38 protein-coding genes, 2 tRNA genes and 1 pseudogene (2 of these 41 only partly in view) are annotated in these 57,671 nt (G+C 64.6%); 28 read left to right on the forward strand and 13 right to left on the reverse strand.

The annotated features are described in order from the left end of the window. The 4 genes from NFH97_RS13025 to mltF all read right to left on the reverse strand — a co-directional run. Positions 1-535, reverse strand: the 5' end (the start) of a protein-coding gene (locus NFH97_RS13025; RefSeq protein WP_349624915.1) for a GGDEF domain-containing protein. It extends 1,520 nt beyond the left edge of the window; the window shows 535 of its 2,055 coding nt (coding positions 1-535); its start codon is at positions 533-535; the stop codon falls past the left edge of the window. A 120-nt stretch (positions 536-655) separates the two neighbouring features. After that, complete coding sequence (locus NFH97_RS13030) at positions 656-2,680, reverse strand: GGDEF domain-containing protein (RefSeq protein ID WP_222516020.1); 2,025 nt, start codon at positions 2,678-2,680, stop codon at positions 656-658. A gap of 235 nt (positions 2,681-2,915) precedes the next feature. Continuing rightward, on the reverse strand, positions 2,916-4,886 hold the full coding sequence (locus NFH97_RS13035; protein WP_349624916.1) for a GGDEF domain-containing protein: 1,971 nt from the start codon (positions 4,884-4,886) through the stop codon (positions 2,916-2,918). A gap of 14 nt (positions 4,887-4,900) precedes the next feature. Next, entirely contained in the window at positions 4,901-6,376 is a 1,476-nt protein-coding gene (mltF, locus tag NFH97_RS13040; protein WP_349624917.1) for a membrane-bound lytic murein transglycosylase MltF, read from the reverse strand. A gap of 140 nt (positions 6,377-6,516) precedes the next feature. Between mltF and purL the strand changes: the two genes are divergently transcribed. Next, positions 6,517-10,434 carry a phosphoribosylformylglycinamidine synthase gene (purL, locus tag NFH97_RS13045; RefSeq protein ID WP_349624918.1) on the forward strand — a complete coding sequence of 1,306 codons (3,918 nt, stop codon included), beginning with the start codon at positions 6,517-6,519 and terminating at the stop codon, positions 10,432-10,434. Positions 10,435-10,607: 173 nt separating this feature from the next. Then, entirely contained in the window at positions 10,608-11,411 is an 804-nt protein-coding gene (locus NFH97_RS13050) for a crotonase/enoyl-CoA hydratase family protein (RefSeq protein ID WP_045992008.1), read from the forward strand. A gap of 90 nt (positions 11,412-11,501) precedes the next feature. Here NFH97_RS13050 and NFH97_RS13055 read toward each other — a convergent pair whose 3' ends face one another. Both NFH97_RS13055 and NFH97_RS13060 read right to left on the reverse strand, forming a co-directional pair. Next, entirely contained in the window at positions 11,502-14,573 is a 3,072-nt protein-coding gene (locus tag NFH97_RS13055; protein WP_349624919.1) for an efflux RND transporter permease subunit, read from the reverse strand. Positions 14,574-14,576: 3 nt separating this feature from the next. Next, positions 14,577-15,698 carry an efflux RND transporter periplasmic adaptor subunit gene (locus NFH97_RS13060; RefSeq protein ID WP_124803360.1) on the reverse strand — a complete coding sequence of 374 codons (1,122 nt, stop codon included), beginning with the start codon at positions 15,696-15,698 and terminating at the stop codon, positions 14,577-14,579. 229 nt (positions 15,699-15,927) lie between these two features. Between NFH97_RS13060 and radD the strand changes: the two genes are divergently transcribed. The 7 genes from radD to nadA all read left to right on the forward strand — a co-directional run bounded on the left by radD (position 15,928) and on the right by nadA (position 22,709). After that, positions 15,928-17,769, forward strand: a complete 1,842-nt coding sequence (radD, locus tag NFH97_RS13065) for a DNA repair helicase RadD (protein WP_349624920.1) — start codon at positions 15,928-15,930, stop codon at positions 17,767-17,769. A gap of 271 nt (positions 17,770-18,040) precedes the next feature. Continuing rightward, positions 18,041-19,105 (forward strand): segregation and condensation protein A, encoded by a 1,065-nt coding sequence (locus tag NFH97_RS13070; protein WP_349625502.1) that lies wholly within the window; start codon positions 18,041-18,043, stop codon positions 19,103-19,105. Next, positions 19,102-20,079: an SMC-Scp complex subunit ScpB gene (gene scpB, locus NFH97_RS13075; protein WP_349624921.1), complete on the forward strand. Its 978-nt coding sequence runs from the start codon at positions 19,102-19,104 to the stop codon at positions 20,077-20,079. Before NFH97_RS13070 ends, scpB begins: the two co-directional genes overlap by 4 nt. After that, positions 20,076-20,945, forward strand: coding sequence for a 23S rRNA pseudouridine(2605) synthase RluB (gene rluB, locus NFH97_RS13080; protein WP_045991996.1), 870 nt, complete (start codon positions 20,076-20,078; stop codon positions 20,943-20,945). The genes scpB and rluB overlap by 4 nt, the downstream gene beginning before the upstream one ends. Before the next feature lie 69 nt (positions 20,946-21,014). Further along, positions 21,015-21,090 (forward strand) — tRNA-Lys (locus NFH97_RS13085). A gap of 41 nt (positions 21,091-21,131) precedes the next feature. Beyond that, a tRNA-Lys gene (locus tag NFH97_RS13090) sits at positions 21,132-21,207 on the forward strand. A gap of 473 nt (positions 21,208-21,680) precedes the next feature. Beyond that, the gene (gene nadA / locus NFH97_RS13095; protein WP_045992009.1) at positions 21,681-22,709 is read left to right on the forward strand and encodes a quinolinate synthase NadA; all 1,029 of its coding nucleotides are present in this window, start codon (positions 21,681-21,683) and stop codon (positions 22,707-22,709) included. Between the two features lie 189 nt (positions 22,710-22,898). Here the strand turns inward: nadA and NFH97_RS13100 are convergent, their stop codons facing one another. Then, positions 22,899-24,461: a M48 family metalloprotease gene (locus tag NFH97_RS13100; protein ID WP_231498604.1), complete on the reverse strand. Its 1,563-nt coding sequence runs from the start codon at positions 24,459-24,461 to the stop codon at positions 22,899-22,901. Between the two features lie 147 nt (positions 24,462-24,608). Between NFH97_RS13100 and NFH97_RS13105 the strand changes: the two genes are divergently transcribed. Both NFH97_RS13105 and NFH97_RS13110 read left to right on the forward strand, forming a co-directional pair. After that, a complete protein-coding gene (locus NFH97_RS13105; protein WP_045991997.1) occupies positions 24,609-24,851 on the forward strand; it encodes a sulfurtransferase TusA family protein in 243 nt (80 codons plus the stop codon). Continuing rightward, on the forward strand, positions 24,848-25,975 hold the full coding sequence (locus tag NFH97_RS13110; RefSeq protein WP_108449972.1) for an AI-2E family transporter: 1,128 nt from the start codon (positions 24,848-24,850) through the stop codon (positions 25,973-25,975). The genes NFH97_RS13105 and NFH97_RS13110 overlap by 4 nt, the downstream gene beginning before the upstream one ends. A 94-nt stretch (positions 25,976-26,069) precedes the next feature. Here NFH97_RS13110 and NFH97_RS13115 read toward each other — a convergent pair whose 3' ends face one another. Continuing rightward, on the reverse strand, positions 26,070-26,546 hold the full coding sequence (locus NFH97_RS13115) for a peroxiredoxin (RefSeq protein ID WP_349624922.1): 477 nt from the start codon (positions 26,544-26,546) through the stop codon (positions 26,070-26,072). A 213-nt stretch (positions 26,547-26,759) separates the two neighbouring features. Between NFH97_RS13115 and dapA the strand changes: the two genes are divergently transcribed. From dapA to NFH97_RS13140, 6 genes and pseudogenes are all read left to right on the forward strand, one after another. Continuing rightward, positions 26,760-27,644 carry a 4-hydroxy-tetrahydrodipicolinate synthase gene (gene dapA / locus NFH97_RS13120; protein WP_045992000.1) on the forward strand — a complete coding sequence of 295 codons (885 nt, stop codon included), beginning with the start codon at positions 26,760-26,762 and terminating at the stop codon, positions 27,642-27,644. A 60-nt stretch (positions 27,645-27,704) separates the two neighbouring features. Continuing rightward, complete coding sequence (locus NFH97_RS13125; protein ID WP_162816537.1) at positions 27,705-28,670, forward strand: lipoprotein-34; 966 nt, start codon at positions 27,705-27,707, stop codon at positions 28,668-28,670. Further along, positions 28,670-29,467, forward strand: a complete 798-nt coding sequence (locus tag NFH97_RS13130) for an MBL fold metallo-hydrolase (protein WP_045992002.1) — start codon at positions 28,670-28,672, stop codon at positions 29,465-29,467. The genes NFH97_RS13125 and NFH97_RS13130 overlap by 1 nt, the downstream gene beginning before the upstream one ends. 56 nt (positions 29,468-29,523) lie before the next feature. Next, complete coding sequence (gene purC / locus NFH97_RS13135) at positions 29,524-30,237, forward strand: phosphoribosylaminoimidazolesuccinocarboxamide synthase (RefSeq protein WP_045992003.1); 714 nt, start codon at positions 29,524-29,526, stop codon at positions 30,235-30,237. A 1,143-nt stretch (positions 30,238-31,380) separates the two neighbouring features. Next, a pseudogene (locus NFH97_RS21210) lies at positions 31,381-31,767 on the forward strand (hypothetical protein); the annotation flags it as partial. 351 nt (positions 31,768-32,118) lie between these two features. Then, positions 32,119-37,542 (forward strand): beta strand repeat-containing protein, encoded by a 5,424-nt coding sequence (locus NFH97_RS13140; RefSeq protein ID WP_349624923.1) that lies wholly within the window; start codon positions 32,119-32,121, stop codon positions 37,540-37,542. Positions 37,543-37,729: 187 nt separating this feature from the next. Here NFH97_RS13140 and tsaA read toward each other — a convergent pair whose 3' ends face one another. Next, positions 37,730-38,467: a tRNA (N6-threonylcarbamoyladenosine(37)-N6)-methyltransferase TrmO gene (gene tsaA / locus NFH97_RS13145; protein ID WP_349624924.1), complete on the reverse strand. Its 738-nt coding sequence runs from the start codon at positions 38,465-38,467 to the stop codon at positions 37,730-37,732. 283 nt (positions 38,468-38,750) lie between these two features. Here tsaA and NFH97_RS13150 point away from each other — a divergent pair, with 283 nt between their 5' ends. Beyond that, a complete protein-coding gene (locus NFH97_RS13150) occupies positions 38,751-39,272 on the forward strand; it encodes a GNAT family N-acetyltransferase (RefSeq protein ID WP_045992833.1) in 522 nt (173 codons plus the stop codon). 256 nt (positions 39,273-39,528) lie between these two features. Here the strand turns inward: NFH97_RS13150 and nadC are convergent, their stop codons facing one another. Then, positions 39,529-40,386 carry a carboxylating nicotinate-nucleotide diphosphorylase gene (gene nadC / locus NFH97_RS13155; protein WP_045992832.1) on the reverse strand — a complete coding sequence of 286 codons (858 nt, stop codon included), beginning with the start codon at positions 40,384-40,386 and terminating at the stop codon, positions 39,529-39,531. Positions 40,387-40,493: 107 nt separating this feature from the next. On the opposite strand from nadC, the gene ampD reads away from it, so the two are divergent. The 6 genes from ampD to NFH97_RS13185 all read left to right on the forward strand — a co-directional run bounded on the left by ampD (position 40,494) and on the right by NFH97_RS13185 (position 48,708). Next, positions 40,494-41,051: a 1,6-anhydro-N-acetylmuramyl-L-alanine amidase AmpD gene (ampD, locus tag NFH97_RS13160; RefSeq protein ID WP_045992831.1), complete on the forward strand. Its 558-nt coding sequence runs from the start codon at positions 40,494-40,496 to the stop codon at positions 41,049-41,051. Positions 41,052-41,409: 358 nt separating this feature from the next. After that, entirely contained in the window at positions 41,410-44,082 is a 2,673-nt protein-coding gene (gene aceE / locus NFH97_RS13165) for a pyruvate dehydrogenase (acetyl-transferring), homodimeric type (protein WP_045992830.1), read from the forward strand. Between the two features lie 74 nt (positions 44,083-44,156). Further along, positions 44,157-46,199: a pyruvate dehydrogenase complex dihydrolipoyllysine-residue acetyltransferase gene (gene aceF / locus NFH97_RS13170; RefSeq protein WP_349624925.1), complete on the forward strand. Its 2,043-nt coding sequence runs from the start codon at positions 44,157-44,159 to the stop codon at positions 46,197-46,199. 289 nt (positions 46,200-46,488) lie between these two features. Then, positions 46,489-47,145, forward strand: a complete 657-nt coding sequence (gene adk / locus NFH97_RS13175; RefSeq protein WP_222516010.1) for an adenylate kinase — start codon at positions 46,489-46,491, stop codon at positions 47,143-47,145. Between the two features lie 100 nt (positions 47,146-47,245). Continuing rightward, positions 47,246-47,965: a tRNA (adenosine(37)-N6)-threonylcarbamoyltransferase complex dimerization subunit type 1 TsaB gene (gene tsaB / locus NFH97_RS13180; protein WP_349624926.1), complete on the forward strand. Its 720-nt coding sequence runs from the start codon at positions 47,246-47,248 to the stop codon at positions 47,963-47,965. 38 nt (positions 47,966-48,003) lie between these two features. Beyond that, positions 48,004-48,708 carry a class I SAM-dependent methyltransferase gene (locus NFH97_RS13185; protein WP_349625503.1) on the forward strand — a complete coding sequence of 235 codons (705 nt, stop codon included), beginning with the start codon at positions 48,004-48,006 and terminating at the stop codon, positions 48,706-48,708. On the opposite strand, the gene plsB is transcribed toward NFH97_RS13185, so the two are convergent. Beyond that, complete coding sequence (plsB, locus tag NFH97_RS13190) at positions 48,692-51,136, reverse strand: glycerol-3-phosphate 1-O-acyltransferase PlsB (RefSeq protein WP_349624927.1); 2,445 nt, start codon at positions 51,134-51,136, stop codon at positions 48,692-48,694. The genes NFH97_RS13185 and plsB overlap by 17 nt on opposite strands. 141 nt (positions 51,137-51,277) lie before the next feature. Here plsB and NFH97_RS13195 point away from each other — a divergent pair, with 141 nt between their 5' ends. After that, positions 51,278-52,390, forward strand: coding sequence for a phospholipase D-like domain-containing protein (locus NFH97_RS13195; RefSeq protein WP_222516008.1), 1,113 nt, complete (start codon positions 51,278-51,280; stop codon positions 52,388-52,390). A 96-nt stretch (positions 52,391-52,486) separates the two neighbouring features. Here NFH97_RS13195 and NFH97_RS13200 read toward each other — a convergent pair whose 3' ends face one another. After that, positions 52,487-53,239 carry a YecA/YgfB family protein gene (locus NFH97_RS13200; RefSeq protein WP_349624928.1) on the reverse strand — a complete coding sequence of 251 codons (753 nt, stop codon included), beginning with the start codon at positions 53,237-53,239 and terminating at the stop codon, positions 52,487-52,489. A gap of 97 nt (positions 53,240-53,336) precedes the next feature. Here NFH97_RS13200 and NFH97_RS13205 point away from each other — a divergent pair, with 97 nt between their 5' ends. The 3 genes from NFH97_RS13205 (at position 53,337) to NFH97_RS13215 (ending at position 56,944) form a co-directional block, all read left to right on the forward strand. Beyond that, positions 53,337-53,927, forward strand: coding sequence for a SprT family zinc-dependent metalloprotease (locus tag NFH97_RS13205; RefSeq protein WP_349624929.1), 591 nt, complete (start codon positions 53,337-53,339; stop codon positions 53,925-53,927). Positions 53,928-54,097: 170 nt separating this feature from the next. After that, complete coding sequence (acs, locus tag NFH97_RS13210) at positions 54,098-56,047, forward strand: acetate--CoA ligase (RefSeq protein WP_222570072.1); 1,950 nt, start codon at positions 54,098-54,100, stop codon at positions 56,045-56,047. A gap of 234 nt (positions 56,048-56,281) precedes the next feature. Beyond that, positions 56,282-56,944 (forward strand): LuxR C-terminal-related transcriptional regulator, encoded by a 663-nt coding sequence (locus NFH97_RS13215; RefSeq protein ID WP_045992823.1) that lies wholly within the window; start codon positions 56,282-56,284, stop codon positions 56,942-56,944. A gap of 127 nt (positions 56,945-57,071) precedes the next feature. Here the strand turns inward: NFH97_RS13215 and NFH97_RS13220 are convergent, their stop codons facing one another. Next, a protein-coding gene (locus NFH97_RS13220; RefSeq protein WP_108448215.1) for a LysR family transcriptional regulator crosses the window boundary here: on the reverse strand, positions 57,072-57,671 show its 3' portion. Its footprint extends 348 nt past the window's final position; only the last 600 of its 948 coding nucleotides appear in the window; the start codon falls outside the window, past its right edge — the gene reads right to left on this strand; its stop codon occupies positions 57,072-57,074.

A 57,671-nucleotide genomic window follows, 5' to 3' on the forward strand; every position in this document is an offset into this window, starting at 1 on the left:
CGGTGACGGTGAGCGAGTGGGCGTGCAGCAGTGCCGCTGAAGGCAGCCAGTGATGCAGTGGTGTCTGGTCCAGCAGCAACAGCAGCAAGCAGGACATGTGGAGCAAGGGGACCCCCAGGCTCGAGCGCGTGCGCGCCAGTATCCCCAGGGTCAGCAGCGTCAGCACGACCAGTTCGACCAGCGGCGGGCGCCAGTCCAGCAGAGTCGAAGGCGCTGTCAGCCAATGGAAGGGTTCGGACAGGCGCTCCAGTGACAGCCAGTCTTCCGGTGCACAGGTGCCGAATAGCAGAGTGACCAGGCACAGACACAGTGGCCATAGCACCAGGGCACTGGTGAAGACCCCCTTGCGTGTCCATCGCCATTGACCGATGGCTACGATAAGGGCCAGCGCCAGGGTCGTCTGATTCGCTGGCAGAGACGCTACCCGCGTATCGAGCACGGTGAGGGAGGCGACTGCCAGCACCAGGGCGAGCAGGGTCAGCCCTTGGCTCAATAGCCGGTAGTGACGAACAACGGGTGTCGAGGTGTACCACATTCAGGCGTTCCAACCCTGGCGGCTCGCGGCCTGACTGGCCGCGCTACGACCAGCTTACCCAGGCGCTGAACGAGGCTCAGGAAGAAGTGCGCCGCCTCGCGCCAGTGGGATTGACCTGAGTCAGGAGTGCAACAGACCGCTGGGCTCTGTGGCCTCGCTGGGCTCGGCAGCGGGCTTCGCCTCGGCGATCTCCACCCGATTGCGGCCCAGCCGCTTGGCACGATACAGCGCCATATCCGCTCGATGCAGCAAGTCCCTTGGCACAACGGGGCCGTCGGTCTGGGTGATCAGGCCGATACATACCGTCATGGGACTGCCGTCTTCGTGTTGTACGCCGCAGGCCTGCACCTCTCGCCTCAGGTGTTCTGCCCAGGCATGTACCCAGGCGATATCGCCCTGTGGCAGATAGACCACGAATTCCTCGCCGCCGTAGCGGGCCAGCACGCCACCCTGTGGAAGCAGTTTCTGCGCGCAGGCGGCGAAGCGCTTGAGTGCCTGGTCTCCGGCTTGATGGCCTTGTTGGTCGTTGATGCGCTTGAAATGGTCGAGGTCACATAACAGCAGACTGAGAGGGTTCTGTCCGGCGTTCGTCGGCAGGCTGGCGAGAAAGGTGCGTCGATTGGCCAGGCCCGTGAGGTCGTCGTGTCCTGCCAGCCATTCGATGTTTTTCTGCAGGCGTGAACGACGCCGCATCTCTCGGCGTAGTTCGAGATTGGTATCGGCAATCTGGCGGTGCTGCTGGCGCTGCCGATGGCGGCTGAACAACAGCAGGTAGAGCAGCAGAGCCATGATCAGGCCGGTGCACAGCGTTGAACTCGGATAGTGCAGCTTCAGGTGCTCCAGCAAACGGCGGTTGGGGCTGAGCTCCAGGCTCAGGGTATGGGACAGCAGACGAACGTCGCTGACGAGCCTCCAGGGCGAATTAGCCGCTGACGTCGGTACCCGCCATAGGGTGCTGTCGCCGTCTTTCAATGTCAGCGTCATGGCGTCCGGTATATCGGCGAGCGCGGGCAGGAGATTGGAAGCTAAGGCGTCGAGGCTGAAGACCATGGCGACCGAACCCAGCAGCCGATCACCATCCACCGTGTGTATCGGCAGAAAGTGGATGATGCCCCAGCCTCCATCGGGCAGTGGCAGGATATCCGATGACACCGCGTCGCGCTGGTGAAAGCTCTGCTGCAGCACTTCCATCAGTGGCTGGTCGAGGGCTCCATCCAGCAAGCGCATGCCCGGGTAGGCCTGGTGCCAGTTGTCGTCGGGATAGAGGTGCTCGACCCGTCCGGAGGGATCGATCAGGGCCAGCAGGGGCAGTTCCGGGAAGTCGTTCATAAAGCTCTGGGCTTCGTGGCGCCACATCGATGCCGAGGGCAGGCGTTGATCGATCTCCCAGACCAGATGGAAGCGATGCATGGCTCGAAGGGTGTCGTCGATGCGGTCTGTCATCGTTGCCGACAGGCGATCGGTCTCCCGCTGGGCACGTTCGAATAGCTGTCGATTGGCCTCGCTGTCCTGCTGGCACCACAGCAGAACCGTTGCCGTGGCAATAAGAAGACCGGGGCCCAGGGCGCGCAACAGGCTCGCCTGGTTATGGCGCCAGCCGGTCACCACCGCCAGGAACTGGGTCAGCAACAGCAGCCCGCTGCCCGCCAGCGCCCAGGGCCCCGCGGGTGGGGTCAGTGGTGGCAAGGCCTCGGGTGATGTCACCTGGTAGGCCAGGGTCCCCCACAGCAGGACGGCGATGGCGTGCAGCAAGGGGGTGCCCAGGCTGGCACGGGTGCGCAGGGCAAGACTCAAGGCCAGGCACGCCAGCAGCAGGCTGTCGGCCAACCCCGGCCACTGCCAGGAAAGGCGTGGGTGGCCAGTATCGAGCGGCGCCGGTGGATCGAAAGTCGCCAGAGACAGCCAGCCCTGGGGCAGGGTTTCGCCGGCCACGCCGATCAGCAGAGCGGCCAACACCGCCACCACCAGCGTCAGACTCAAGCCCAGCCGCTGGCGATACCAGGCCAGTTGAGCAAGACCGATCAAGCCGCCCAGGACCAGGGTGGGCAAGGTGGTCGAGGCGGTAGTCCCGGCGAGGCTGGCGCAGAGCCCCGCAATGTACAGTGCCAGGGACAACAGTGTCAGCGGGATTCTGAGACGTAGCATGTACCCACTTTTCAGGCGAGGAGCTGGCGGTTGTTGGGCGTTGTGGTCAGCGAAATATTTCGCCGAACCGATCAGCGAGAAGAATAGACGTTCGGGGGATTGTGCTGGAAAATGCGGCCAAGTGGGCGCGGAACCGAGCCTTTCCTGATGTAGATCAAGGACATCGAAGGGGCAGGTGGGTGTCTGGTTGGCGCCGGGTGTTGAGGCCGCGCGCCAGATTCGCGCGAGGCCGAGCTCAGGCGGGTGACGTGCACGCCTCGATGCGATTACGCCCCTGTCGCTTGGCTCGATAAAGTGCCAGGTCCGCGCGATGGAGCAGGTCTTCGGCGATCAGGTCGCCGGCGCCGTGGCTGGCGATGCCGATGCTCACCGTCATGGGGCGCCCATCGGCATGCTCAACGCCGCAGTTCATCACGCTCTGGCGCAGGGATTCGGCGATCTCGACGGCCTCGTCCGCGGCCACCCCGGTCAGCAGGGCCACGAATTCCTCGCCGCCGTAACGGGCCAGCACCACCCCTTCGGGCATCGCCAGGCGTCCCACTCGGGCGAAGCGACGAAGCGCCTCGTCCCCCGCCTGGTGGCCGAGCTGGTCATTGATGCTCTTGAAGTGATCGATGTCACACAGAAGAACGCTCAGCGGGCGGCACTCCTGCTGTTCTCGCAACGTCGACATGAACAGGCGGCGGTTGGGCAGCAGCGTCAGCTCGTCGTGGCCGGCAAGCCACTCCACCTCACGCTGCAGTTCGGTACGATGGCGGACCTCTCGGCGCAGCTCCTCGTTGGAGCGGTACATCGACGAGTGTTGTACCGACATGCGGTGGTGGCCGAATACCACCATGTACAGCAGGTAAGCCAGCAGCAGCCCGATGCTGAGACTGGCCACCGGCTGGCGCGAACGCAGACCTAGCAGGTAGCCGGTGGAGGCGTTCAAGGCGACGGTCAGCTCTTGTTCGTCGAGGGCAAGCAGGCTCAGCATGGTCCATGGGCCTGGCGACTCGCTGGTCGGCCAGTCGCGAATGGTGTCACCGTCCACGGCGAAGCGCATGCGGATATGCTCACGGTCCAGCAGGGTCTCGGCGTAGAGCTTGTCGGCCAGCACCGGGAGGCTGAGCACCATGGCCGCAGCGCCGGTGACGCGCTGCTGGTCGGGGGAGGTGATCGGCAGGTAGTAGATCATGCCGGGCATCCCCTGCAGCAGTGGCACGACGCCGGTGTGGCCCTCCTGGTTGTCGGAAAGTGCCTTCGCCAGTGCGTCGACGTAGGGGCGGTCCACGTCTAGTGCATTGATGCCGATGATCGCCCGGTTGCTGTCATCGCGTGGGTGGACAAGGCGGATGGTACCGTCGGCTTCGATATAGGCGATGTTGAGAAAGTAGCTGAAGTCCTGGTGGTAAAAGGCGGCCTGGCGCTCCCACTCTTCGGCGCTGGGGGCCTCTTCCAGCAGGCTCCAGAAGCTGGCGAAACGTCTCACTGCCTCCAGGTGGGCCGTTATCTCGGCGCCAAGCTGAGTCGCCAGACGATCCGATTCGCCCTGCAGCTCGTCTTGAAGCTGCTGGTCCACGTACACACGTTGCTGGTTCCAGACGAACAGACTGACCAGCACCAGGGCGAGCGAGGGAATCAGGCTGCGCAGGATGCTGATCCGGGTGTGGCGCCACCCCGAGACCACGCCGACGAACTGGGCGACCAGCAACAGCGCCAGCAACAGCATGCTGGCGGGGGTGCCTGCCAGGTTCTGCGGCGAGCGGATCTCGTCGGTGATCACCAGCAGCGCTTCGGTGACCAGTAACAGCGCCGCCAGCGCCTGCAGCAGCGGGGCGGCCAGGCTCGCCCGGGTGCGTCCCAGCAGCCCGCCAGTCAGCGCCAGCAGGATGAGCAGCTCCATCAAGGGCGGTCGAAGATCGTCGAGGCCCTGGACCCCGGGTAGCCGCGATGCCCATTGGTCGAGCGTGACGTAAGAGATCAGGGCTTCGGGCAGCAGGTAGCTGGCCAGGCCCAGCAGCAGGATCGCCAGCACCGGCAACAGACACACGACCGACATCCTCACCCCACGCCAGTACCACATCGCCTGGCCGATGCCGGTCAGCAGCAGCAGGGTCCAGCTGGCGCTGTGGCTCTGATCCTGGATCATCGAGGGATCGACGATCAGTCCTGCCGTGGCCAGCAGGATGACCAGCAGCGTCATGGACAGGGCAATTCGAGACATGAAGGCAAGGTGTCCTAGGGCATGGGGGGCACGAGTTCGAAGATCTCGGCGTCGGCTTGATCGGGCAGGCGGGCATTCAGCTGGTGGAACTGCTGCTGGCTGCGATCGACGTAGTCGAGGATCTCGAGATAGCGGCGAATATTCTGCACATAGATGACCGGTTCGCCACCCCTTGCGTAGCCGTGGCGTGTCTTGCTGTGCCACTGGCTTTCCTGCAACAGGGGCAGCGCCTCACGCACATCACGCCACAGATCCGGGTTGCCACCCCGCATCCGGGCGATGTCACGGGCGTCATACAGATGGCCGAGGCCCACGTTGTAGGCCGCGAGCGCCATGTAGAGGCGGTCCTCACCGGTGATCGACTCGGGCAATCGCTGTTCGACGCTGCGCAGATAGCGTGCGCCGCCCTCGATGCTCTGGGCCGGGTCCAGCCGGTTCGATACTCCGACTTCCTCGGCGGTGGCGTTGGTCAGCATCATCAGCCCACGCACCCCGGTGGGCGACGTCGCCTCCGGGTCCCAGTGGGACTCTTGATAACCCACCGCTGCCAGCAGCTTCCAGTCGAAGTGCTGCGCGCGGGCGGCCTCTCGAAACAGGGCATCAAAGCGGGGTAGGCGCTTGTTGACGTGGTTGATGAAGACCCGGGCGCCAACGTACTCGAGATAGTCGTCATGACCGAAGTAGCGGGCGGTGAGGCGGTCGAGTTCACCGTCTGCGCGAAGCTCGTCGAAGAACGTATTGGCGCGTTCGATCAGCGCCAGACCGTCTTTCCCGGAGAAGGCCCAGGCCATGGTCACCGGCTCGCCGATGTCGAAGCCGTCTTCCACTTCGGGGAAGAACAGACGATTGAGGCGGAACTGGTGGGCGTACACCACCGCGGCGTCCAGCTCGCCATCCTCGATGCGCCTGAGCAGCGAAGCGATCTCCAGGTCTTCCGCTTCCTTCCAGCTGAGGCGAGGGTGCTCGCACTGCAATTCGTGCATGACGCGGCTGATGCCGGTGCCCTTGGCGATGCCGATGTTCCAGTCCTTGAGGTCATCGAGCGCCTTGGGCGGCTGCAGTCCTCGGCGATACACCACCATCGGCTGCATCGACAGGATCGGGCGGGAAAACACCAGGCCTTCCGCCAGCGGGTCCAGCGGCAGGGCGGCCGCGCCGAGGTCGCCCTGGTGGCGCACCGCGTCGAGCACGCTCTGCACATGGTGGTCATCGCTCAGGTTCAGGCTGACCCCGAGGCGGTCGGCGAAGCGACGCATCAGTTCGTACTCGAAGCCGGTAGGTCCCTGGCGCCCCTCGTAGTAGGTAAAGGGGGTATTGCGGGTGTGCACGGTGATGAAATCACGTGCCAGTACTCGCTCCAGGGCAGCGCTTGAGGAGGGGCCGGGCGGTGTTGGCCAGAGCGCCCACAGCAGGCCCAGGCCACTGGCGGCAAGGATGCGCAGGCGCCGCGCATGACGGAAACCGTCCTTCATCGGGGCAAAATCGCTCATGGTGGAGCGCCCACCTTACCCAGCCCACGGGGCGCTGTCATCCGCATCGATTTCTCGCACCCGTCGGTTTCCAGTATCATATGCCGTCTCGCCCGCCGCGGCCCCCTTCTTTTATCGCTGATCTTCAGAGGCTCCTGGATATGCTCGAACTGCGCGGAGCGCCCGCCCTGTCCACCTTCCGTCACGCCAAGCTGCTGGCTCAACTGCGTGTGTCCGTCCCCGAGATCGAGGCGCTGCACGCCGAGTATGTGCACTTTGCCGATCTGGAGCGGGAGCTCGATGCCACCGAACTGAGCCTGCTCGAGCGCCTGCTCGACTACGGGCCGGCACAGCAGGATAGCGATGTGGAGGGGCTCGTGTTGCTGGTGGTGCCACGTATCGGCACCCAGTCTCCCTGGTCATCCAAGGCTACCGACATTGCCCACAACTGCGGTTTGACCCAGATCAACCGCCTGGAGCGCGGCATCCTCTATCGCATCAAGGTGCGCGGTACGCTGAAGGAAGCCCACTTCGACGCCATTGTCGCCGGCCTGCACGACCGCATGACCGAGACGGTGCTGCGAGACAGCTCCGACGCCGCCACCCTGTTCGCCCACCATGAGCCGGCGCCGCTGGGCCAGGTGGACGTGCTCGAGGGCGGCCGTACAGCGCTTGAGGTCGCCAATCGCGAGCTGGGACTCGCCCTGGCCGAGGACGAGATCGACTACCTGGTCGAGGCGTTTGTCGAGCTGGGCCGCAACCCCAGCGACGTCGAGCTGATGATGTTCGCCCAGGCCAACTCCGAGCACTGCCGCCACAAGATCTTCAACGCCGACTGGGTCATCGACGGCGAGGCCCAGAGCCACTCGCTGTTCAAGATGATCAAGAACACCTTCGAGGCCTCGCCGGACGGCATCCTGTCGGCCTACAGCGACAACGCTGCGGTGATCAAGGGCAGCGAGGCGCGTCGCTTCTTCGCCACCCCGCTGACCGGGCGTGACGGTGAGCGCGCCAGCTACGGCGGGGAAGTGGAGCCGATCCACATCCTGACCAAGGTCGAGACCCACAACCACCCGACCGCCATCGCGCCTCATCCCGGCGCGGCCACCGGTGCCGGCGGCGAGATCCGCGACGAAGGCGCCACCGGCGTCGGCGGCAAGCCCAAGGCGGGGCTGACCGGCTTTACCGTGTCCAACCTGCGTATCCCCGAGTTCGTGCAGCCCTGGGAGGCGTTCGACTACGGCAAGCCCGAGCGCATCGTCAACGCCCTGGAGATCATGCTCGAGGGCCCCATCGGCGGCGCCGCCTTCAACAACGAATTTGGCCGTCCCAACCTCACCGGCTACTTCCGTACCTACGAGCAGGACGCCCTCGGTGCCAGCGGCATCGAGCGTCGCGGCTACCACAAGCCGATCATGATAGCCGGCGGCTACGGCAACATCCGCGAGCAGCACGTGGCCAAGGGCGAGATCCCGGTGGGCGGCAAGCTGATCGTGATGGGTGGCCCGGCGATGTTGATCGGGCTCGGCGGCGGTGCAGCGTCGTCGATGGCCTCCGGCTCGTCGAGCTTCGATCTCGACTTCGCTTCTGTTCAGCGCGACAACCCCGAGATCGAGCGGCGTGCCCAGGAGGTCATCGACCGCTGCTGGGCGCTGGGTGACGACAACCCCATCTGCTTTATCCATGACGTAGGCGCCGGTGGTCTGTCCAACGCCTTGCCGGAACTGGTCAAGGACGGCGATCGTGGTGGTCTGTTCAGCCTGCGCGAGGTGCCCAACGCCGAGCCCGGCATGAGCCCGCTGGAGATCTGGTGCAACGAGGCCCAGGAGCGCTACGTGCTGGCGGTGGCACCTGCGGATCTCGAGACCTTCGACGCCCTGTGCCGGCGCGAACGCTGCCCTTACGCGGTGGTCGGCGAGGCCACCGCAGAACACCACCTGGCGGTGGTGGACGGCCACTTCGACACCCGCCCGGTGGACCTGCCGATGAGCGTGCTGTTCGGCAAGCCACCCAAGATGCAGCGTGAATTCGAGCGTGCCCCGCTGGAACTGCCGGGTGTGATGCTCGACAACCTGGACCTGCGCGAGGCGCTGGATCGCGTGCTGCGTCTGCCCACCGTGGCCTCCAAGAGCTTCCTGATCACCATTGGCGACCGCTCGATCACCGGCCAGGTCGCGCGTGACCAGATGGTCGGTCCCTGGCAGGTGCCGGTGGCCGACGTGGCGGTGACCACGGCAAGCTTCGATACCCACGCCGGTGAGGCCATGGCCATGGGCGAGCGGTCGCCGGTGGCGCTGATCGACCCCGCCGCCAGCGCGCGCCTGGCAGTGGCCGAGTCGATCACCAACCTGGCCGCTGCTCCGATCGCCCAGCTTGGCGACATCAAGATGTCGGCCAACTGGATGAGCGCGGCGGACCATGAAGGCGAGAACCAGGCGCTGTATGACGCCGTGCACGCCGTCGGCATGGAGCTGTGCCCGGCGCTGGGCATCGCGGTGCCGGTGGGCAAGGACTCCATGTCCATGCGCACCGCCTGGGAGCAGGACGGTGAGCAGAAGGCGGTGACCTCGCCGCTGACCCTGGCGATCACCGGCTTCGCTCCGGTCACCGACGCCATGAAGACACTGACCCCGCAGATTCGCCTCGACCAGGACGAAAGCGACCTGCTGCTGATCGACCTGGGCGCCGGCAAGAATCGTCTGGGTGGCTCCGCCCTGGCCCAGGTCTACGGTCAGGTCGGCAACGACTGCCCGGACCTGGACGACGCCGAGGACCTCAAGGCGTTCTTCAGCGTCATCCAGGGGCTCAACGCCGACGGTCGACTGCTGGCCTACCACGACCGCAGCGACGGTGGCCTGATCGTCACCCTGCTGGAGATGGCCTTCGCCGGCCGCGCCGGGCTCGAGATCAAGCTCGACTGGTTGATCGACGAGGCCGCCGAGGCGGTGGACGCGCTGTTCAGCGAGGAGTTGGGGGCGGTCATCCAGGTCAGCCGTGAGCACACCGAAGAGGTGCTGGCCCAGTTCGCCGCCGCCGGTATCGAGACCTGCGGCGTCATCGCCCGTCCGCGCTACGACGACCAGATCCGCGTGACCCTTTTCGAGGAGCCGTTGCTGGAGACCACCCGGCAGCTGACCCAGCGCACCTGGAGCGAGACCAGCTACCGCCTGCAGGCCCTGCGCGACAACCCCGAGTGCGCCAAGAACGAGTTCGACAACCTGCTCGACACCCGTGACCCGGGTCTGAGTGCCAGCCCGACCTTCGACGTCGACGAGGACATCAGCGCGCCCTTCGTCAACAGCGCACGTCCGCGTGCCGCCATCCTGCGCGAGCAGGGCGTCAATGGTCACCTGGAGATGGCCTGGGCCTTCGACAAGGCCGGATTCGAGGCGGTCGACGTGCACATGAGCGACCTGCTTGAGGGACGTGTCGGTCTCGACGAGTTCAAGGGGCTGGCCGCCTGCGGTGGCTTCTCCTACGGTGACGTGCTCGGCGCCGGCGGTGGCTGGGCCAAGTCGGTGCTGTTCAACCCCCGTGCCCGCGAGCAGTTCGCCGACTTCTTCGCGCGCGAAGATAGCTTCGCACTCGGCGTGTGCAACGGCTGCCAGATGCTGTCCCAGCTCAAGGAGCTTATCCCCGGCGCCGAGAACTGGCCGCGCTTCGTGCGTAACGAGTCCGAGCAGTTCGAGGCCCGAGTGGCCATGGTGCAGGTGGAGAAGACCCCGTCGATCCTGCTGGCCGGCATGGAAGGCTCGCGCCTACCCATCGCTGTGGCCCATGGCGAGGGCCGCGCCGAGTTTCGCGATAGCGCCCACCTGCGCAGCATGCAGGGCTCGGGCCAGGTGGCCCTGCGCTATATCGACAACTACGGCCAGTGCACCACCCGCTATCCGGCCAACCCCAACGGCTCGCCCTCCGGTATCACCGGCCTGACCACGCCGGATGGCCGGGTGACGATCATGATGCCCCACCCGGAGCGGGTGGTGCGTGCCGTCACCAACTCCTGGCGGCCGGCCGAGTGGAGCCAGGACGGCGCCTGGCTCAGGCTGTTCCGCAATGCCCGGGTGTGGCTGGGCTGATCCTCCAGTCCCTCCAGACCCACGACAACGCCGCCTGCGGGCGGCGTTGTCGTATCCGGGACAACGTCAGGTGTTGTATCGAGCGGCGTCAGGTGCCAAGTTGAAGTTCCCGCTTTCGCAGTTTCGCCCCCTTTATCGATCACCTGACCGGCCACCTTATCGACGGAGCTTCCATGTCCTCATCCACCCAGCGCAGTTTTCATGACCGCTTGAGCGTTTCCCTGATCGACCATGTGGCACGGGTTCACCTCGAGCGGCCCGATCGCCACAACGCCATGGATCCGCCGATGATCGACGCCCTGCTCGAGGTTCAGCGCTGGCTCGGCGAGCGGGTGGGCCTGCGCGCCGTGGTGCTTACCGGCGAGGGCGAGAGCTTCTGTTCGGGACTGGACGTGGCCTCGGTGGTGGCAAGCCCCGAGCGCGTGGCCTGGCTGCTGACGCCGGACGCCAGTGGGGTCAATCCGGCCCAGCGCCTGGCGCTTGGCTGGCGTGACCTGGGGGCGCCGGTGGTAGCGGCGCTGCATGGTCACGTCTTTGGCGCCGGCCTGCAGATGGCGCTGGGTGCCGACCTGCGTATCGTTCACCCGGAGGCGACGCTGGCGCTGCCGGAGATCGAGTGGGGGTTGATGTCGGATATGGCGGTCAGCGTCACCGCCGCCGCGCTGCGCCAGGACGTGATTCAGGATCTGATGCTGACCGGCCGCCATCTGGCCGGCGACGAGGCCATGGTGCTGGGGCTGGCCTCGCGGCTGGACGAGGACCCGCGCGAGGCGGCCTTGGAGCTCGCCGTGTCCATGGCCCGGCGCTCGCCCAAGGCGGTGGCCGCGGCGCGTCGGCTGTGGCGAGAGGCGCCACGCCTGGATGAGCGCGGACGCTTGGCCATGGAGGCCGAACTGCAGCGCAACCTGCTGGCCGGGCGCGAGCAGCGAGAAGCGACCCGGGCACGCCTGGACGGGCGCCCACCGCGCTTCGATTGAGCGCCGGCGGCCTATGCCGCAAGCCAACGACAAGGCCCTCGCGGGTATCGCCCGCGAGGGCCTTGTCTTGCAGTCACCTTCCGATAGGGGTCAGGTTCCGGTAGGCCCCTCGACTGGCGACGGAGGATGGATACGGAACAGGGTGGCGTAGATCACCGGCAGGATTACCAGGGTCAGCAGGGTGGCCGCACCCAGACCGAACACGATGACCACCGCCATGGAGGCGAAGAAGGCGTCGCCGAACAGCGGGATCATGCCCAGCATGGTGGTGATCGCCGCCATGGATACCGGCCGTACCCGACTGATGGCGGCGGCCATCACCGCATCGAAGGGCGCCTCGTACAGCGGCATCTGGATCTTGATCTCCTCGACCAGCACGATGGCGTTCTTGAGCACCATGCCGACCAGGCTCAGGGTGCCGAGCAGCGCCATGAAGGTGAAGGGGGCGTTGAAGGTCAGAAGACCGCCGACGATACCGATCACGGTCAAGGGCACGATGGCCCAGATCGCCAGCGACTGGCGCAGGTTGCCGAACAGCAGCATGGTCAGGATGAACATGCCGAGGATGCCTAGCGGCAACAGCTTGAACAGCGCCTTCTTGGCGTCACGCGAGGTCTCGTCCTCGCCGCCCCAGCCCAGGTGGTAGCCTTCGGGAAGATCGATGGCCTCGATCTGGGGCTTGAGCCGCGCAAGGATGTTGGCCGCCGTCTCGCCGGACAGCGGTAGCGGCTCGGCGTAGACCGCAAGCATGCGCTGACGGTCGCGACGCTTGATCAGTGGATCATGCAGCTGGGTCTCGAGCGGCCCCAGCACACTGCCGGCGCTGATGTAGGTCTGCTGCTCGGCGCTCCAGACGTTGAGGCTGGCGATGTCGTTGAGGCCGTAGCGCTCTTGCCGTTCATCGCGCAGCACGATGGGGATCAGGTCGGAGCCCTCGCGGTAGACGCCGGCCATCTGGCCGTCGTTGTGGATCAGCAACGCCTGGTGCAGCGCCTGGCGGGTGACGCCGACGCGCCGCGCCTGCTGCTCGAGAAACTCAGGCGTCAGCTCCTCCACCCGATTGCCCCAGGACAGGCGGATGCTGTCGACGAAGGGCTCGGCGCGGAACACCTCGCTGACCTCGGTGGCGAGCTTGCGCAGGGTGTCCGGGTCCGGGCCGTACAGGCGCGCCTCCAGGCTGGCCTTGGCCGCAGGACCGACCTGCAGCGCCTGGACCTTGTACTGCACCTCGGGATAGTCATCGCGCAGCAGGGTGATGATCTCGGCCATACGGCTTGCTCGGCTGTCGAGATCCTCGGTCTCCACGATCAGCTGGCTATAGCTCGCGTAGCGGTCCTCGGGTGAGTAGGTCAGGGTGAAGCGCTGGGCGCCGCCGCCGATCACGCTGGTCACGTGGGTGACCTGGTCCATCGTCGCCACCTGGGCCTCCAGGCGCGAGGCCACCCGCTCGCTCTCGAGAATGTCGGTGCCCTCCGGCATCCACACATCGACGAAGAACAGCGGTGTGGTGGAATCCGGGAAGAAGGCGTTCTTGATGTTGGAGGACAGCGCGAAGGCGCCGACCAGAAGGCCCACGCAGACCGCGATGGTCAGCCAGCGAAAGCGAATGCCCTTGTCGACCAGCCAGCCGAACAGCTGGAAGATCACTCCCTTGTAGGGATCCTCGTGACTGTCGCTGTCGCCGATCTCACGATCCTTGAAGAAGATGTCGAAGAAGAAGGGGGTCAGCGTCAGGGCGGTGATCCAGCTCAGCAGCAGTGAATAGAACAGCACCCAGAACAGCGAGCCCACCAGTTCGCCGGTGGCGTCCGGCGACAGGCCGATGGGGGCGAAGGCGGTGATGGCGATGGCGGTGGCGCCGAGCAGTGGCAGCCAGTTCTGGCCGGCCACCTCCTTGGCTGCCTCGAGCTTGCTCTTGCCCTTGCCAAGGCCGATCAGCATGCCCTCGGTGACCACGATGGCGTTGTCCACCAGCATGCCCAGGGCAATGATCAGGGCCCCCAGCGAGACCTTCTGCAACTGCAGGCCGTGGGCGGCCATCAGCATCAGCGTGCCGAGGATGGTGATCGACAGGATCAGCCCCATCAGAAGGCCGGAGCGCAGGCCCATGAACACCAGCAGCACCACGATGACGATGCCCACCGACTCCATCAGGTTGATGACGAAGCCGGACACCGCCTCCTTGACCACCTGGGGCTGGTGGTAGACCGGGGTCAGCTGCATGCCCAGAGGCAGGCGGGATTCCAGTTCGGCCAGGCGGGCGTCCACCGCCTCTCCGACCTTGACCACGTTGACCCCGGACACGAACGACAGGCCAAGCGAGATCGCCGGCTTGCCGTCGGCATGGTAGAGCTGGCCGGGACGGTCGGTGAGCGCGCGCGTCACCGTGGCGATGTCGCCCAGGTGCACCGGGTTGGCGCCGGGGCGACCGACGATCAGGTCCTCCAGCGCCTCGACGCTTCTGAATTCGCCGCTGGGCTGCAACGAGATGATCTTGCCGTGTCGACGCACGCTGCCGGCGTCGGCTACCGCGTTCTGGGCGTTGAGCAGGCCGATCAGCGCATCCGGGGGAATGTTCAGAGCCTGCATGCGCTCGCGGTTGAGCGAGATGGTCACCTGCTCCGGGCGATCACCGGCGATCACCACCTTCTTGACGCCTTCGATCAGGCGCAGTTCGCGCTGCAGGAAGTCGGCCTGATTCTTCAGGTCGTAAAGGCTGTAGTCATCGCCGGACAGGTTGAACAGCAGACCGTAGACGTCGCTGAAGTCGTCCACCACCAGCGACTCCGAGGTGCCGGGGGGCAGGCCCGCCTGGGCATCGCCGATCTTGCGCCGAAGCAGGTCCCAGTACTGGGGCAGGGCCGTGCCCTGGACGTCGGTGTCGAGCTCCACGGTGATCTGGGAGAGCCCGGCGCTGTTCACCGAGCTGACCCGCTTGAGGTTGGGGATCTCCTGGATCGCCTTCTCCAGGCGCAGCGTCACCTCTTCCTCGACCTGCTGCGGGTTGGCGCCGGGGTAGGCGGTGCTGACCAGCGCCATGCGGATGGTGAAGTCGGGAAACTCCAGCTGCCCCAGGCCCAGAAAGGAGACGATACCGCCCACCGACAGCAGGATCGTGACCATCCAGCTGATGGTCTTGTTGCGCAGAAAATAGCCGACCATGACCTAGAGCCCCTCTTCCTGGGTCCAGGCGGTGACGCGAAGACCTTGGCGCATCAGATGGGCGCCGGCGCCGACCAGTCGGTCGCCGGCCGCCAGGTCGCCGGCGATGAAGATGCCGTCGTCGCTGGCGGTGCGGACCTCTACCGGTACCGCTTCCACCTTGCCCGAGGCTTCGTCGTCGGCGATATAGCGCCACACCACCGTGGCCTCGGGGTCGTCCTCCAGCGTGACCACGGTGCCCAGCGGCACCCGCCACAGGCCGTCGCTTTCGCCGGTCAGGGCGTTGAGGTCCATCGATACCACGGCGCTCATGCCGGCCAGCACGTAGACGTCGTCCGGCGTCGGCAGGGTCAGGGTGACGGTGTAGCTGAGGGTGCCGCTGGAGGCGCGGGTATCGTGCTCCTTGTAGCGCGCGGGGAAACGACGCTCGTCATCGCCGAAGCGCACCCAGGCAACGCTGTCGGCCTTCTCGAGGGCGGCACGCACGCGTTCCAGATCGAGCTGGCGGATCTGCTGTTCGGGCAGGTCGAAGGTCACGTCGATATTGCCGGGCTGCTGCAGCACCGCGATGGTCTGCTGGGGGGCCACCACCTGGAAATTGTCCACCGGCACGCTGGCGATGACGCCGTCGAAGGGCGCCTTCAGCTCGGTGTAGCCGAGCTGATCCTTGGCCAGGTCGAACTGGGCCTGGGCCGACAGGAAGGCCGCCCGGGCTTCATCGAAGGCGGCGCGGCTGATGGCGCCTTTTTCCAGCGATATCTGCATGCGGCGGTAGGTCGCCAGCGCCAGGTCGTAGCTCGACTGGGCGTTGGACAAGGCGTTGCGGGCGTCGCGGTCGTCGAGCAGGGCGATACGCTCGCCACTGGTCACCGCCTGGCCGGCCTGGACGTTCAACTCCTTGAGTTCCCCGCCGATGCGAAAGGCCAGGTCGGTGCGTTCGGAGGCCTCGACCACACCGGGGTACCGAGTCAGGGACCGATTGCCCATCTCGTCCAGGGTAAGCAGCTTGACCGGGCGGGTGACCTGCTTGGCCAAGGGCGGATCTCCCTCGGAGCAGCCCTGCAGCAGGGGCAGACCGGCAAAGACGAGCAGGGAGGCCATCTGACAGAGTTGGCGAAGCGACATGGCTGAGTCCTTGAAGACGGAGCCGCTTGACGTGCGGCGTGACTCGCCGAGGCCGGTGCCCCAGGGCTGCCCGGAGGGTGGGGGAGGGGCAGGCCCTGTTGTGGAGCATCGAGCGCTTGGCGTAGAGTGCGTCGGTTCGACGCGCAGGCGCCTATGCTACTGGCGCCGAGTGCACGCTGATGTGCCCTGGATCAATATTTGCCGAACCCTGCAGAGTAAAGGCGTCGTCATGTCCCAGACCGAGTCCCGGCTCCCGCCATCGTCGCCTCCCGCCTCCGTCAGGCCAGAACTGCGGCCCTATCAGCACGAGGCGGTGAAACGCGTCATTGGTCACTTTCGTCAGTCCGACGAGCCCGCGGTGGTGGTGTTGCCCACCGGCAGCGGCAAGTCACTGGTCATCGCCGAACTGGCCCGCCTGGCCCGGGGGCGGGTACTGGTGCTGGCCCACGTGCGTGAGCTGGTCGAGCAGAATCATGCCAAGTACCTGGCCTACGGCCTCGAGGCGGACATCTTCAGCGCCGGACTCGGGCGCAAGGAGAGCGCTCGCCAGGTGGTGTTCGGCTCGGTGCAGTCGGTGGTCCGCCACCTGGACGCGGTAAGTGACGAGCAGAACGCCCATGGCCCCTTCACCCTGCTGGTGATCGACGAGTGTCACCGGGTATCGCTGGACGCGGACTCCTCCTATCGGCGGGTCATCGACCATCTGCGTTCTCGCAATCCCTCGCTCAAGGTGCTGGGATTGACCGCGACTCCGTATCGGCTGGGCCAGGGCTTCATCTACCACCGCCACCACCACGGCATGGTGCGCGGTGACGCGGACAGCTTCTTTGGCGACTGCGTGTTCGAGCAGCCGCTGCGGCTGATGGTGCGCCAGGGCTACCTGGCAAGCCCGCTCAAGGTGGATGCGGCGGTGGCCCGCTACGACTTCTCGCAACTGTCGCCGGGGACCGGCGGGCTATATCGCGAGGAAGATCTCAATCGCGTGGTGGCCGGGCACCGGGCCACGCCGGGCATCATCGCCGAGGTGATCGAGCGGGCGCGGGAGTGCGAGGGTGTCATGCTGTTTGCGGCAAGCGTGGCCCACGCCGAGGAGATCCTCGGCTATCTGCCGGCACAAGCCTCGGCACTGATCACCGGCGATACCGACAGCGACGAGCGCACCCGGCTGATCGAGGACTTCAAGGCGAAACGGCTCAAGTACCTGGTCAACGTCTCGGTGCTGACCACCGGTTTCGATGCGCCCCATGTGGACCTGATCGCGATCCTCAGGCCTACCGAGTCCGTCGGCCTGTACCAGCAGATCGTCGGGCGAGGGCTCAGGCTCTCGCCCGGCAAGCGCGACTGTCTGATCCTCGACTACGCCGGCAATCCCTGGGACCTGTATGCGCCGGAGGTGGGCAGTCCGCGGCCGGACAGCGACAGCGAGCCGGTGCAGGTGCCCTGTCCACTGTGTGGCCACGCCAACCTGTTCTGGGGCAAGCGCGACGGCGAGCTGGTGATCGAACACTTCGGCCGTCGCTGCCAGGGCCTGGTCGACGCCGAAGGCAGGGCGCTGGCCGCCGCCGAGCCAGGGGCGCGCCAGTGCGATTTTCGTTTTCGCTTCAAGACCTGCGGCGACTGTGGCGCCGAGAACGATATCGCCGCCCGACGCTGCCATGGGTGCCAGACGCTGCTGGTGGACGCCGATGACAAGCTGCGCGAGGCCTTGAAGCTCAAGGACGCCAGGGTGCTGCGGGTCAGCGGCATGCTGCTCGAGTCCACCGTCAATGGGCGGGGGCTGCCGCGGCTCAAGGTCACCTACCATGATGAGGACGGCGCCACCCTGGCCGAGTGGTTCGCACTGGAGACGCCCGCCCAGCGGCGGGCCTTCGAGGCGGTGTTTCTGCGTGATCACGCCCGGGCGCCCGGTGTGCCCTGGTCGCCGACGTCACCCGATCAGGTATGTCGCGAGCAGCAAAGGCTCAGGGCCCCGGATTTCGTGGTCGGGCGCAAGGTGGGGCGTCACTGGCAGGTGCGTGAAAAGCTGTTCGACTATCGCGGCCGCTATCGCACCGCCGACAGCGCCGACTGAAGCGCCGCCTGAAGTGCCGACTGAAGTGCCGACTGAAGTGCCGACTGAAGTGCCGACCGGGCCTCGCTGATTTAGCCAGATCGCGCGGAGCTTGATAGACTGGGGGATTGGTGGCGCCTCGGTCCAAGCGGCCGCATCCTCCCTTGTTCATCGTAACCACTACCATGGCAACCCAGGTCCCCCACGCGTGAGCGACTCGCCGACGACACAACAACCCCAGGGTGGGACTGACGAGGAAGGTGCAGCGACTCGGCCTGACACCGAGGGCGATTTGCAGGCCCAGGCCGGTGCTGCCCCTCACGCCGAGGTCGAAGCCCACGCCCAGGTGCTGGGACGCCTGTTCGATGAGCCGATCACCGAGCTGCCCGAGGATCTGTACATTCCCCCGGAGGCGCTCAGGGTCTTTCTCGAGACCTTCGAGGGACCGCTTGACCTGCTGCTCTATCTGATTCGCCGGCAGAATCTGGATATCCTGTCGATCAATGTGGCCGCCATCACCCACCAGTACATCGAGTACGTGGAACTGATGAAGGCCATGGAAATCGAACTGGCCGGCGAGTACCTGCTGATGGCGGCGATGCTGGCCGAGATCAAGTCGCGCACCCTGCTGCCGCGTCCGCCCAGAAGCGAAGACGGTGACGAGGATGAAGACCCCCGCGCCGAGCTGATTCGCCGCCTGCAGGAGTACGAGCGGCTGAAGCTCGCCGCCGAGGCCCTGGCGGAGTTGCCCCGGGTTGGACGTGACTGGTTTCCTGCCCGGGCGGCGCTGCCCCCGGTGGAGGCCCGGGTCATCCATCCGGACGTCGAGCTCGATGAATTGCTTGGCGCACTGGCCGGCATTCTGCGCCGGGCCGAACTCAACCAGGCCCACCAGATCGAAAGTGAAGTACTGTCGACCCGGGAGCGCATGCTGGCGATCATGGAGCGCCTGACCCATGAGCACTACACCCCCTTCGAGGCGTTGTTCTCGCTTGATGAGGGCAGGGCCGGGGTGGTGGTGACCTTCATGGCGATCCTGGAGCTGGCCAAGGAGGCGATGATCGAAATCGTCCAGAATGCGCCGATGTCACCGATCCACGTCAGGGCGCGGTTGGCCGAGGACGGCGACGAAGATCCGTACGAAGGGCTCGAGGACGAGGGCGAGAGCGCCTTCGACGACGAAACCTTCGGCGATACCTTCGGTGATGCCTTGGATGATGCCTTGGATGATAGTGCCGCTGAGGACAGCGCTATAGACGACGAGGCGGGCGACGACAGCGCCTTCGATGATGCCGGTGAACCGGATGGGCGTATCGGTCAGTCGGTTGACAAGACACAGGGAGATGAGCCCGCATGAGCGTGATGGAGACGCCCGATGCGTTGGACGACATCGTAGAGGCGGCGCTGCTGGCCGCCGGCCAACCGCTGGCGCTGGACCGCCTCGAACAGCTGTTCGATGAACACGAGCGCCCGCCGCGACGGGCGCTCAAGGAAGCGCTGGAGCGATTGTCCGAGCGTCACCTGAGAGGCGCCATGGAGCTGATCGAGACCGCCTCCGGGTACCAGCTGCGCATTCGCCCGCGGCTGGCCAACTGGGTCGCCCGGTTGTGGGATGAACGCCCCCAGCGCTATTCCCGGGCGTTGCTGGAGACGCTGGCGCTGATCGCCTATCGTCAGCCGGTGACCCGGGGCGATATCGAGGAGGTCCGCGGGGTCACGGTGAGTGGCTCGATCATGCGCACCCTGCTCGATCGTGGCTGGATTCGCGTGGTAGGGCACCGAGACGTGCCGGGACGGCCGGCGGTGTTCGCCACCACCCGTGGCTTTCTGGACGATTTCGGTCTCAAGACCCTCGACGAACTTCCACCGATGCACGAGCTCAAGCAGTTCGAGCAGTTCGACACCGAGGACGAGCCACCGCCTCCGCCCTCGGCGCTGCTGGCCCAGGCCGACGAGCCGCTGGACGACGATGGTGAGACCGCCGAGGGTGAAACTGCCGAGGGTGAACCCGCTGAAGATGGAAGCGCTGAAGTTGGCAGCGCTGAAGCTGCAACCGAAAGAGGCGAGACCGAGGAAGGCGAGGCTGTATCGCCCGATAAGGATGAAGTGACGGCTTCCCGCGAGGAAGCCGAGACGACGGCGGGCCAAGCGCCCGACGTCAATGAACCGACGGCCGGGACGGCCGACGACAAGCACGCCGGGATGGCGTCCGAACGGGCTCGCCTGAGCTTTGCCGATCTGGAAGCCAGGCTGTCCGAACGCGCCCGGGGCCGCGTCGATGATGACGCTGCCTCGGGGGTGGAACCCACAGAGAGTGAGAACGACGAATGACGACCACCAGCGAAAAACTGCAGAAGGTGCTGGCGCGTGCCGGCCTGGGATCCCGCCGGGAGATGGAGGCCGCCATCGCCGATGGCCGGGTCAAGGTCAACGGCAGCGTGGCGACCCTGGGCGACCGAGTGGAGGCCCGTGACCGGGTCAGTTTCGATGACCGACCGATCACCCTGCGCGCCGCCGACGAGGTGCCAAGGCGGGTGATCATGTACAACAAGCCCGAGGGCGAGCTGTGCACGCGCAAGGATCCAGAGGGGCGGCGTACGGTATTCGACCGCCTGCCGCGCCTCAAGGGCGAGCGCTGGATCGCGATTGGCCGCCTGGACATCAACACCAGCGGGCTGTTGCTGTTCACCACCGACGGCGAGCTGGCCAATCGGCTGATGCATCCTTCCACCGAGATCGAGCGCGAATACGCGGTGCGAGTGATGGGGGAGGTCAAACGTGAGCACGTGGTGGCCATGGTCGAAGGCGTGATGCTCGAGGATGGCCCGGCACGCTTCAGCGACGTCCAGGAGTTCGGTGGCGAGGGCATCAACACCTGGTTCCACGTGGTCATCATGGAAGGCCGTAACCGCGAGGTCAGGCGTCTGTGGGAATCCCAGGGGCTGACCGTCAGTCGCCTCAAGCGGGTCCGCTACGGCAACATCTTCCTCGACAAGCGCGCCAAGGCCGGCGAGTGGACCGAGCTTTCCCAGGACGAGGTCGACGACCTGGCCGGACTGGCGGGACTCGAATCGCGCAAGGTGCCTGAGTTGACGCCGGACGAGAAGAATCGCTGGAGCCGCGACAAGAACAAGCGTCGCCCGGTGCACACGATGAAGCGTGGTGGCAAGCCGGATCGCGGCGACAAGAAGCGCTAAAGATACGGTAATCGAAAAAAACACTTGCGTCGAAAGGGGCATATCCGTAATATCTGCACCCGTTCGGAAGGGTCGTTAGCTCAGTTGGTAGAGCAGTTGGCTTTTAACCAATTGGTCGTAGGTTCGAATCCTACACGACCCACCATCCGAACCTGTGCATGGTCAGGACGATGTCCTGTCATGATCGGGTCGTTAGCTCAGTTGGTAGAGCAGTTGGCTTTTAACCAATTGGTCGTAGGTTCGAATCCTACACGACCCACCAGATTCACGGCCCTCGCTGCTTGCAGCGGGGGCCGTTTTTCGTGTGCGCAGTCCGCGGTTGGAGTCGCCGCCGCAGCCACGACGGCGCTGTCAGCCTGAACAGGCCGTTCCTCAAGCGGCGCGAGTACGCTGCGCCGAGCCGATGCCATCGTGTCGACCGGGAGTCGAGAACAGGTATGCCGCAGGCGCAATCTTGCGCCGATGCCATGCGTGGAGACTCGGCATAACCGTCCGCCTGCGTTAAACTGTCAAGTGACTCGCCGCTGCGATAGACGCATGGGCGAGGGAGAGAACCACCGGCAGCGGGTCTGGAGCGGCAGTGACGCCTTTCCAGCGCCGCATCAGGAGTCGCAGCTGGCGCTATCGGCGCCGGGCTCCACGCTCGAGGGTTCTCCTGGCGTGTCGCCGAACGGAGCGTTCGCGGCACTGTCCCATCAGCAGGGGGATCCCCTGTCGATCACAGTGGTAGACACGATGACGATCATGACTTCTCGCGCCGAGATCAGAGAGCATCTCGCGCGCCCGTACTGCCCTACCCGTATTCCCTCGGAAGACGCTGCGCGCGTCGAAGAGATCAAGCGCCTGCTCAAGGCTCACAATGCCGTACTGGTGGCGCACTACTACACCGATGACGCTATCCAGCAGCTGGCCGAAGAGACCGGCGGCTGTGTCGCCGATTCTCTGGAGATGGCGCGCTTCGGTGCACGCCACGAGGCCGATACGCTGGTGGTGGCCGGCGTGCGCTTCATGGGCGAGACCGCCAAGATCCTGTCACCGGAAAAGCGCGTGCTGATGCCGACCCTGGAGGCCACCTGCTCGCTGGACGTGGGTTGCCCGGAGGACGAGTTCGCGGCCTTCTGCGACGCCCATCCGGATCGCACCGTGGTGGTCTATGCCAACACCTCGGCGGCGGTCAAGGCGCGTGCCGACTGGGTCGTTACCTCCTCCATCGCGGTGGACGTCATCGAGCACCTCAAGGCCAGGGGCGAGAAGATCCTGTGGGCCCCGGACAAGCACCTGGGCGGCTATATCCAGAAGCAGACCGGCGCCGACATGCTGCTGTGGGACGGCGCCTGCATCGTCCACGAGGAGTTCAAGGCCAAGGGGGTCGAGGACCTCAAGTCGGTCTATCCGGACGCCGCCGTACTGGTGCACCCGGAGTCGCCCGAAGCGGTGGTCAGTCTGGCCGACGTCGCCGGTTCCACCTCCCAGTTGATCAAGGCGGCCAAGGAGCTGCCCAACGAGCAGCTGATCGTCGCCACCGATCGCGGCATCTTCTTCAAGATGCAGCAGGCGGTGCCCGACAAGACCCTGTTCGAGGCCCCGACGGCGGGCAATGGCGCGACCTGTCGAAGCTGCGCCCACTGCCCGTGGATGGCGATGAATGCCCTGGACAATCTGGCCGCCGCGCTGCGAGAGGGCAGCGGTGAAATCCAGGTCAGCGACGCCCTGCGGACCCAGGCGCTGAAGCCGCTGACGCGTATGCTGGAGTTTCAGGCCTGAGGCCAGCCGTTACTTTTTTCTGGTGACACCCCGCGCCCACGCCCACGAGCCCACGCCCACGAGAGAGTCTCGTGGGCGCTTTTGTTCCTGGGCCGAGTCGTCTGTGGGCTGGCGGGCCTGAGCGCTGCGTCGCCTGAGCACTGTGTCGCCACTGCGCCGATCGCTGTCGGGCTCAGCGGAACTTCCGGCTCAGCGGAATTTCTCCATGGTCCGCCGGTAGTCGAGGAAGGCGTCTCGACGACGCTGAATGCTTGACCTGGCGTTGAGGTCGCCTTCGCGCTCGGCCATCGCCTCGGCGACCTCCAGCTGGCGAATGGCGCGATCGATCTCACCGGTCAGCTGCAGTTGCTCGGCTCTGGCCAGATGGCCCCAGGCTTCGCGGCCACTGCGCCCGGCGGCTTCCGCCAGCAGCCCGAACACGGTGGGATCCTCGGGACGGCGCTGGGCCAGCTCGTGGAGTTCCCGGTAGGCCGCGTCGGGGTCGCGCTGCAAGAGCGCCTCGCCCAGCAGTTGGCTGGTCGGTGGGTAGCCCGGCATCAGGCGCAACTGACGCCGGGCACGCTCGATGGCCTCGTCGACGCGCCCGCCCTCCAGCGCCACCTGGACGGCGCTGGCGGGCAGCAGGGCGGTATCCGGGTGGGCCCGTGCCAGGCCGTCGAGCGTATTCAGTGCCGAGCCGGTCTGGCCGGCTCGGGCGTCGATCAGCGCCTGCAGATAGCGCTGGGCGTCCGCCGGCGCCTGGTCCTGGCGCATCACCGTCATCGCCTGGCCGGGCGCACGCTCGTGGATCGCCAGCAGTGCCCGGGCACGGATGAACTGGTACTGCAGTTCATCCGGTGCCGAGCCCGTCACCCGGGTCTGGTTGACCCTGGCCTGGGTGTCGCTGATGCGTGATTCGGTGATCGGGTGGGTCAGCAGGAATTCCGGCGGAGTGCCGCCCTGGAGGCTCATCAGGCGTTGCATGGAGCGAAACATGTCGACCATCGCCTGGGGTTCGTAGCCGGCGCTGGCCATGGCCTGCAGGCCGATGCGGTCGGCCTCTTCCTCGTAGCGACGCGAGTAGCGCAGCTGGTCCTGGATCATCGCCGCCTGGCTGCCGGCCAGGGCCGCGATGCCGGCGTCACCGGCGCCACTGGCGGCCAGGATCAGGCCCGCCAGCATGGTGGCCATGGCCGGCACCTGAGTCTGCTCGGCGCGGGCCTTGCTACGGGCATAGTGGCGCTGTGACAGGTGGCCGAGCTCGTGGGCCAGCACCGAGGCCACCTCGGCTTCCTGGTCGGCAAAGGCGAACAGCCCGGTGTTGACGCCGACCACGCCGCCGGGGACGGCGAAGGCGTTCAAGGTCTTGTTGTCGACCAGGGTGATGGTGGTGTTGATGCCTCCCAGGTCGCTGTAGGGCACCAGACGGCCGACCAGTGTCTCCACATAGTGCTGGGCCAGGGGGTCGCGCCATTCCGGCACGTGGGCGCGAAACTGGCGTAGCCAGGCACGTCCAAGGCGGGTTTCCTCGCCGCTGATGGCGTTGCTGCCGGTGGACATCAGCGATGGCAGGTTCAGCTCCCTCGGCTGATCGAGCAGGGTGCCCTGGTCCAGATACTGGGCCTGTGCCGTGGTGGCGTTCAGGCTCAACGCAAGCGTCGACGCCAGGGCCAGGGCCGGCATCGGGCGCCAGCGGCCGCGATGCCAAGGCAATGCCTGACGGCGTGCCCGCGCGGGGCGAGCGGTGACGGCAAACAGCGTGCGCTTGGGCATCGAAATCCTCGTCGATAGCGTTGGAGGGGGTTGCCTTGGGACATTGATTCAGCCGGAAAAGTGCCTTTAAATCGCAAGGGCTCGCCCCTCGGGGCAACGGCGCTGCGATGTGCAGCGATCCGATATCGCATTCTCTCGGGAGAGATCATGGCAGTGCAACCTGACGATGTGCTAGATGCGTGCGGACTTCCGTGTCCGCTGCCGCTGCTCAAGGCGAAGCAGGCGCTGTCGCGCCTGTCGCCTGGGCAGGTGCTGGAGGTCAGGGCCACCGACGCCGGTTCCTGGCGAGACTTTGAAAGCTTTGCCGAGCACAGCGCCCACGTGCTGGAAGGGCGCGAAGAACGCGACAAGGTCTATGTCTACTGGTTGCGCAAGGCGGGTGATGCATGAGTCTGCGTAGCGTATTTCGCGGCTGGGTCGATCACTACTTCTCCGATGAAGAGGCGGTGCTGCTGCTGGTGTTGCTGGTGGTGGGGCTGGCGGTGGTGATCTGGCTCGGCCAGATGCTGGCGCCCTTTCTCACCGCGCTGGTGGTGGCCTTTCTGCTGCAGGGCGCGGTCAATGCCCTGACGCGACGCAAGGTGCCACACCTGGTGGCGGTCATGACGGTCTTTCTGGCCTTTGTCGGGGTGCTGCTGGCGTTGGCGCTGATCCTGCTGCCGCTGATCTGGAACCAGCTCGCCAGCCTGATCCAGGAAGCGCCGCGGATGTTTGCTGCCGGCCAGCAGATGCTGGATGACCTGCAGATGAGCTACCCCCAGCTGATTACTCCGGACCTGGTCCAGGACTGGATCGCCGTGCTCAGCCGCGAGGCGACCCAATTGAGCCAGCGTGCGCTGACGCTGTCGCTGGCGTCGCTCGGCAATGTGCTGGGACTGCTGATCTACCTGGTGCTGGTGCCGATCCTGGTGCTGTTCATGCTCAAGGACCGTGACCGTCTGGTGGGCTTTACCGTGTCGCTTTTGCCGGCCAAGCGTGACCTGATGACCCGGGTGTGGAAGGAGATGGACTGCCAGATCGCCAACTATGTGCGCGGCAAGGCCACCGAGATCGTCATCGTCGGTAGCGTGACCTTCTTCACCTTCGCCTTCTTTGGCCTTCCCTATTCGGCGCTGCTGGCGGTACTGGTGGGTTTTTCGGTGCTGGTGCCCTACATCGGCGCCGCGGTGGCGACACTGCCGGTGGCGGCGGTAGCGGGCTTTCACTTTGGACTGGGGGACCAGTTTCTCTATGTGATCGTCGCCTACGGCGTGATCCAGGCGCTGGACGGCAACGTGCTGGTGCCGGTGCTGTTCTCCGAGGCGGTCAATCTACACCCGGTGTCGATCATCCTGGCGGTGCTGTTCTTCGGCGGCGTCTGGGGCTTCTGGGGGGTGTTCTTCGCGATCCCGCTGGCGACCCTGTTGAAGGCGCTGGTCTACGCCTGGCCTCGCGGGATCAAGGAGCGCAGCATGGCAAGGTTGCCGCCCCACTCTGACGCAGGCACAGGTACAGGGACCGGCACCGACGGCTGAGCCCTGCTCTCGAGGCGAAACACAATGCCCGGCCAATGGCCGGGCATTCGTTCTTTGCCGGGGAGGACGAGGCTTGCATCCGTGGGCCGGCGTGTCAGGACCGGGCGTGCAGTTCGCGGGCGGCTTCCAGCACTTCTTCCACGTGGCCCTTGACCTTGACCTTGCGCCACTCCCTGGCCAGGCGACCTTCGCTGTCGATCAGGAAGGTACTGCGCTCGATACCCAGGTGCTCCTTGCCGTAGAGCTTCTTGAGTTTGATGACGTCGAACAGACCACACACGGCTTCGTCCTTGTCTGATATCAGCTCGAAATTGAAGCCCTGCTTGGCCTTGAAGTTTTCCTGGGCGCGGATGCCGTCACGGGAGACGCCGATGACCAGGGTGTTGGCGTCGTCGAAGTCTGCCTTGTGGTCACGAAAGTCGCCGCCCTCGGTGGTACAGCCGGGGGTGCTGGCCTTGGGGTAGAAGTAGATCACCACCTGGCGACCGCGCAGTTGCGACAGGGTGATGGTGTTGTCGCCGGTGGCGCTGGCGCTGAAGTCGGGGACCGGCTCGCCGATGGACACTGTCATGGTGGCTCCAGAATCGCAAAAATAGGCGTCCGATTACACGCAATGACGCTCTTCATGTAAAGACGCGGCTGTACAGGATATGGCCGCCTGAGTACCATTTGTGCTCTGGTCACGACCACGCTTCCCCGGGTCGCGACCCCCTTGGCCACATTCGTTCACCCCGACCGCCATCGTCAGGGTCGCGGGAGGGCAGACAACAGAGGAACAACGAGGATGATCACGGGCAGTATTGTCGCCTTGGCGACACCGATGAAGGCCAACGGCGATATCGACTGGGAAGTGTTGCGCAAACTGGTGAATTTCCACCTCGACAATGGCACAGACGCCATCGTGGCGGCGGGTACCACCGGTGAGCCCACCACCATGACCTTCGCCGAGCACTTCGACGTGATTCGCAGCGTGGTCGAAGAGGTCAATGGCCGCATTCCCGTCATCGCCGGCACCGGCTCCAACAACACCACCGAGGCGGTGGAGCTGACCCGCTACGCCAAGGAAGTGGGGGCCGACTACTGCCTGACCGTGGCGCCTTACTACAACAAGCCGACCCAGGAAGGTTTGTATCAGCATTTCAAGGTGATCGCCGAGACCAGTGATCTGCCGGTGATCCTGTACAACGTGCCGGGGCGTACCTGTTCGGACATCTACAACGAGACCGTGCTGCGTCTGGCCGAGGTCGACAACATCATCGGCCTCAAGGATGCCACCGGCAATCTGGAGCGCGCCGAGGACCTGATCGAACGCCTCAAGGGCAGCGACTTCATGCTCTACTCCGGCGATGACGCCACCGCCTGCGACTTCATGCTGATGGGCGGTCATGGCGATATCTCGGTGACCGCCAATGTGGCGCCGAAGGCCATGCACGAGTTGTGCGCCGCCGCCGTGGCCGGTGAAAGCGACAAGGCTCACCAGATCAACACCCGGCTTCTGCCCCTGCATACCAACCTGGGCATCGAGGCCAATCCTATCCCCGTCAAGTGGGCGCTCAACCGCATGGGTATCATCGAGCCCGGCATCCGCCTGCCGTTGACCTGGCTGAGCGAGAAGTATCACTCCACCATCAGCGAAGCCCTGCAGCTGGCAGGACTGATCGAGGACTGACGCCTGAACCGTGCCTCCGGTCGTGATGTCGTGGACCCAATTTTCAATCAAGGTGGATGCATGAATTCTGCGCTTAAAGGACTGCCGCTGGCGATGATCGCGGCCCTGACCCTGGCCGGCTGTGCCAAGGACGGTCACTATCACGATCGCAACGAGGATTACGCGGGCGCCCGTCAGGCGGCTCCGCTGACCCTCCCCGGCAGCCGCGACCAGAGCCGCTATCGCGATATCATGCCGGTGCCTCAGGCCCGCGGGGACTTCTACGCCCGCGAGGGGGACTTCGCCGCGCCCTTGCCCCAGACGCTGTCTGCCAGCACCGCGGTGGCCGCCGGTGACGTGGCGGTGCGCGAGACCGACGCCGATCGTTGGCTGGTGGTAGGGGCCGCGCCCGCGGTGGTGTGGCCGGAGCTCGAGCGCTTCGTTGAACAGCGCGGGCTGGAGATCACCCGCAGCGACAGCGCCAGCGGTGTCATCGAGACCTCCGACGCCAGCCTGGTACTGCGCCAGGGCCTCCGGTCGGGCACCAGTGAGGTGCGCTGTGATACCGCGGGCCAGCTCAACCGGCTGTGCCTGAACTCCCTGCAGCGTCACTTTGAGGCGCGTAGCGCCTCGGCCAGCATCGCCTCGGCGTCGGCCCAGCAGGCCCCCGAAGCCGACAGCGTTCGCTTCGAGCCCCGTGGCGATGACTGGGTGATGGTAATGCCCTTCGACATCGAGCGGGCCTACGCCGAGCTCGCCTTCCAGCTCGAGAACAACTTCGAGATGGAAGATCGCCGCGAGCTGGTCTCCGTGGATGAAAGCGGCAAGCGCTTCGTGATCGACTACATCACCGAGAGCGAGCGTACCCGCGGCTTCATCGACTCCTTGACCTCGATGGACCTGCTTGAGTCGATGCAACGCATCGAACTCAGGTTGTCGCCCCAGGGCCAGGAAACCCTGATGGAGGCGCGTAGCGCGGACGACGAGCCGCTTTCCGGCGATGACCAGCGTGAGCTGCTGCAGCGCATGGAGGGCTTGCTGCGCTGATGAGCGTCGGGCATGCCAATGGTTCCCGGGGAGGCTTGCGTTTCGCCTCCCTGGGCAGCGGAAGCAAGGGCAACGCCACCCTGGTCAGCGACGGCGAGTCGATGTTGCTGGTGGACTGCGGTTTCGGTCTCAAGGAGGCAGAACGCCGGCTGGCGCGGTTGGGTGTCCATCCGCGTCAGCTCGATGCCTTGCTGGTCACCCACGAACATGGCGACCATGTGCGTGGCATCGGCCCCCTGGCCCGTCGCTATGACCTGCCGGTACATCTGACCCCGGGCACCTGGCTATCCGGCAAGCTCGGCCGGCTGCCCCGGACCCACTGGATCACTCCTCAGTCGCGCTTTGCCATCAAGGGACTCGACGTCGACGCCATCACGGTGCCCCATGACGCCCGAGAGCCGGTGCAGTTTCGTATCGCCGCAGGTGACAGGAAGCTGGGGCTGCTGACCGACCTGGGCCACCCCAGCGAACACGTGCGCCAGGCCTTCCGTGGCTGCGATGCCCTCGTGCTCGAGTGCAATCATGACGTGCGCATGCTGGCTGAAGGCCCCTATCCGCCCAGTCTCAAGCGCCGTGTCGGCGGACGTTGGGGGCACCTGGCCAATGGCCAGGCTGCGGCGCTGTTGACCGAACTGGGGCTGGATCGGCTGCAGCGTATCGTCTGCTCCCACCTGTCGGAGCATAATAACCGCCCCGAACTCGCTCTGGAGGCATTGACGCCTCTGCTGGATGGCGACGAGACCCGCCTGACCGTGGCTGCCCAGGATGATGGCCTGGATTGGCAAGCGATTCACTGATTCAGGACCCTGGTCCTGCTTGAACCCCTTTTTTTGATTTGCCTGTGGAGGCACCCATGGAAAAGCGCGAAGAACTCTATGCCGGCAAGGCCAAGTCGGTCTATGCCACCGATGACCCGGATCGTCTGATCCTGCACTTTCGTGACGACACCAGCGCCTTCGACGGACGCCGCATGGAGTCGCTCGAGCGCAAGGGTATGGTCAACAACCGCTTCAATGCCTTCATCATGGCCAAGCTGGAAGAGGCCGGCATCCCCACCCACGTGGAAGAGCTGCTGTCGCCCACCGAGTGCGTGGTCAAGAAGCTCGACATGATTCCGGTGGAGTGTGTGGTACGCAACATCGCCGCCGGCAGTCTGGTCAAGCGCCTCGGCGTCAAGGAAGGCGAGCCGCTGACACCGCCGACCTTCGAGCTGTTTCTGAAAAACGACGAGCTCCACGATCCCATGGTCAACGAGTCCCTGGCCGAAAGCTTCGGCTGGGCTAGCGCCGAGCAGTTGGCCGAGATGAAGGCGCTGACCTTCAAGGTCAACGAGGTGCTCAAGCAGCTGTTCGCCGACGGCGGCATGCTGCTGGTGGACTACAAGCTCGAGTTCGGCGTATTCCACGGCAAGATCGTGCTGGGTGACGAATTCTCGCCGGACGGCTGCCGCCTGTGGGACGCCAAGACCCGCGAAAAGCTCGACAAGGATCGCTTCCGCCAGGGGCTGGGCAGCGTCATCGAGTCCTACGAGGAAGTCGGCCGTCGTATCGGCATCGATTTCAGCTGACAGCCGCTTGCCGGCACTGGTCTGCGCTGACTGCCGCAAGGGCATGATGCAACGACGGTGGTGCAAGTGGTGATAACGCCGAAAGCATGTAGAGGATCGCCCGGGTCTGGCCCGGGCGATCTGCTTTTCGCTGCCCACGTCTGTACCGATGCCTGGGCTCCCACGAGTGACTTAAAGTTCCTGGCGCTACGCTGATGTTGGGTACTGGGAAGTGTCGACTCGGATAGGTGTGCGGCAACGTTATTCGCATTCCCGCGAGTCCTGAAACCCCCTGTGCCTGGTGTGGCTGCGTCTAACCGCAGTACAACACCTTCCTTTGTACTGCGTTGTCGGGAAAATTCCTGTTCATTTGACCATTGCTCGTCAGTTTTTGATGGCACCTGGCTATGGCTGGGGGGAAAGATGAATCTCATCAGTGCCCGTACAGCTTCTGAAACGGACCGTCAGTTTTTGTGCTTTATTTGGCGCGCCTTGCGCCAATTACAAGCAAGAAATGATCTGTGTCACGTTTAAAAATGGAAGTGACAGCGCTGCGCGTGTAGATTTTTTTAATCATGTTTCTTTTTGCAAGTTTTGTGTCCGGAAAGTCGGGTTTCTGCACGCTATTGGTTTTTTGATTCGTATTTCTGTTTTCAGGGTTTTTATAAGAGAGTTTTGGGTGGTTGAAGATGGATTTCGGATGAAAGTGAGTGTTTTGGTGGCGCACGAAGATGTCACCTAAGTATTGGTGGCAAGGAGGTCGGAGTGAGTGAATTGGATGGCCGTACTTTTTTGTTCGTTAACTCGCTCAAAACAGCAAGAAGTGGGAAAAAAAACGTTTGTATAACCTGTATCCTGATGTCTCTATCGGCTGTCACGCCTGGGCTGGGGTCGAGTAAAGCGGAGGCTGGCCCCCTCGTTGATGACTGTCCGACGGTGGCAGGTGAGGTCCGCAACATAGCGTCAGAGGAGGCAATGATACCTCTGACGTCACCGACTAAAGATAGATGTGTCATGCCAGGTGAGCCGTCGACGCCTGCCGACAAGCCTGAACAGTTTGTCGTCAATCGTTATCTGGCGCCGGTGGGCATCCAGCCCGCTGCGGGGGCATCTGCCATCCATATAGGCACCGGTGCCGTTGGCGATGGTGATGCCTCTATCGCGATGGGCTACTATGCGACCACGAGTGCGGCGGCAGATTCTGGTATTGCCCTGGGCGATCAGGCTGTTACCAGCGGTTTGGCCGGTGTCTCGATCGGGCGTGGGGCTTATGCGAAAAGCAAGAATGGCGTCGCTATTGGTGGCGGGGCACTGTCTAGCGGCACGGTCGCTCGATTAAACGGCGCACAAGCGATAGGTGTAAACGCCATTGCCATTGGCGGAGACCTGACCGGAGGGTCCGTTGCCAGCGCCACCTCGAGTCTTGCTATTGGCGCAAAGGCGACGTCCACGGCGACCAATGCGACGTCACTTGGGGCCACGGCTAAAGCGACGGGTAGCCACTCCACGGCACTGGGATCAGGCAGTGTTGCCAACGGCGCGAAAAGTGTCAGTGTTGGCCATCTCAACGTTTCCAATGGCGACAATAGCCTTGCATTGGGTGAGAGCAACTCCACATCGACAGGCGCCAAGAACGCGATTGCCATTGGTACTTCCAACAAGATCGAAGGCGCATCGACATATGCGTCTGCGATTGGTCTCAACAATACCGTTAAAGGCAATGCAGTCCGGGTCGTTGGCAATACCAATAACGTGACCAGCGATTTTTCCGGTGTTTTCGGCTCAAGTAACACGCTGTCATCGACTGCTACTGGTGCCAATGTAGTAGGTCTTCAAAATACCGTCGCCGGCGCCGCTACCAATGTAGTGGGAAATTGGTCGAAAGCGAGTGGCAACTACTCCATGGTGCTCGGTGATTCCGGAGAGGCGTCCGCCAGCAACGCCATTGCCATCGGTACCAATGCCAAGGCCAGCGTGGCCAACAGCGTGGCCTTGGGAAACGGCGCCACGACCGAGGCGGTGGTGGGAACCACCCAGGCTACCATCGCGGGCAAGAGCTACAGTTTCGCCGGTGCGGCTCCGACAGGCACTCTGAGCCTTGGCGCGGCGGCAACGACCGATAGCGGGGGCAATGCGGTGGCCAGCGTCGAGCGTACTATTACCCACGTAGCGGCTGGACGGTTAGCTGTCACCAGCACGGATGCCGTCAACGGCAGTCAGCTGAACGCCACCAATCAGGCGCTGGGAGAACTGTCGGAGGGCGTGCAGGCGTTGGGAGATCTGTCAGACGGCGTGGTGGTCTACGACCGTAGCGACGACGGCACGCTCAATGAGGGCAGCATCACCCTGGCCGGTGATGCCGGCACCCGGATCACCAATCTGACCGACGCCACCCTGTCCACCGACAGCACCGATGCGGTCACTGGCCGTCAGTTGAACGCGACTAATGTGCGGGTGACCCAGAACGAAGGCGATATCGCCAATCTCACCACCAACCTGGGGGATATCGCAGCTGACAGCGTCTACTACCAGGCCAAATCCAGCGGTAGTGGCGCCAGTGCCAGCGGCACCGACAGCCTGGCGATGGGGCCGGCGGCGGTGTCCTCGGCAACCAATGGGGTGGCTATCGGCAATGGCGCGAAGGCCAGCGTCGCCAACAGCGTAGCCTTGGGTAACGGTGCCACCACGGAAGCGGCGGTGGCCACTACCACGGCCACCGTGGCCGGTACTGACTACGCCTTGGCCGGCAGCAGCCCGACCGGTACGGTCAGCGTGGGCACCAGCGGCAGCGAGCGCACCATCACCCACGTGGCCGCAGGTCGACTCTCGGCCACCAGTACCGACGCGGTCAACGGCAGCCAGCTCCATGCCACCAACCAGGCCCTTGGGGATCTGGCCGAGGGGGCAGTGGTCTACGACCGCGGCACCGGTGGAACGCTCAATGAGGGCAGCATCACCCTGGCCGGCGATGCCGGCACCCGAATCACCAATCTGACCGACGCCACCCTGTCCACCGACAGCACCGATGCGGTCACCGGTCGTCAGTTGAACGCGACCAATGTGCGGGTGACCCAGAACGAAGGCGATATCACCAATCTCACCACCAACCTGGGGGATCTGTCGGCCGGTGCGGTGGTCTACGACCGTAGCGACGACGGCACGCTCAACGAGGGCAGCATCACCCTGGCCGGTGACGCCGGTACCCGGATCACCAATCTGACCGACGCCACCCTGTCCACCGACAGCACCGATGCGGTCACCGGTCGTCAGTTGAACGCGACCAATGTGCGGGTGACCCAGAACGAAGGTGATATCGCCAATCTCACCAGCAGCCTGGGGGATATCGCAGCCGACAGCATCTACTACCAGGCCAACTCTTCCGCCAGCGGCGCCAGTGCCAGCGGCACCGACAGCCTGGCGATGGGGCCGGCGGCGGTGTCCTCGGCAACCAATGGGGTGGCTATCGGCAATGGCGCGAAGGCCAGCGTCGCCAACAGCGTAGCCTTGGGTAACGGTGCCACCACGGAAGCGGCGGTGGCCACCACCACGGCCACCGTGGCCGGTACTGACTACGCCTTGGCCGGCAGCAGCCCGACCGGTACGGTCAGCGTGGGCACCAGCGGCAGCGAGCGCACCATCACCCACGTGGCAGCAGGTCGACTCTCGGCCACCAGTACCGACGCGGTCAACGGCAGCCAGCTCCATGCCACCAACCAGGCCCTTGGGGATCTGGCCGAGGGCGCAGTGGTCTACGACCGCGGTACCGGTGGCACGCTCAATGAGGGCAGCATCACCCTGGCCGGTGATACCGGAACCCGAATCACCAATCTGACCGACGCCACCCTGTCCACCGACAGCACCGATGCGGTCACCGGTCGTCAGTTGAACGCGACCAATGCTCGAGTCAGTCAGAACGAAGGCGATATCACCAATCTCACCACCAACCTGGGGGATCTGTCGGCCGGTGCGGTGGTCTACGACCGCGGCACCGGTGGCACGCTCAATGAGGGCAATATCACCCTGGCCGGCGATGCCGGTACCCGGATCACCAATCTGACCGACGCCACCCTGTCCACCGACAGCACCGATGCGGTCACCGGCCGTCAGTTGAACGCGACGAATGTGCGCGTGACCCAGAACGAAGGCGATATCGCCAATCTCACCACCAACCTGGGGGATATCGCCGCCGATAGCGCGTACTACCAGGCCAAATCCAGCGGTAGCGGCGCCAGTGCCAGCGGCACCGACAGCCTGGCGATGGGGCCGGCGGCGGTGTCCTCGGCAACCAATGGGGTGGCTATCGGCAATGGCGCGAAGGCCAGCGTCGCCAACAGCGTAGCCTTGGGTAACGGTGCCACCACGGAAGCGGCGGTGGCCACCACCACGGCCACCGTGGCCGGTACTGACTACGCCTTGGCCGGCAGCAGCCCGACCGGTACGGTCAGCGTGGGCACCAGCGGCAGCGAGCGCACCATCACCCACGTGGCAGCAGGTCGACTCTCGGCCACCAGTACCGACGCGGTCAACGGCAGCCAGCTCCATGCCACCAACCAGGCCCTTGGGGATCTGGCCGAGGGCGCAGTGGTCTACGACCGCGGTACCGGTGGCACGCTCAATGAGGGCAGCATCACCCTGGCCGGTGATACCGGAACCCGAATCACCAATCTGACCGACGCCACCCTGTCCACCGACAGCACCGATGCGGTCACCGGTCGTCAGTTGAACGCGACCAATGCTCGAGTCAGTCAGAACGAAGGCGATATCACCAATCTCACCACCAACCTGGGGGATCTGTCGGCCGGTGCGGTGGTCTACGACCGTAGCGACGACGGCACGCTCAATGAGGGCAATATCACCCTGGCCGGCGATGCCGGTACCCGGATCACCAATCTGACCGACGCCACCCTGTCCACCGACAGCACCGATGCGGTCACCGGCCGTCAGTTGAACGCGACCAATGTGCGGGTGACCCAGAACGAAGGCGATATCACCAACCTCACCACCAACCTGGGGAATCTGGCCGAGGGCGCAGTGGTCTACGACCGCGGTACCGGTGGCACGCTCAATGAGGGCAGCATCACCCTGGCCGGTGATACCGGAACCCGAATCACCAATCTGACCGACGCCACCCTGTCCACCGACAGCACCGATGCGGTCACCGGTCGTCAGTTGAACGCGACGAATGTGCGCGTGACCCAGAACGAAGGCGATATCGCCAATCTCACCACCAACCTGGGGGATATCGCCGCCGACAGCATCTACTACCAGGCAAAATCCAGCGGTAGCGGCGCCAGTGCCAGCGGCACCGACAGCCTGGCGATGGGGCCGGCGGCGGTGTCGTCGGCAACCAATGCGGTGTCCATCGGCAATGGCGCTTCAAGCTCGGTGTTTGGCGGCGTGGCACTGGGCAGCGGAGCGATCGCGAACCGCGAGGTGGCGAAGGTTTCCGGCCAGATCGTCGTGGGCAATGCCACCATTCAGTACAACACTTCGGACGCCGATCTAATGGGAGCGGTCTCCGTGGGGCGGGACGGTGAGTATCGCCAGTTGATCAACATCGCCGATGGTATCGAGGATCACGATGCGGTGACCATGCGTCAGCTCAAGGGGGCCGTGGGGTCGCTCTCGGATACGGGATCGCTGTATTTTCATGCCAACGGGGGAGGGGAAGTCGACGCCCTCGCCACCGGCGAAGGCTCCATCGCCATTGGGCCTGATACCACGGTCAATGGCGATGACGCCATCGGTATGGGGGTGAGCGCCAAGGTGGAGATAGGGGCAGCCGGTGCGGTTGCCATTGGCGACCAGAGCCACACCCTGCTGGAAGATGCGATTGCGGTCGGTAGTACGGCAGTGTCCTCGGGCGAGCAGGCGATGGCCCTGGGTGCTGGAGCCAGCGCCAATCAGGCTATGGATGTGGCGCTGGGGGCCCAGTCGACCTCACAGGAGGCAATAGGCACCGAGTCAGGCATTATCTTCGGTGAACAGCATGAATACGCCGGCACAAACCCCATTGCTACCGTCAGCATCGGTGACGAAGGGCAGGAGCGAACCTTGACCCACCTGGCCGCGGGTCGAATCTCCGCTACCAGTACCGATGCGGTCAATGGCAGCCAGCTCCATGCGACCAATATGGCGCTTGAGGAAGTGGTGGCGTATGACCACTTCAACGACGGCAGCGTCGACTGGAACCACGTAACCCTGAAGTCGCCTGGTAGAGCCTTCGGCGGTACCGTGCTCGGTAATATTGCGGATGGGTCGCTTTCCGACACCAGTCTAGAGGCGGTCAACGGCAGTCAGCTCCACGCCACCAATGGTCGTCTCACCAATCTTGAAGGCGATGTCGGTGATATCCAGACGACCCTCGACAGCTTGGGGGGCGGCAGTGGCAACCCGGCCCAGAATGTCGTGCAATATGACCCAGATTCCAACCAGGGAAAGATCACTCTGGCTGGTGCCGACGGTGGTACCGTGATCAGCAATCTGGCCGAAGGCGATATCCATCAAGGCAGTACTGATGCGGTCAATGGTGGTCAGATCTGGGACTTGATGGAGGATATCGGCGACCTGGCACTGAGTGGTCAGGACACCAAGTACTTCCAGGCGAATTCGCAGGGAGACGCTGCCACTACCAGTGCTGCAGACACCGTTGCCATCGGAGGTGGCGCCAAGGCACAAGCTGAAGGAGGTGTTGCACTTGGTGATGGCGCTGTGGCCGATAGAGAAGGCATGAAGGGGGAGGAGGAAGCCTTTTCGCACGTGGCGGTGGAGTCATCCAAGGGAGCTGTTGCGGTCGGCAACGAGGGTGGTGAACGTCAGATCACCCACGTCGCGGGGGGCACCGAGGACACCGATGCGGTCAATGTGCGCCAGCTTGGTGCCGTGCAAGAGGGAGCGGTCAACTACGATCGTAGCGAGGATGGCAGCGTCGACTACCACTCTGTCAGCCTGGGCAATGGCAGTGGCCCCACCCAGTTGCATAACGTGGCTGCCGGTTCGGCACCCACCGACGCGGTCAACATGTCGCAGCTCAATGAACTGAACCGCAAGTTCACTTCCGACTACAACCAACTCGACCACAAGATTGACGAAGTAGAGCGAGATGCCAGTGCGGGGATCGCGGCCCTGGCCGCCATGGGCGATGCACCCTATGTCGCAGGAAAGCTCACCTATCATGTGGGGACTGGCTACTACAACGGAGAATCGGCACTAGGTGTGAGCGTACGACGAACCGCTGATACTGGCCGCTGGAGTGTCGGGATGGGGATTGGCGCCTCCCACGGTGGCCCAACGGTCGGTCTGGGAATCTCCGGGGTCATCGATTGAGACCAGTGGGCAGGTCAAACGAAAACCTGGTCGTTCACCTTGGGTGTGGCTGTGTCGCAAGGCACAGCGGTACTGACGGTGTCGCGATCACGGATGGTGATCGGCGTCGATGCACAGTGACAGTGGGCGCGGAAGTTGAAGTAGCGGCATATGATGCTGCGGCCAGTGGAGTTACGAGCACAGCGGGTCAGTCGTTTCTTCCTGGTTCCTGCCCGGTTTCAAGGGCGTCCACGCGAAAGCGCAGGGCGCCCTTGTCGTTTTCGGCGCGAAAACGCACGTTGAAACCTCTCAGGCTGACACCGTACTGGCGATCGTCGTCACTGCCCTTGCTGCGATAGGCGGGGCGCGGGTCCTGGGCGAGGACCTGGGCGATCAAGCGACGCAAGGAACCATCGTTGTCGCTGCTGGAAAGCACCGCTTCGGCCTCGGCCGAGAACACCACCGGATGCTGCGTCGGCGCTTCAGGTGCAAAACCGGTACGGGCGTCGGGGCGACTCTCGGCCCAGGGCAGGTAGGGCTTGATATCCACCACTGGTGTGCCGTCGACCAGATCGGCGCTCTTGAGCACCAGGCTGACGCCGTCGCGCGTATCGATGTCGATCAACTCCACCAGCGAGAGCCCGAGACGGTTGGGGCGGTGGGTGCTGCGGCTGGCAAATACGCCTATTCGTGCATTTCCTCCCAGTCGAGGCGGACGGACCATCGCTTTCCAGTGGGGCGGACTAAGGTGAAAGATGAAGGTCAGCCACAGGTGGCTGAACCCCTCCAGCCCACGCACGGCCATGGGATCGGCGAAGTCGCCCTCCAGCACCAGACGCGCTCTGGCATCTTCTGCAAGCCCTGGCTGACGGGGTACGCCGAACTTGTCCGGGAAGTCGCTGCGTATGGTGCCGATGGGCGTCAGGGTATAGAGGTCGTCGGGCATGATCTGGTGAGGCTCTGATGTCGATGCTTTGATGTGGATGCTTTTACGTCGATGCTTTGATGTCGAAACTCTGATGACGCAGGAAGTGGGTCAGGGGTGACCTGAATGACTCCAGCAACGTGCTTGCAGGTATCGTGACATGACAAAGCTCCAGTTGGGCATGAAACAGCGTCGCCGGGCATCAGGGTGGTCAGGAGTGTTGGATCGAGCCCGTTATCTGATTAGGCTTGGCGAACCTCGACGCGCCGGATTATCCGTCTCCAGTCCTGCAGGAGTTCCCTACATGTCCGAACCCAGAATGTCGCAAGCCATGCCGGTCGAGCGACGTTCCCGTATTCACTATCGTGAGGCCCTCGCCAAGGATGGCTCGGATCAAGCCGAAGTGTTCTATCACGCCGTCATGATGGGGGCCAGTCGCCACTACAGTCTGGCCCAGCGTCAGGCCTGGGCTTCGGCGCTGCCCAGGGACGGTTCCGCCTGGCGTGCTCGTCAGGCATTGTTTACTACCCTGGTGGCCGAGTGTGACGGTCGCTGCGTCGGCTTTGTCGAGTTGGACCCCGGTCGCGCGCGCGTCGAGACGCTCTATGTGTGGCCCTCGCTGACCGGCCAGGGCATCGGCGGCCGCTTGCTGTCGCTTGCCGAGGAGCGCCTGAGAAACGCCGGCGCCCGGCGGATGATCATCGAAGCCAGCCTGATGCTGGCAGAGCCACTGCTCGACGCCGGCTGGGAATCCCACGGTGAAGAGTGGGTCGAGCGCGCCGGAGAGCTGCTGCCACGGCTATGCATGAGCAAGCCGTTGGAGTGACCCCGGCTGGACGTTGGAGTGCCCCCGCTGGACGCTGGAGAGCCCCCGCTGGACGCTGGAGAGCCCCCACGCTGGACGCTGGAGAGCCCCCCCGCTGGAGTGACCCCGCTGGAGAGCCCCCCCGCTGGAGTGACCCCGCTGGAGAGCCCCTTGAGAGTAATCTCCAAGAGTAACTCCGAGAGTGCCCTTCAAGAACAGCCCCCAGGCATGGGCCAGGGTCCAGGCCGGGGGAGCGCTTCTCGAAACGGACAGGGCGTCAGCCTGCCGGGCCTTCCTCGACCATGCGCATGGACAGGTCGATGGCCTTCACGTCCTTGGTCAGTGCGCCGCTCGAGATGCAGTCGACACCTGTCTGGGCGATGGCTTTCAGCGTCGTCTCGTCGACATTGCCGGACGCCTCCAGCGTCGCCTGGCCTGCGACGCGGCGCACCGCTTCTCGCATGTCATCCAGTGAGAAGTTGTCGAGCATGATCACGTCGGCGCCGGCGGCCAGCGCCTGATCCAGTTCCTCGAAGGTCTCGACTTCCACCTCCACCGTCAGGTCACGCGCGATGCTGCGGGCCTCCTTCACGGCGCCGGCGATGCCGCCGCAGGCCGAGATATGGTTTTCCTTGATCAGGAAGGCGTCGTAGAGGCCGATCCGATGGTTGCAGCCACCGCCACAGGCCACCGCATACTTCTGGGCGATACGCAGACCTGGCAACGTCTTGCGGGTGTCGAGCAGCCGCACACCGGTGCCCTCGAGCAGGTCGACGTAGTGGCGGGTGCGCGTGGCGGTGGCCGACAGCGTCTGCAGCAGGTTGAGAGCCGCGCGCTCGCCGGTCAGCAGGCTGCGTGCGGGGCCTGCCAGTTCGAGAAAGGGCTCGTCTGGCGTCAGTCGATCGCCGTCCGCGGCATGCCAGGTCAGAGCGACCCGGGGATCGAGGCGGCGGAACAGCTCGTCGACCCAGGCCACGCCGCAGAGTATCGCCGGCTCGCGGCTGATGACGCGGGCCTTGCCCAGATGCTTTTCGGGAATCAGTTGGGCGGTGATGTCCACCGGACCGACGTCCTCGGCCAGCAGGCGAGCGGCACTGTTGCGGATGTCTTCGGCAAGGGCGTCCTGAAAGTGCATGGGTATCTCTGTATTGCGGCGCGTGGAGCCGACATTATAGGGGCACTAGCACCTCGACGTCAGTGGGCGAGGTGACGATCCCATATTCAGACAATGGAGACACCAGCATGCAGTGTCACGACGGGTGGCTCGACGGGGCCAGGCGAGCGCCTTCGCCCAACGTCAATGAACGACCCGAACGAGAAATATCGGCGGTGGTGGTGCATTCCATCAGTCTGCCGCCGGGTCAATTCGGCGGCGAGCACATCGAGGAACTGTTCACCAACCGTCTGGATCCCGAGGCCCACCCTTACTTCGCGAGTATCGCCGGACTCAAGGTCTCGGCGCATCTGTTGATCCGTCGCGACGGAGAGTGTGTTCAGTTTGCGCCCTTCGAGGCGAGGGCCTGGCACGCGGGACGCTCCAGCTGGTTCGATGGCCATTGCCTGCGCCGCGAGCTCAACGACTTCTCGATCGGGATCGAGCTCGAAGGGGACGAGGTGTCGCCCTATCGAGACGCCCAGTACCGTGCCCTGGCCCAGGTGCTGCACGCGCTGTTTGACGCCTACCCCGAGATCACCCCCCAACGACTGACCAGTCACGCGCGAATCGCTCCCCTGCGAAAGACCGATCCCGGCCCCTCCTTCGACTGGGCGTACCTGCGGCGCTGTTTGCAGCACCGCTAGATGAAGATGCCATGCATCGTTTCGGCATAGCGCGAGCCATCACCTTCAGGTCAAACGGTAGTTTGTTTACAAGTGGCTGACTTGAGGCGCTTAAGTCATACCCCCTTTGGGTTAAGCCATTGTGTTGCAGTGCAATATGAGGTAATTGAAAAATATTTCCATAGCTGCTTCAATTGGCAGTGCAGGGCGTTTGAGGTATCTTCTTGCCCAATCGTGCTCGTTTGGCACGGACATTCTAGTAATATTACTACATGCCTGACGCTGCGAGGCGGGCGGGGAATCACCCCCTCTATCCCGCTCGCTCATTGGCCTCGATCGTGGGGCAATGGACCCCCATCGTCATTCGGAGAGACGTTCTATGAGTCTTGGTTCAAGAGAAGATCTCGATCCGGTCGAAACCCAGGAATGGTTGGATTCCCTGGAGTCTGTTCTGGATCGTGAGGGCGAGGATCGTGCCCGGTACCTGATGACGCGGCTCGCCGACCGTTATCGCCAGGACGGCATGCAGGTGCCCTTCTCGGTCACCACCCCGCATCGCAACACCATTCCGGTGCACTGCGAGGCCCCGATGCCTGGCGATCTGTTCATGGAGCGTCGTATTCGCTCGGTGATCCGCTACAACGCCATCGCTCAGGTCATTCGCAACAACAAGGCGAAGCCGGGACTGGGTGGCCACATCGCCAGCTTCATGTCCTCCGCGACTCTCTACGACGTGGGCTTCAACCATTTCTTCCGTGCCCCCAACGGCGACTTCGAAGGCGACCTGATCTACATCCAGGGTCACGTGGCACCGGGCATCTACGCCCGCGCCTACCTCGAGGGCCGGCTGACCGAAGAGCAGATGGACAGCTACCGCCAGGAAGTCGATGGCAACGGCCTGTCATCCTACCCGCACCCGTGGCTGATGCCGGAGTTCTGGCAGTTCCCGACGGTTTCCATGGGTCTGGGCCCGATCCAGGCGATCTACCAGGCCCACGTCATGAAGTACCTGCACTCCCGCGAGCTGCACGACATGCAGGATCGCAAGATCTGGTGCTTCATGGGCGACGGTGAGTGTGACGAGCCGGAATCTCTCGGCGCCATCCACCTGGCCAGCCGCGAGAAGCTCGACAATCTGATCTTTGTTATCAACTGCAACCTGCAGCGTCTCGATGGCCCGGTGCGCGGCAACTCCCGCATCATCGACGAGCTCGAGGGTGTCTTCCGCGGTGCCGGCTGGAACGTGCTCAAGGTCGTCTGGGGTCGTCACTGGGACCCGCTCTTCGAGAAGGACAAGAAGGGCATGCTGCAGAAGCGCATGGACGAGGCGGTCGACGGCGACTACCAGAACTACAAGGCCAACGGCGGTGCCTACACCCGTGAGCACTTCTTCGGCAAGTACCCGGAGACCGCCGACCTGGTCAAGGACATGTCCGACGAGGACATCTGGAAGCTCAATCGCGGTGGCCACGATCCGTTCAAGGTCTACGCGGCGTACCACGAGGCGACCACCAAACCCAATGGTCGCCCCACCGTGATCCTGGCGCATACCGTCAAGGGCTACGGCATGGGTGGCGGCGACGGCGAGGCGGCCAACGAGGCGCACCAGGTCAAGACCATGGAGTACGAGGCGCTCAAGCGCTTCCGTGATCGCTTCGGCATTCCGATCTCCGACGACCAGCTCAAGGAAGTGCCGTACTACAAGCCGGACGACGATTCGCCCGAAATGAAGTACATGCACTATCAGCGCGAACAGCTAGGCGGCTATCTGCCGAGCCGTCGCAATGACTTCGAGGCGCTCGAGATTCCCGGCCTCGATGACAAGACCTTCGCCTCCCAGACCGGCGGCTCCAAGGGCCGCGAAGTGTCCACCACCATGGCCTTCGTGCGGATCCTCAATGGCCTGGTCAAGGACAAGAAGATCGGCAAGCGGGTGGTCCCGATCATCCCCGACGAGGCGCGCACCTTCGGTATGGAGGGCATGTTCCGTCAGCTCGGTATCTACACCTCCGAAGGCCAGAAGTACGAGCCGGTCGACAAGGGCCAGATCATGTTCTACCGCGAGGATCAGAAGGGTCAGATCCTCGAGGAAGGCATCACCGAGGCCGGCGCCATGTCTGCCTGGATTGCCGCGGCCACCTCGTACTCGAACAACAACACCACTCTGCTGCCGTTCTACATCTACTACTCGATGTTCGGCTTCCAGCGGATCGGTGATCTGGCCTGGGCCGCCGGTGACATGCAGGCTCGCGGCTTCCTGTGCGGTGGTACCGCCGGTCGTACCACGCTCAACGGCGAGGGTCTCCAGCACCAGGACGGTCACAGCCTGCTGCAGGCAGCGATGATCCCGAACTGCCGCACCTATGACCCGACCTACGGGCATGAAGTCGCGGTCATCGTGCAGGATGGTCTGAAGCGGATGTTCTCCGACAAGGAAAACTGCTTCTACTACCTGACCCTGATGAACGAGAACTACGAGCACCCCGAGCTCGAGGAGATTCCCGCCGAGGACATCATCAAGGGCATGTACCTGCTGCGCGAGACCAAGGGCAAGAAGGGCCACGTCCAGCTGCTGGGCTCCGGTACCATCCTGCGCGAGGTCGAGGCTGCCGCCGAGATACTGGCCGAAGAGTGGGGTGTGGGCTCCGACATCTGGAGCGTGACCAGCTTCAATGAGCTGCGTCGCGAGGCCCTGGGGCTCGATCGTCAGGCCTTCATCAACCCGGATGCGGACCCCGAGAAGCCTCACGTTACCAAGTGTCTGGAAGGGCGCAAGGGACCGGCGATCGCCTCGACCGACTACATGAAGCTGTACGCCGACCAGGTCCGCGCCTGGGTGCCGACCGACTATCATGTACTGGGCACCGACGGCTATGGTCGCTCCGACACCCGCGAAGCGCTTCGCCGGTTCTTCGAGGTCGACCGCTACTACGTCACCGTGGCGGCGCTCAAGGCGCTGGCCGATCGTGACGAGATCGACCGCAAGGTCGTGGCCGAGGCACTCAAGAAGTACGACATCGACCCGAACAAGCCCAACCCGCTCGAGGTGTAAGGCATCGGTTGGACTGTCCGGTGGCATGGCGGGCCGGTGGCCCGCCTCCGTCAAGAGTTTGAAGGAGCGCGACCTTGAGTAGCGAAATCATCAAAGTGCCCGATATCGGTGGTGACACCGATGTGGAAATCATCGAAGTCGCGGTGTCCGAAGGTGACGTGATCGAGCCGGAAGACACCCTGATTACCCTGGAATCCGACAAGGCCAGCATGGACGTGCCGGCGCCCAAGGGCGGCAAGGTCCTCAAGGTTCTGGTCAAGGAAGGCGACACCGTCTCGGAAGGCGATGACATCGTCGAGATCGAGGCCGAAGGTGGTGGCGACGCCGACGAGGATGCTGACGCCGACGCCGATTCGGCTGAAGAGTCGCAGGCCGATTCCGGCGGCGACGAGCAGGAAGCGCCCAAGTCCGACGACAAGCCGGCACCGAAGAAGAAGAGCGGCGGTGGCAGCAAGACCGTCGAGATCAAGGTGCCGGACCTGGGTGGCTCCAGCGACGTCGAGATCATCGAGGTGGCGGTGTCCGAAGGCGACGAGGTCGGCGAGGAAGACACCCTGATCACCCTGGAGTCCGACAAGGCCTCCATGGACGTGCCGAGCCCCCACGCCGGCAAGTTGGTCAGCCTGAACGTCAAGGAAGGGGATACCGTCTCCGAAGGTGACGTCATCGGCTCCATGGAAGTCGCCGGTGAAGGCGATGATGGCGATGACGACTCTGCCGATGAGTCTGCCGATGATAGTGCAGCCGAGTCCGCCGAAAGCGCGTCGGAAGAGCAGGAAGAGGACGATTCCGACGACGAGGCCGCCGAAGGTGGTCGTCAGGAGGTTCGTGTCCCCGACCTGTCCGGTTCCAGCGACGTGCCGATCATCGAGATGGCCGTCAGCGAAGGTGACGAGGTGGACGTCGAGGACGCCCTGATCACCCTGGAGTCCGACAAGGCCTCCATGGACGTGCCGAGTCCGTTCAAGGGCAAGGTGGTGGAGCTGTCGGTGAAGGAAGGCGACAGTGTCTCCGAGGGTGACCTGATCGGCTACATCGAGGTCGCCGGCGCGGCGCCCAAGAAGAAGGCGCCGAAGAAGGACGCTCCCAAGAAGGACGCCCCGAAAAAGGATGCCCCGAAGAAGGACGCGCCCAAGCAGCAGGCGGCGTCCGGTCAGGGCTCTGCGGTGGCCGACAAGCCGCGTGATGCCAAGAGCGTCCACGCCGGCCCTGCGGTGCGCATGCTGGCCCGCGAACTGGGTGTCGACCTGGCCCTGGTGAAGCCCTCCGGTCCCAAGGACCGAGTGCTCAAGGAAGACGTGCAGAACTACGTCAAGCAGGCCATGGCCAACCAGGGCAAGGGCAAGAGCGACGCCGCTGCGGCACCTGCTGCCGGGGGCTCTGGCATTCCGCCGATCCCGGATCAGGACTTCAGCCAGTTCGGCGAGATCGAAGAGAAGCAGATGGGCCGCCTGATGAAGATGGGCGCCAACAATCTGCATCGCAGCTGGGTCAATATTCCCCACGTCACGCAGTTCGACGAGGCGGACATCACCGAGCTCGAGGCCTTCCGCAAGTCGATGAAGGCCGAGGCGGAAGCCCAGGGCGCCAAGCTGACTCCGCTGCCGTTCCTGATCAAGGCGTGCGCCTATGCCTTGAACAAGTACCCGCAGTTTAACGTCAGCCTCAAGGCCGACGGCGAGACCGTGGTGCAGAAGAAGTACGTGCACATCGGTATTGCCGTGGACACGCCCGATGGCCTGATGGTGCCGGTGATCCGCGATGCCGACAAGAAGTCGCTGATCGACCTGGCCAAGGAGTCGGTGGAGCTGGCCAAGAAGGCTCAGTCGAAGAAGCTCAAGCGTGACGAGATGACCGGTGGTTGCTTCACCATCTCGAGCCTGGGCTCCATCGGCGGGACCGCCTTCACGCCCATCGTGAACCCGCCGGAGGTGGCGATCCTCGGGGTTTCCAAGGCGTCGATGAAGCCGGTGTGGAATGGCGCGGACTTCCAGCCGCGACTGATGATGCCGCTGTCGCTGTCCTATGACCACCGTGCCGTCAACGGCGCCGATGCCGCGCGCTTCACCGCGTTGCTGGGACAGTTGTTGACCGACGTGCGTCGCCTTCTGCTGTAATTCAGGCCGAATGCGAGAACAGAACGGCGCCGCAAGGCGCCGTTTCTCGTCCTGCCGTCAGCTCTGACAGCGTGCCATGTGGATGTGCCAGGCCGGGCGAATCGTGACGCTTCTATGACTCCTGACCAAAGTGCAATCTAGATGCCAGCAGCTTGATGTTAAACGCTTTTTCTGCAGGTTTTCGGTGAGTTGCGAGTAACCTCAGGTTGTGTCGCCAAGACGGCACGGGTATTGTTCGCTTAACCCATTCTTCACCCCGACTTTTCGCTTTCTCGAAGGAGTTCCAACGATGCGCTTGATCCTCTTGGGTGCCCCGGGTGCCGGCAAGGGCACCCAGGCCCAATTCATCTGTGAGCGCTACGATATCCCACAGATTTCCACTGGTGACATGCTGCGTGCAGCGGTCAAGGAAGGCAGTGAACTGGGCCTCAAGGTGAAGGAAATCATGACCACCGGTGGCCTGGTCTCCGATGACATCATCATCGCCCTGGTCAAGGAACGCATCACCCAGCCTGACTGCGCCAACGGTTTCCTGTTTGACGGCTTCCCGCGCACCATTCCCCAGGCCGATGCCATGAAGGAAGGTGGCGTCAAGATCGATCACGTGCTCGAGATCGCCGTGGCCGACGAGGAAATCGTCAATCGTTTGGCGGGTCGTCGGGTCCACCCGGCGTCCGGCCGCGTCTACCACGTCGACCACAATCCGCCCAAGGAAGACGGCAAGGATGATGTGACCGGCGAGGCGCTGGTTCAGCGTGATGATGATCGCGAGAATACCGTTCGCAATCGTCTGTCGGTCTACCACGAGCAGACCGAGCCGCTGGTGGGCTACTACCAGCAATGGGCCCAGCAGGCGCCTGAGGATGCCCCGCGCTATCATCGCGTGGAAGGCGTGGGGAGTGTCGATGACATCACCCGTCAGGTGCGCGAGGCCCTCGAAGGCTGATCTACCGCACCACGCTTGCTGCATTCGACTCACGGCTCGCCCCAAGGCGGGCCGTGAGTCGTTTATAATGTGCCGGATTCACTACCAGGATGAGCCTGACATGACCTTGATTGTGGCCCTCGATGCCTCCTCGAGCGCCTGCTCCGCGGCCCTGCTGCGTCGCCAGGAGGGTAGCCCGGACGAGGTGATAGCGCGTTTTGCGCAGACCCCGCGAGAGCATACCCGTCGTCTGTTGCCGATGGTCGACGAAGTGCTGGCCGAGGCCGGGGTGGCGGCCAGCGAACTGGACGCCGTGGCCTACGGGCGCGGACCAGGCTCCTTCACTGGCTTGCGGATTGCCGCGGGTGTGGCCCAGGGGCTGGCCTACGGACTGGACCGCCCGCTGGTCGGTGTATCGACGCTGGAGGCACTGGCGCTGGGCGGCCACCTGCGCCATCGCTATCGTTACATGGTCACCGCGCTGGACGCCCGCATGGGCGAATTCTACGTCGGTGCCTGGCGGGTCGAGGACGGGCGGCCGTTGGCACTGATGGACGAAGCGGTGCTGCCGCCCGAACGGCTGGTGCTGCCCCGCGAGCATGAAGACCATGATTGGGTGGGACTGGGGTCTGGCTGGGCGCTGTGGGATCAGATGCCCGCCGAGATCCAGGCCAGTCTCAATCTGACCGTGACCGATGCCGACCCTGCCGCCGAGGACATGGTGCGGCTGGCCGTCGAGGTCTTTGTCGCAGGCGATGCCCAGCGCCCCCATGACGCCCAGCCCGTCTATCTGCGCGATCAGGTGGCCTGGAAGAAGGCCGAGCGAAAGGCGCGTTCGTGAGTGTTCGCCTGAGCCCTGACATGGCGCTGCCTTTCGTTATGGACAGCGATCCCGAGGCGGCGCTGGCGCTGGAATGGGATGACCAGGGTCGGCTGGTGCTGGTCGGTGACGAGGCCCGCTATGGCAAGCCGCTGTGGGTGGACTTCGTCGGTGGGCGAGCCGGCCACCGACGGCGTTTCGGCGGCGGGCGCGGTCAACTGGTGGCTCGGGCCTGTGGTCTTGCCAAGGGCGTCACCCCGAGCATCATCGATGCCACCGCGGGTCTAGGCCGTGACGCCTTCGTGCTGGCGAGCCTGGGCGCCGAGGTGCTGCTGATCGAGCGGGTAGCCGCGATTGCGGCCCTGCTGGATGACGGACTCCGGCGTGCCCGGGAGGATAGCGACACTCAGGAAGCGGCGGCGCACATGCACCTTGCCCATGGCGACAGCAGTCGTGAGCTTGGCGACATCGTGGCAGCGGCCGGGGTAGCCCCGGAGGTGATCCACCTGGACCCGATGTTCCCCCACCGCGACAAGTCGGCCCTGGTCAAGAAGGAGATGCGGCTGTTTCGCGAGTTGGCGGGGGACGATGACGATGCACCGCGGCTATTGGAAGCGGCGCTGGACGTCGCCAGCCACCGCGTGGTGGTCAAGCGTCCGCGCAAGGCGCCTGCCATAGCAGGCCCCGAGCCGAGGCATCGACTCGAGGAGAAGACCAGCCGCTACGACATCTACGTGCACCGCTCGCTCAAGGCTGAGCGCTGACCTCCGAGGGAGTCTCGACGGCCTCCTCGCGGTGACGGCTGATCAACGCCAGCCGCCGTCGCAGCGAGGCGTCGAGCAGGCGTGAGGCCCGCTGGGCCGCGCGCTTGAGGCACTCGTCGAACTGCAGCCGGTCCTGCTCGAGCCACACCCAGCCTTCCTGTTCCAGGGTATCGATCAGGGTCTCGAACAGCTTGGGGTCGAAGAACTCCGGTGCCTCGCGACCGCTGAGCAGTCCAAGGCGCTCCGACAGCGCACGCGAGCGCTCCTTCAGGGTGGCCCGGTCCAGTGCCCCCGATCCGGATCGCAGCAGCACCTCGATCAGCAGGGCGTTGCGCTCCAGCGATGGCTGGATCATGCGGCCGATCAGCTCGAGGCGTTCTCGGCCTTCGAGGCTTTCCACCGGCGTAAAGCCTTCGCCATGGCGCTCCAGCAGCCCCAGGTCCACCTGGACGGCAAGAATGGCCGCGAGGCGTTCTTTCATGTCCGCGCTTTCATCGACACAGAACTCCCGGGCCAGCGGTGGCCAAAGCGGCGTCAACAGGTCGCAGAGTTCGTGGAGGCTGCGTTGGTGGCGGCTGCGAAAGGCGAAGGCGACCAGCGCCGGCAGGGCGAACAGGTGCAGCACGTTGTTGCGATACCAGGCCAGCAGCGCCGCCTGCTCGGGCGTGGCGCTGACGATGTCGCCAAGGCTATGGGCGTGGCGCTCGACCATGTCCAGGTCCACCGCCCTGGCGATGCAGGCTTCCGGAGACTCGTCGGGCAGGCTGGGTCTTTCGCCGCAGGCGGGGCTGTCGGCCAGGCGACAGAGCAGGGCAAGCTGGTCGGTCAGGGTGGCGTACTCCAGGGCGCGGTGCGGGGACGAGAGTAGCGCGAGGCCTGTCAGGTTGATGGCATTCAGCGCCGCCACCCGATTGATGCGCCGGGTCAGGGATCTGCCAAGCGTGGTGACCGTCGGCGCCAGCCAGTCGGGGCGCGGCGATTCGTCGTCTCGCCAGCCAGGGGCGTGGCTGTCGAGAAAGCCCCCGATGGGCAGCGGCTCGCCGATATTGACCGATACCCGGCCGTAGGGCTCGCGCAGACGTCCGAGCACACGCAGCAGGTCCAGCGGGGATTCCTTGCGCTTCTTGCCTCCGCCCAGTTCGCGCTGGTAGCTGGAGTTCTCGAGAATGCGCTCGTAGCCGATATAGACCGGAACAAAGACCATCGGCCGCTCGTCGACCCGCTGGCAGCGCAGGAAGGAGCGCAGTGTCATCGCCAGCATGCCGGGACGAGGCGTGAGCATGCGACCGCTGCGGGAACGACCGCCTTCGATGAAGTACTCCATCGGATAGCCCCGGGCCAGCAGGCGGTGCAGGTATTCGTTGAACACCGCGCCGTACAGGCGGTTGTCACGAAAGCTGCGACGCAGGAAGAAGGCGCCACCACGTCTCAGCAAAGGGCCGATCAACGGCATGTCAAGGTTGCGTCCTGCGGCGATGTGGGGCGGCATCAAGCCTTCGCGGTAGAGCACGTAGGACAGCAGCAGGTAGTCGATATGGCTGCGGTGGCAGGGCACGTAGATCAGGGTGTGATCCTCGGCCAGGGCCTTGACCTCTTCCAGACCATTGACGTCGACGCCGTCGTAGAGCCGGTTCCACAGCCGCTTCAAGGCGCCGGCCAGAAAGCGCAGCACCGGATAGGTCATGTTGGCGGCGATCTCGTGGCCATAGCGTCTGGCGCGTCGCTTGAGTCGTTTGCGTGAGCTGGCCTTCTCTGCCAGTTGGTCGATCTCCCGACGCACCTCGTCGCTTGCCACCACTCCCTGGATCATCGTGCTGCGGTGCGACAGGTCTGGCCCCAGTACCCGCGTACGCACCCGGCGAAAGTGTACCCGCAACAGCCTTGCCGCCTTGCGGTTGGTGCGTGGGGCGTCACCGTCATGCAGTTCTTCGAGGTGCAGCGGGGCGCCGAACTGGATTTCCACGTCGCGGCCGTTGACCAGCACCGACAGCGCTCGCCGCAGTCGTCCGGTCAGGCGCCAGCTGTCCGCTGCCAGCAGATGCCAGAGACCGAAGTCCTTGCCCGGGGCTCGCCCCCAGAACACACTGACGGGCACCAGCTGTATCCGGGTGTCGCTGGTGATCAGCTCGGTGAAGGGCGCGACACCGGTGGCTTGGCCCGGCCACAGCCGGAATCGGCGTGCCGGCAGCGCCACGCAGCGCGGCAGGTTGCTGTCGGGCAGCGCCAACCGGCCACGCGCCGGGGGCAGGCCATGACGTTGGCAGTAGCTGTCCAGCAGCAGGGCGTCGCTCAGCGAGGGGCGCGGTAGCACATAGAGCGTCGGCAGCTGCGGATCCAGCGCCAGTTTATCCGGCGTCGGTTCCGCCAGCCGAACCTCGGTCCACAGTTCGATGAGTCGGCGCAGCGGTGCGCGAAGCATGCCAGGCATAGCAATTCCGTTGTTCGGGGCAGTAGGCGAGGACCGTCTGCGGGCCATCCATGTCGTGCCGTCAGTATAACGATCGGGTAGGGTGGCGCCATGATCTGCTTGATATCCGCTTGATGTAACACCGCCAGGGAGACGTGCAGCATGACCACCGCGTGGCGACAGCATAATCGCGTCGATCTATTGCCGGAGGCCGATCGCTTCCTGCCGGCGCTGTTCGAGGCGGTGGCCGAGGCCCGTCAAAGCGTGCTGATCGAACTTTATCTGATGGAGTCCGGCGAACTGGCCGACCGCGTCATCGAGGCGCTGGTGGCCGCATCGCAGCGCGGCGTCGCCGTCTATCTACTGTTGGACGGTTTCGGCGCCATGGGGCTTTCAGGCCAGGATAGAGAACGCCTGATCGCATCCGGCGTGTGGTTGCGGGACTTCAACCCGCTGGGCTGGCACTCGCTGGGACGCAACGTCAGTCGTGATCATCGCAAGCTGGTGGTGGTGGATCAGCGACTGGCCTTTACCGGGGGCTTTGGCGCCGTCGATGAGTTCCTGGCGGCCTGGTTCGAGGTGGCCGTTCGTGTCGAGGGCCCGGTGGTGGACGACTGGGTGGCGCTGTTTGCCCAGGTGTGGAACTCGCCGCTGACCAGAGGCGCCCCGCAGGCGCCGGCGCTGCCGTCGTCGAGTGGCGAGAGGCGCCATGACCCTGGAGTCAGGGCGCGGGTGATCTGGGGGCGGGGGTACCGCTTTCAGGCCATTCGCCACTCACTGCAGGAACGAATCGCCCGCGCCGAACGGCGCCTGTGGCTGTGTACGCCCTACTTTGTGCCCACCCTGGGGCTGAGGCTCAGGCTGCAGCGCGCGGCGCGCAAGGGCCGTGACGTGCGCCTGCTGCTGCCAGGACGGGACCACGACCATCCCGGTATCCGCTACGCCGGGCAACGCTTCTACTCTCGGTTGCTGCGAGCAGGGGTGCGCATCTACGAGTTCCAGCCAAGCTTCATCCACGCCAAGTTCGTGGTCGCCGATGACTGGGTCAGCCTGGGGTCCTGCAATTTCGACCACTGGAGCCTGCAGTGGAACCTCGAGGCCAATCAGGAGGTCGAGGACGCCGTCCTGGCCGACGAGGTCGCGGCGCTGTTCGAGCGCAATTTCGCGGCGAGTCGGGAGATCACCCGGGAAAGCTGGGCGCGCCGCTCCTGGTGGGCCAGGATCAGGACCTGGCTGTACGGCACCCTTGATGGCTGGCTGACCCGCTTGCGCTGAGGCGCCGGCTATCGCTTGCTCCGGTGCTGACCAGCGCCTGGCCTGTGACTCGCTATCGCTTGCCCTGTTATTCGCTATCGCTTGGCCTGCAACTCGCTAGCGCTTGCCCTTGGGGCCTTTGGCCTGGGGGCTGCCCTGGCCGCCCTTGCTCTTGTTGCCATGGCTCTTGTTGCCAGGGCCCTTGTTGCCATGACCCTTGTGGCCTGCCTTGCCACCCCTGCCGCCGGCTGGCGCCTTGCCGCGGGGCTTGGGCTTGGGGGTGTCCGGCGGTACCCGGAAGTGCAGGTACAGATCCAGCACCAGTTCCGGCAATTGACCGACCAGGCGCTCGAGTCGCTCGCCTTCCCCGGCCAGATCGGCCATGTCGGGCTCGTCGGCGAACAGTCCCGACAGCGCCATGAAGGGCAACAGCAGTGTGGCCACGGTTTCTTCATCGCCCTCGAACCAGGCGGCCTCGTCGAGGAAGACGCCTTCCATGAAGCCGGCACACCAGTCGCCGATGGGCGTCTCTTCCGCCGCCATGCCGTCCAGCGTCAGCTCGAAGGGCAGCTCGGGAAGACCGCCGCCTTCCAGCACGCCGATAGCGTTGGTCCTGAGCTGCTCGAGCAGGCCCAGGATGATCTCCCTTTCCTGGTCGCTTTCGAACTCGGGGGTGCCGTGGAACAGCTCCGCGACCCAGGCGGCAGCCTCGACATCCCGTGGTGCCACCGCCAGCGCGACCAGGAAGCCGTGGGCGCCGATCAGGTCCAGCGCATCGGGGCCGGCGCGCTCCTCGAGAAAGTCATCGAGCAGGTCCAGAGCGTCGTCTTCGAGCAAGGGGAGGGGGAGCGGCGTTTCGGCGTCGGACATGGGGCGCTCACTTGGCGAGGGGATGACTGGACGGTGGTCTTTACCGTCCCCGTTCGAGGCGGCATTCTAGCACTCCTTTACCTACTCTGACTGCGTCATGACCTCGACCCGGCCATCAATTCGCCCGCGCGCTCGCGGTGACTCTCCCACCCCGGTGTTGCCCGACGTCGACGACGCCTGGCTTCAGTCACTCGACGTCGCCGCTCTGCGCCAGGCGCTGATGGCAAGAGTCGCGGAGGCGGTGGCGCTATGTCGTGACTATCATCCTGGGCTGCCGGAGCCGAAGGTGTGGTGCGATCTGCGCGGCAAGGGCGCAGGGCAGGCCCACTTCGGTCGCGGCGGACTGCGCTTCAATGGCCAGCTGCTGGAAGAGAACCGCCACGCCTTCTTCACCGAGGTGGTGCCCCACGAGGTGGCCCACTGGCTGGTCTGGCACCTGGAAGATGGGCCTACCTTTCGCCCCCATGGCAGGGAGTGGCAGACCGTCATGCTCAGGCTGTTCGGCTTGGCCCCCCGGGTCACCCATCGCTTCGATACCGCCCGCTCGAGCCCTGTCCCGTATCGCTATCGCTGCGCCTGTCGCGAGCACGGATTCTCGGCACGGCGTCACGCCAACGCCCAGGCCGGTCAGGAGTATCGCTGCCGGCACTGTCGCGGCCGACTGTGCCTGGTTGGGAAGAAGTGCTGAAATTTGCGCTTAAGCTATTGTTATAAAATAAAAAAATAGTCATACCAATGTCTAAGGGGAAACCCTGGCCTGGCGACGTTATGCTGGCTGTCAGGTTATTCGCGCCGGTCGGTCTCTCTTATTCAGGCGGCTGGCTCTTCACTTCGATGGGTATCCAAGGACAGAGCACCATGAGCGATCATCAGCACGTCTATCCGGTTTCCGATGCGTTTGCCAAGACCGCCTGGGCCGACAAGGCCACCTACGACAAGCTCTATCGGCAGTCGGTGGAAGATCCCGAGGGCTTCTGGAAGGAGCAGGCCGCACGCCTTGACTGGATCAAGCCGCCGCAGACCATCAAGTCGGTATCCTTCGCCAGCGACAATGTCGACATCCGCTGGTTCGAGGACGGCACCCTCAACGTGGCGGCCAACTGCCTGGATCGCCACCTCGACAAGCGTGGCGACAAGCCGGCGATCATCTGGGAAGGGGACGATCCGAACGAGTCTTCGGTGATCACCTACCGCGAGCTGTACGAGCGTACCTGCCAGTTGGCCAACGCCCTGAAGTCCATGGGGATCGGCAAGGGTGACACCGTGACCCTGTACATGCCGATGATCCCGGAAGCCGCCATGGCCATGCTGGCCTGCGCCCGTATCGGTGCGGTGCACTCGGTGGTGTTCGGCGGCTTTTCTCCCGACGCACTGGCCCAGCGGGTCAAGGACGCTGCCTCACGGGTCATCATCACCGCCGACCAGTCCGTACGCGGTGGCAAGCAGGTACCGCTGAAGGACAACGTCGACGCCGCCCTGACCCGTGATGGCACCGACGTGGCCGAGAAGGTGCTGGTGGTCAAGCGTACCGGCGGTGACATCGAATGGCACGAGGGACGTGACGTCTGGTACCACGACGCAGTGGCCGACCAGGACACCGACTGCCCCGCCGAAGAGATGGGCGCCGAGGATCCGCTGTTCATCCTGTATACCTCCGGCTCCACCGGCACCCCCAAGGGGCTCAAGCACACCACCGGCGGCTACCTGACCTACGCCAGCCTCACCCACCAGTACGTGTTCGACTATCACGAGGACGAGGTCTACTGGTGCACCGCGGACGTGGGCTGGGTCACCGGCCACAGCTACATCGTCTATGGGCCCCTGGCCAACGGTGCGGTGACCCTGATGTTCGAGGGGGTACCGAGCTATCCGACCCACGGCCGGATGGGCGAGATCGTCGACAAGCACAAGGTCAATATTCTCTACACCGCCCCCACCGCGGTGCGCGCCCTGATGGCCCACGGCGACAAGGTGATGGACTCCAGCTCGCGGGATAGCCTGCGCCTGCTTGGCTCGGTGGGCGAGCCGATCAACCCCGAGGCCTGGGAGTGGTTCTACCGGGTGATCGGCAACAGCAAATGCCCGATCGTCGATACCTGGTGGCAGACCGAGACCGGCGGCATCATGATCACCCCGTTGCCCGGTGCCATCGACCAGAAGCCGGGCTCCGCGACCCTGCCGTTCTTCGGGGTGCAGCCGGCGCTGGTGGACAACGAAGGCAAGCGCCTCGAGGGCGCCACCGACGGCAACCTGGTCATCCTCGATTCCTGGCCGGGACAGGCGCGCTCCATCTGGAACAATCACGAGCGCTTCATCCAGACCTACTTCTCCACCTACGAGGGGACTTACTTCACCGGTGACGGCTGTCGCCGTGACGAGGACGGCTACTACTGGATCACCGGCCGGGTGGACGACGTCCTCAACGTGTCCGGTCACCGCATGGGCACCGCCGAGATCGAGTCCTCGCTGGTGGCGCACTCTGCCGTGGCCGAGGCCGCCGTGGTGGGCTTCCCCCATGACATCAAGGGGCAGGGTATCTATATCTACGTGACCCTCAACGACGAGGCCGAACCCACCGACGAGCTCAAGAAGGAACTGACCCAGTGGGTGCGCAAGGACATCGGCCCGATCGCCTCGCCGGATCATATCCAGTGGGCACCGGGACTGCCCAAGACCCGCTCGGGCAAGATCATGCGCCGGATTCTGCGCAAGATTGCCGCCAATGAGTGCGATGGCCTCGGTGACACCAGTACCCTGGCCGATCCCTCGGTGGTCGAGGATCTGATCGAGCACCGCGCCGCCAAGTAAGGCTCATGGCGTAACAGCAGGTCCCGCGGGCCGGCTGCCGGAAACTTCCGGCGCCGGCCCGTTTTTGCATAGTGATGGAGGCCGCAGAGTCGGCACCACGGGTAGCCGTTGAGGATGCTTGCGTCAGGGCGCTTGGGAAAGCCGGCAACCATGGGGTAACATGCTGTGCAAACAAGCGTCTTGCGTTGCGGCGTCCAGGCCTGACACGCTGCATCGGAATCCGGAGGAGAGTCCATGGCCTTTGCCCAGAAATTCATCGTAGCCGATGATCATCCGCTGTTCCGTGCCGCCCTGACGCAGGCGCTTCGCCAGCTCGCGCCCCAGGCCGAAATCATCGAGGCCGACACCATGGAGGCCACCTCGGACGTGGTCATTCGCCACCCCGACGCGGACCTGATCCTGCTCGATCTGCACATGCCTGGAGCCCACGGCTTCTCCGGGCTGATCCAGCTGCGTGGTCAGACCCCGGATGTGCCGGTGGCGGTGGTATCCGGCAGCGATGAAGTGCACGTGGTACGCCGCGCCATCGACTACGGTGCCTCGGGGTTCATTCCCAAGTCCTCGTCGCTGGCGTTGATCGCCGAGGCGGTGGGCGAGATCCTCGACGGTGAAGTGTGGCTGCCGGAAGAGATGGCCGACGCCCTGGGTGAGGCCAACGAGGAAGAGGCGCGCTTTGCCGAGGCCATCGCCTCGCTGACGCCTCAGCAGTTCCGCGTACTCAACATGTTGACCGAAGGCCTGCTCAACAAGCAGATCGCCTACGAGCTGAACGTCTCCGAGGCCACCATCAAGGCCCACGTGACCGCCATTCTCAGAAAGCTGGGCGTGCACTCGCGCACCCAGGCGGTGATCGCGGCCCAGAAGCTCGAGGTCGAGCCACCCAAGGTCGAATCCTGACGCGGTTGCTTGCGCATCGACGACACCCCGCCCAGGCGGGGTGTCGTGGTTCTGGGGCTTGCGACACCACCGCCAGCGGGGGCCCAGTCCTATGCTGGCGCCGGCCCTGGTGGCAGCCAGCCGGTGTTCATTCGACGTCGTCCGGCAGCACCAGCCGGTCATGGCGGCCCATCAGAAAATCCTGATTCATTGCCAGCGCCTCGCGCAGGAAGTCCCACAGCAGACGCACCCGGGCAAGCTGGCGCTGCTCCTGCCGGGCGGTGATCCAGAACTGACGCACCACCGATACTTCATCCTCCAGCAGCGGCATCAGCCCGTCTCGTCCCGCCGTCATGAAGCACGGCAGAATGCCCAGGCCTGCGCCGCTCTCGGTGGCCATCATCTGGGTCGTCACGCTGGTGCTGCGAAGCGCAAAGTGGGTCTGCTGCGCCTGTTGCACCTGCGGCGACAGCAACGGATCCAGGTAGTTGAGCTGCTCGCTGAACAACAGGTCGTCCACGTAGCCGATCAGCGGATGTGTGCCCAGCTGGGCAAGCTGCTGCGGTGCCCCGTGGCGCTCGACGTAGTGCCTCGCCGCGTAGAGCTTGAGCCGGTAGTCGCACAGTCGCGAGGTGACCAGGCCGGGGTTGCCCGGTCGTTCGATGGTGATCGCCAGGTCTGCCTCATGGCGGCTGAGATTGACCACGCGAGGCAGCGCCAGCAGGTCCAGGGTGAGGCCGGGATGACG

The sequence above is a fragment of the Halomonas sp. SCS19 genome (assembly GCF_040147015.1).
In the GTDB taxonomy this organism is placed as follows: domain Bacteria; phylum Pseudomonadota; class Gammaproteobacteria; order Pseudomonadales; family Halomonadaceae; genus Halomonas; species Halomonas litopenaei.

Excerpts from the sequence above, each read along its gene's own strand:
- NFH97_RS13030 (WP_222516020.1), bottom strand. The coding sequence starts at position 2,680 with ATGCTACGTCTCAGAATCCCGCTGACACTGTTGTCCCTGGCACTGTAC.
- NFH97_RS13035 (WP_349624916.1), bottom strand. The coding sequence starts at position 4,886 with ATGTCTCGAATTGCCCTGTCCATGACGCTGCTGGTCATCCTGCTGGCC.
- mltF (WP_349624917.1), bottom strand. The coding sequence starts at position 6,376 with ATGAGCGATTTTGCCCCGATGAAGGACGGTTTCCGTCATGCGCGGCGC.
- purL (WP_349624918.1), top strand. The coding sequence starts at position 6,517 with ATGCTCGAACTGCGCGGAGCGCCCGCCCTGTCCACCTTCCGTCACGCC.
- NFH97_RS13050 (WP_045992008.1), top strand. The coding sequence starts at position 10,608 with ATGTCCTCATCCACCCAGCGCAGTTTTCATGACCGCTTGAGCGTTTCC.
- NFH97_RS13055 (WP_349624919.1), bottom strand. The coding sequence starts at position 14,573 with ATGGTCGGCTATTTTCTGCGCAACAAGACCATCAGCTGGATGGTCACG.
- NFH97_RS13060 (WP_124803360.1), bottom strand. The coding sequence starts at position 15,698 with ATGTCGCTTCGCCAACTCTGTCAGATGGCCTCCCTGCTCGTCTTTGCC.
- radD (WP_349624920.1), top strand. The coding sequence starts at position 15,928 with ATGTCCCAGACCGAGTCCCGGCTCCCGCCATCGTCGCCTCCCGCCTCC.
- scpB (WP_349624921.1), top strand. The coding sequence starts at position 19,102 with ATGAGCGTGATGGAGACGCCCGATGCGTTGGACGACATCGTAGAGGCG.
- rluB (WP_045991996.1), top strand. The coding sequence starts at position 20,076 with ATGACGACCACCAGCGAAAAACTGCAGAAGGTGCTGGCGCGTGCCGGC.
- nadA (WP_045992009.1), top strand. The coding sequence starts at position 21,681 with ATGACGATCATGACTTCTCGCGCCGAGATCAGAGAGCATCTCGCGCGC.
- NFH97_RS13100 (WP_231498604.1), bottom strand. The coding sequence starts at position 24,461 with ATGCCCAAGCGCACGCTGTTTGCCGTCACCGCTCGCCCCGCGCGGGCA.
- NFH97_RS13105 (WP_045991997.1), top strand. The coding sequence starts at position 24,609 with ATGGCAGTGCAACCTGACGATGTGCTAGATGCGTGCGGACTTCCGTGT.
- NFH97_RS13110 (WP_108449972.1), top strand. The coding sequence starts at position 24,848 with ATGAGTCTGCGTAGCGTATTTCGCGGCTGGGTCGATCACTACTTCTCC.
- NFH97_RS13115 (WP_349624922.1), bottom strand. The coding sequence starts at position 26,546 with ATGACAGTGTCCATCGGCGAGCCGGTCCCCGACTTCAGCGCCAGCGCC.
- dapA (WP_045992000.1), top strand. The coding sequence starts at position 26,760 with ATGATCACGGGCAGTATTGTCGCCTTGGCGACACCGATGAAGGCCAAC.
- NFH97_RS13125 (WP_162816537.1), top strand. The coding sequence starts at position 27,705 with ATGAATTCTGCGCTTAAAGGACTGCCGCTGGCGATGATCGCGGCCCTG.
- NFH97_RS13130 (WP_045992002.1), top strand. The coding sequence starts at position 28,670 with ATGAGCGTCGGGCATGCCAATGGTTCCCGGGGAGGCTTGCGTTTCGCC.
- purC (WP_045992003.1), top strand. The coding sequence starts at position 29,524 with ATGGAAAAGCGCGAAGAACTCTATGCCGGCAAGGCCAAGTCGGTCTAT.
- NFH97_RS13140 (WP_349624923.1), top strand. The coding sequence starts at position 32,119 with ATGGTGCTCGGTGATTCCGGAGAGGCGTCCGCCAGCAACGCCATTGCC.
- tsaA (WP_349624924.1), bottom strand. The coding sequence starts at position 38,467 with ATGCCCGACGACCTCTATACCCTGACGCCCATCGGCACCATACGCAGC.
- NFH97_RS13150 (WP_045992833.1), top strand. The coding sequence starts at position 38,751 with ATGTCCGAACCCAGAATGTCGCAAGCCATGCCGGTCGAGCGACGTTCC.
- nadC (WP_045992832.1), bottom strand. The coding sequence starts at position 40,386 with ATGCACTTTCAGGACGCCCTTGCCGAAGACATCCGCAACAGTGCCGCT.
- ampD (WP_045992831.1), top strand. The coding sequence starts at position 40,494 with ATGCAGTGTCACGACGGGTGGCTCGACGGGGCCAGGCGAGCGCCTTCG.
- aceE (WP_045992830.1), top strand. The coding sequence starts at position 41,410 with ATGAGTCTTGGTTCAAGAGAAGATCTCGATCCGGTCGAAACCCAGGAA.
- adk (WP_222516010.1), top strand. The coding sequence starts at position 46,489 with ATGCGCTTGATCCTCTTGGGTGCCCCGGGTGCCGGCAAGGGCACCCAG.
- tsaB (WP_349624926.1), top strand. The coding sequence starts at position 47,246 with ATGACCTTGATTGTGGCCCTCGATGCCTCCTCGAGCGCCTGCTCCGCG.
- NFH97_RS13185 (WP_349625503.1), top strand. The coding sequence starts at position 48,004 with ATGGACAGCGATCCCGAGGCGGCGCTGGCGCTGGAATGGGATGACCAG.
- plsB (WP_349624927.1), bottom strand. The coding sequence starts at position 51,136 with ATGCCTGGCATGCTTCGCGCACCGCTGCGCCGACTCATCGAACTGTGG.
- NFH97_RS13195 (WP_222516008.1), top strand. The coding sequence starts at position 51,278 with ATGACCACCGCGTGGCGACAGCATAATCGCGTCGATCTATTGCCGGAG.
- NFH97_RS13200 (WP_349624928.1), bottom strand. The coding sequence starts at position 53,239 with ATGTCCGACGCCGAAACGCCGCTCCCCCTCCCCTTGCTCGAAGACGAC.
- NFH97_RS13205 (WP_349624929.1), top strand. The coding sequence starts at position 53,337 with ATGACCTCGACCCGGCCATCAATTCGCCCGCGCGCTCGCGGTGACTCT.
- acs (WP_222570072.1), top strand. The coding sequence starts at position 54,098 with ATGAGCGATCATCAGCACGTCTATCCGGTTTCCGATGCGTTTGCCAAG.
- NFH97_RS13215 (WP_045992823.1), top strand. The coding sequence starts at position 56,282 with ATGGCCTTTGCCCAGAAATTCATCGTAGCCGATGATCATCCGCTGTTC.